General features: G+C 38.1%; 41 protein-coding genes, 2 tRNA genes and 1 other RNA gene (1 of these 44 running past the window's edge). 37 read left to right on the top strand and 7 right to left on the bottom strand.

Features of this window, described 5'->3' with window-relative positions:
* Window positions 1–2,316, top strand: the 3' portion of a protein-coding gene (locus tag EIY84_RS04525) for a choice-of-anchor L domain-containing protein (RefSeq protein WP_241154730.1). Its footprint begins 1,656 nt before the window's first position; the window shows 2,316 of its 3,972 coding nt (coding positions 1,657–3,972); its start codon lies beyond the left edge, outside the window; it ends in the stop codon at window positions 2,314–2,316.
* 65 nt (window positions 2,317–2,381) lie between these two features.
* Window positions 2,382–2,781: a transfer-messenger RNA gene (gene ssrA / locus EIY84_RS04530) on the top strand.
* Between the two features lie 237 nt (window positions 2,782–3,018).
* On the opposite strand, the gene EIY84_RS04535 is transcribed toward ssrA, so the two are convergent.
* Together EIY84_RS04535 and EIY84_RS04540 are read right to left on the bottom strand one after the other, a co-directional pair.
* On the bottom strand, window positions 3,019–4,074 hold the full coding sequence (locus EIY84_RS04535) for a BspA family leucine-rich repeat surface protein (protein WP_124640722.1): 1,056 nt from the start codon (window positions 4,072–4,074) through the stop codon (window positions 3,019–3,021).
* Window positions 4,071–4,352, bottom strand: coding sequence for a hypothetical protein (locus tag EIY84_RS04540; protein ID WP_124640723.1), 282 nt, complete (start codon window positions 4,350–4,352; stop codon window positions 4,071–4,073). Before EIY84_RS04540 ends, EIY84_RS04535 begins: the two co-directional genes overlap by 4 nt.
* Before the next feature lie 207 nt (window positions 4,353–4,559).
* Here EIY84_RS04540 and EIY84_RS04545 point away from each other — a divergent pair, with 207 nt between their 5' ends.
* The 18 genes from EIY84_RS04545 to yidC all read left to right on the top strand — a co-directional run bounded on the left by EIY84_RS04545 (window position 4,560) and on the right by yidC (window position 29,144).
* On the top strand, window positions 4,560–5,234 hold the full coding sequence (locus EIY84_RS04545) for a response regulator transcription factor (protein WP_124640724.1): 675 nt from the start codon (window positions 4,560–4,562) through the stop codon (window positions 5,232–5,234).
* A gap of 10 nt (window positions 5,235–5,244) precedes the next feature.
* Window positions 5,245–6,609, top strand: a complete 1,365-nt coding sequence (locus tag EIY84_RS04550) for a sensor histidine kinase (protein WP_124640725.1) — start codon at window positions 5,245–5,247, stop codon at window positions 6,607–6,609.
* Window positions 6,610–6,877: 268 nt separating this feature from the next.
* Complete coding sequence (gene tuf, locus EIY84_RS04555; protein WP_124640726.1) at window positions 6,878–8,089, top strand: elongation factor Tu; 1,212 nt, start codon at window positions 6,878–6,880, stop codon at window positions 8,087–8,089.
* 55 nt (window positions 8,090–8,144) lie between these two features.
* Window positions 8,145–8,215 (top strand) — tRNA-Trp (locus EIY84_RS04560).
* A 14-nt stretch (window positions 8,216–8,229) separates the two neighbouring features.
* Window positions 8,230–8,433 carry a preprotein translocase subunit SecE gene (secE, locus tag EIY84_RS04565; protein WP_124640727.1) on the top strand — a complete coding sequence of 68 codons (204 nt, stop codon included), beginning with the start codon at window positions 8,230–8,232 and terminating at the stop codon, window positions 8,431–8,433.
* 17 nt (window positions 8,434–8,450) lie between these two features.
* The gene (gene nusG / locus EIY84_RS04570; RefSeq protein WP_124640728.1) at window positions 8,451–8,996 is read left to right on the top strand and encodes a transcription termination/antitermination protein NusG; all 546 of its coding nucleotides are present in this window, start codon (window positions 8,451–8,453) and stop codon (window positions 8,994–8,996) included.
* A gap of 192 nt (window positions 8,997–9,188) precedes the next feature.
* The gene (gene rplK / locus EIY84_RS04575; protein WP_124640729.1) at window positions 9,189–9,632 is read left to right on the top strand and encodes a 50S ribosomal protein L11; all 444 of its coding nucleotides are present in this window, start codon (window positions 9,189–9,191) and stop codon (window positions 9,630–9,632) included.
* 11 nt (window positions 9,633–9,643) lie between these two features.
* Window positions 9,644–10,336, top strand: coding sequence for a 50S ribosomal protein L1 (rplA, locus tag EIY84_RS04580; RefSeq protein ID WP_124640730.1), 693 nt, complete (start codon window positions 9,644–9,646; stop codon window positions 10,334–10,336).
* A gap of 18 nt (window positions 10,337–10,354) precedes the next feature.
* A complete protein-coding gene (rplJ, locus tag EIY84_RS04585; protein ID WP_124640731.1) occupies window positions 10,355–10,933 on the top strand; it encodes a 50S ribosomal protein L10 in 579 nt (192 codons plus the stop codon).
* A gap of 94 nt (window positions 10,934–11,027) precedes the next feature.
* Window positions 11,028–11,396 carry a 50S ribosomal protein L7/L12 gene (gene rplL / locus EIY84_RS04590; RefSeq protein WP_124640732.1) on the top strand — a complete coding sequence of 123 codons (369 nt, stop codon included), beginning with the start codon at window positions 11,028–11,030 and terminating at the stop codon, window positions 11,394–11,396.
* Between the two features lie 311 nt (window positions 11,397–11,707).
* Entirely contained in the window at window positions 11,708–12,316 is a 609-nt protein-coding gene (locus EIY84_RS04595) for a hypothetical protein (RefSeq protein ID WP_124640733.1), read from the top strand.
* Window positions 12,317–12,402: 86 nt separating this feature from the next.
* On the top strand, window positions 12,403–16,026 hold the full coding sequence (locus tag EIY84_RS04600) for a beta strand repeat-containing protein (protein WP_124640734.1): 3,624 nt from the start codon (window positions 12,403–12,405) through the stop codon (window positions 16,024–16,026).
* 57 nt (window positions 16,027–16,083) lie between these two features.
* On the top strand, window positions 16,084–16,635 hold the full coding sequence (locus tag EIY84_RS04605) for a hypothetical protein (protein ID WP_124640735.1): 552 nt from the start codon (window positions 16,084–16,086) through the stop codon (window positions 16,633–16,635).
* Window positions 16,636–17,106: 471 nt separating this feature from the next.
* The gene (gene rpoB / locus EIY84_RS04610; RefSeq protein WP_124640736.1) at window positions 17,107–20,937 is read left to right on the top strand and encodes a DNA-directed RNA polymerase subunit beta; all 3,831 of its coding nucleotides are present in this window, start codon (window positions 17,107–17,109) and stop codon (window positions 20,935–20,937) included.
* A gap of 67 nt (window positions 20,938–21,004) precedes the next feature.
* A complete protein-coding gene (gene rpoC, locus EIY84_RS04615) occupies window positions 21,005–25,273 on the top strand; it encodes a DNA-directed RNA polymerase subunit beta' (protein WP_124640737.1) in 4,269 nt (1,422 codons plus the stop codon).
* Between the two features lie 103 nt (window positions 25,274–25,376).
* The gene (locus EIY84_RS04620; protein WP_124640738.1) at window positions 25,377–25,679 is read left to right on the top strand and encodes a DUF3467 domain-containing protein; all 303 of its coding nucleotides are present in this window, start codon (window positions 25,377–25,379) and stop codon (window positions 25,677–25,679) included.
* A gap of 235 nt (window positions 25,680–25,914) precedes the next feature.
* Complete coding sequence (dinB, locus tag EIY84_RS04625) at window positions 25,915–26,997, top strand: DNA polymerase IV (protein ID WP_124640739.1); 1,083 nt, start codon at window positions 25,915–25,917, stop codon at window positions 26,995–26,997.
* A gap of 341 nt (window positions 26,998–27,338) precedes the next feature.
* Window positions 27,339–29,144, top strand: coding sequence for a membrane protein insertase YidC (gene yidC / locus EIY84_RS04630; protein ID WP_124640740.1), 1,806 nt, complete (start codon window positions 27,339–27,341; stop codon window positions 29,142–29,144).
* Between the two features lie 198 nt (window positions 29,145–29,342).
* Here the strand turns inward: yidC and EIY84_RS04635 are convergent, their stop codons facing one another.
* Entirely contained in the window at window positions 29,343–29,927 is a 585-nt protein-coding gene (locus EIY84_RS04635; RefSeq protein WP_124640741.1) for a ribonuclease HII, read from the bottom strand.
* 548 nt (window positions 29,928–30,475) lie between these two features.
* Between EIY84_RS04635 and EIY84_RS04640 the strand changes: the two genes are divergently transcribed.
* The 3 genes from EIY84_RS04640 to argS all read left to right on the top strand — a co-directional run bounded on the left by EIY84_RS04640 (window position 30,476) and on the right by argS (window position 36,729).
* Window positions 30,476–33,430 carry a SusC/RagA family TonB-linked outer membrane protein gene (locus EIY84_RS04640; protein ID WP_262696902.1) on the top strand — a complete coding sequence of 985 codons (2,955 nt, stop codon included), beginning with the start codon at window positions 30,476–30,478 and terminating at the stop codon, window positions 33,428–33,430.
* Window positions 33,431–33,442: 12 nt separating this feature from the next.
* A complete protein-coding gene (locus EIY84_RS04645) occupies window positions 33,443–34,888 on the top strand; it encodes a SusD/RagB family nutrient-binding outer membrane lipoprotein (RefSeq protein WP_124640742.1) in 1,446 nt (481 codons plus the stop codon).
* 77 nt (window positions 34,889–34,965) lie between these two features.
* The gene (argS, locus tag EIY84_RS04650) at window positions 34,966–36,729 is read left to right on the top strand and encodes an arginine--tRNA ligase (protein ID WP_124640743.1); all 1,764 of its coding nucleotides are present in this window, start codon (window positions 34,966–34,968) and stop codon (window positions 36,727–36,729) included.
* 565 nt (window positions 36,730–37,294) lie between these two features.
* Here the strand turns inward: argS and EIY84_RS04655 are convergent.
* Window positions 37,295–37,365, bottom strand: a tRNA-Gln gene (locus EIY84_RS04655).
* A gap of 95 nt (window positions 37,366–37,460) precedes the next feature.
* Here EIY84_RS04655 and EIY84_RS04660 point away from each other — a divergent pair.
* A complete protein-coding gene (locus EIY84_RS04660; RefSeq protein ID WP_124640744.1) occupies window positions 37,461–38,507 on the top strand; it encodes an AMP-binding protein in 1,047 nt (348 codons plus the stop codon).
* Here the strand turns inward: EIY84_RS04660 and truA are convergent.
* On the bottom strand, window positions 38,504–39,235 hold the full coding sequence (truA, locus tag EIY84_RS04665; protein ID WP_124640745.1) for a tRNA pseudouridine(38-40) synthase TruA: 732 nt from the start codon (window positions 39,233–39,235) through the stop codon (window positions 38,504–38,506). The genes EIY84_RS04660 and truA overlap by 4 nt on opposite strands.
* A 225-nt stretch (window positions 39,236–39,460) precedes the next feature.
* Between truA and lpxK the strand changes: the two genes are divergently transcribed.
* Together lpxK and EIY84_RS04675 are read left to right on the top strand one after the other, a co-directional pair.
* Window positions 39,461–40,486: a tetraacyldisaccharide 4'-kinase gene (gene lpxK / locus EIY84_RS04670; RefSeq protein ID WP_124640746.1), complete on the top strand. Its 1,026-nt coding sequence runs from the start codon at window positions 39,461–39,463 to the stop codon at window positions 40,484–40,486.
* A complete protein-coding gene (locus tag EIY84_RS04675; RefSeq protein ID WP_124640747.1) occupies window positions 40,470–41,282 on the top strand; it encodes a purine-nucleoside phosphorylase in 813 nt (270 codons plus the stop codon). The genes lpxK and EIY84_RS04675 overlap by 17 nt, the downstream gene beginning before the upstream one ends.
* A 72-nt stretch (window positions 41,283–41,354) precedes the next feature.
* Here the strand turns inward: EIY84_RS04675 and EIY84_RS04680 are convergent, their stop codons facing one another.
* Complete coding sequence (locus EIY84_RS04680; RefSeq protein WP_124640748.1) at window positions 41,355–41,993, bottom strand: DUF937 domain-containing protein; 639 nt, start codon at window positions 41,991–41,993, stop codon at window positions 41,355–41,357.
* Window positions 41,994–42,045: 52 nt separating this feature from the next.
* Window positions 42,046–42,558 (bottom strand): DUF2480 family protein, encoded by a 513-nt coding sequence (locus EIY84_RS04685; RefSeq protein ID WP_124640763.1) that lies wholly within the window; start codon window positions 42,556–42,558, stop codon window positions 42,046–42,048.
* A 96-nt stretch (window positions 42,559–42,654) separates the two neighbouring features.
* On the opposite strand from EIY84_RS04685, the gene lpxB reads away from it, so the two are divergent.
* From lpxB to EIY84_RS04740, 11 genes are all read left to right on the top strand, one after another.
* Window positions 42,655–43,767 (top strand): lipid-A-disaccharide synthase, encoded by a 1,113-nt coding sequence (gene lpxB / locus EIY84_RS04690; protein WP_124640749.1) that lies wholly within the window; start codon window positions 42,655–42,657, stop codon window positions 43,765–43,767.
* 66 nt (window positions 43,768–43,833) lie between these two features.
* Window positions 43,834–45,615: a ComEC/Rec2 family competence protein gene (locus EIY84_RS04695; RefSeq protein WP_124640750.1), complete on the top strand. Its 1,782-nt coding sequence runs from the start codon at window positions 43,834–43,836 to the stop codon at window positions 45,613–45,615.
* Between the two features lie 160 nt (window positions 45,616–45,775).
* Window positions 45,776–46,438 (top strand): succinate dehydrogenase cytochrome b subunit, encoded by a 663-nt coding sequence (locus EIY84_RS04700; RefSeq protein ID WP_124640751.1) that lies wholly within the window; start codon window positions 45,776–45,778, stop codon window positions 46,436–46,438.
* 14 nt (window positions 46,439–46,452) lie between these two features.
* Window positions 46,453–48,465 (top strand): fumarate reductase/succinate dehydrogenase flavoprotein subunit, encoded by a 2,013-nt coding sequence (locus EIY84_RS04705; protein ID WP_124640752.1) that lies wholly within the window; start codon window positions 46,453–46,455, stop codon window positions 48,463–48,465.
* A gap of 4 nt (window positions 48,466–48,469) precedes the next feature.
* Window positions 48,470–49,048, top strand: coding sequence for a hypothetical protein (locus EIY84_RS04710; protein WP_124640753.1), 579 nt, complete (start codon window positions 48,470–48,472; stop codon window positions 49,046–49,048).
* Between the two features lie 19 nt (window positions 49,049–49,067).
* Window positions 49,068–49,835 carry a succinate dehydrogenase/fumarate reductase iron-sulfur subunit gene (locus EIY84_RS04715; protein WP_124640754.1) on the top strand — a complete coding sequence of 256 codons (768 nt, stop codon included), beginning with the start codon at window positions 49,068–49,070 and terminating at the stop codon, window positions 49,833–49,835.
* A gap of 81 nt (window positions 49,836–49,916) precedes the next feature.
* Window positions 49,917–50,462, top strand: a complete 546-nt coding sequence (locus EIY84_RS04720) for a HutD family protein (protein WP_124640755.1) — start codon at window positions 49,917–49,919, stop codon at window positions 50,460–50,462.
* A gap of 189 nt (window positions 50,463–50,651) precedes the next feature.
* Window positions 50,652–50,963: a hypothetical protein gene (locus EIY84_RS04725; protein ID WP_124640756.1), complete on the top strand. Its 312-nt coding sequence runs from the start codon at window positions 50,652–50,654 to the stop codon at window positions 50,961–50,963.
* 3 nt (window positions 50,964–50,966) lie between these two features.
* Complete coding sequence (locus EIY84_RS04730) at window positions 50,967–51,713, top strand: GLPGLI family protein (protein ID WP_124640757.1); 747 nt, start codon at window positions 50,967–50,969, stop codon at window positions 51,711–51,713.
* Window positions 51,714–51,724: 11 nt separating this feature from the next.
* The gene (locus EIY84_RS04735) at window positions 51,725–52,051 is read left to right on the top strand and encodes a hypothetical protein (RefSeq protein WP_124640758.1); all 327 of its coding nucleotides are present in this window, start codon (window positions 51,725–51,727) and stop codon (window positions 52,049–52,051) included.
* Between the two features lie 81 nt (window positions 52,052–52,132).
* Window positions 52,133–54,709: a TonB-dependent receptor gene (locus EIY84_RS04740; protein ID WP_124640759.1), complete on the top strand. Its 2,577-nt coding sequence runs from the start codon at window positions 52,133–52,135 to the stop codon at window positions 54,707–54,709.
* Window positions 54,710–55,015 lie beyond the last annotated feature (306 nt).

Raw genomic sequence — 55,015 nt, forward strand, 5'->3', positions numbered from 1 at the left:
TTTTGTCAAGGTGGTGCATCGACACTCACGGCAAGTGCAGATGGTACAGGAAATACTTATGCTTGGAATACCGGTGCAACAACTCCGGCAATAACCGTAACTGCGGCAGGTGTCTATACGGTAACGGTGACTACGGCAGCAGGCTGTCAGTATGTTAAATCGGTAACTGTTACTACAGATGCGCCACCAACCGCTCAGAACGCTCAGTTGAGTGAATGTTCGGCAAATGCAACAGCAACTTTTAATTTGACATCGGCACAAAATGCAATCAGTACCACGCCCGGAGTTACCTTTACATATTATCAAAATCAAGCGGATGCTGTAGCTGCAAATGCCAATACCATTGTCAATTCCAATGCCTATACTTCGCCCAACGCAACCGTTTATGTTTTGGTGAAAAAAGGAACTTGCTCTACAGTTGTACAACTTCAGTTGACGGTTTCTTCTACTCCTGTGGTTCAGAATGCGACATTGAACGAATGCTCGGTAGCAACTACAGCGTTGTTCAATTTGACTGCGGCGCAAAATTTAATTTCCGCCAATCCAAATGCAATTTTTTCTTTTTATCAAAATTTAGCCGATGCACAAGCAGGAAGTGCCAATACGATTGCCAATCCAACCGCATATACATCTGGAAATGCCTTAATTTATGTTTTGGTAAAAGCAGGGACATGTACTTCTATTGCTGAGTTGCAACTGAATGTTGTGGCCATTCCGGTGACAAACATTACACAATCTGCACCGGCAATTTGTGGAAATACGCCTGTGGTTTTAACTTCTAATTATGCGGTGGGGAATCTTTGGTCCAACGGTTCAACCAATCAAAGCATCACGGTGACGGTACCTGGGACTTATACGCTAACAACGACTAACGGGAATTGTACAGGAAATACAGCATCGGTAACTTTGGTGTCGACTCCAGATCCTAACATACAAATAACAGGAAATCTTAATTTCTGTCAAGGAAGTTCGACAACGCTTACGGCTACAGCGGATGGAACTTCGAACATCTTTTCTTGGTCAAACGGTGCCAACGGCAATACAACGCTCATTACAACTCCCGGTGTTTATACCGTTACGGTGACGACTCCTTCTGGTTGTGTGTTTCAGAAATCGGTTACGGTAACCATGGATCCGGCGATTGTGATTAATATTGCAACTCCTGGACAAATTAACTGTACCAATTCACAAATCACCTTGAATGCTTCAAATTCTGTTTTTGTGCCAAATTCTACCTTACTTTGGACGGCTTCTGGGGGTGGAAATATTGTTTCGGGTGCCAATACAACAACACCTGTGGTGAATGCAGCAGGAACTTACACGCTGACCATTACCAGTCCAAACCCTAACGGTTGCTCGGCTCAAAGTCAGGTGGTGGTTGTTAAAAACATTACTCCACCAACCATTGCGGTGAATGCCTCTTCCATAAAAATTTGTAAAGGACAATCGGTAATTTTGACGGCAGCAGGTGCTGTTACCTATATTTGGACTGGACTTACAGGAAACGGAAATACACAAACGGTTACCCCAGATGTTACAACAACTTATTCTGTAACGGGGGTTGGAGCAAACGGTTGTGCTGCCGCCAATCCTACCAATATTACCATTGAAGTGGTTCCTGCGATTGTATCTGTACTTCAAAACGGACACATGTGTAAAGGCGATGCTCTGACTTTGGATGCAGGTGCAGGTCCTAACTATACCTATCTGTGGAGTACGGGACAGACAAGTCAGACCATAGATGTTGTGCTTCCGGGGACTTATTCTGTGGTGATTGATAACGGAACTTGTACCAAATCCGTTACCGCAATTGTTACTTATACCGTTGTTCCCGAAATTAAAGAAGTGGTTTTCGAAAACCATACTTTGACCATTACAGCGACCAATCCGCAAGGGACACCGTTGGAATATTCATTGGATCATGGAGCTACATGGCAAAGTTCTAATGTCTTTTCCGGTATTGAAAGCAATATGAACTATACCATTACGGTAAGAAATCAAGGAATGAATTGCTCGAATTCCGTACTGTATTTTACCGTTTACATTCCGAATTTGATTACTCCAAACAACGATGGCAACAACGATACCATCAGTTTTGCAGAGTTGGCAAAATATGACAATTTTGGTGGAGGCATCTACGATCGATACGGAAAACCGGTTTTCAAAGCCAGTAAGTCCAATTACATTTGGAACGGTCAGTACATCAACTATCCATTGCCAACGGCAACTTATTGGTATCAATTGCATTGGAAAGATCCTATTTCTTCTAAGCTGATTGAAAAAACAGGATGGATTTTGTTGAAAAATAGAGATTGATGTTTTTTTGAATGTATAACTTGATTTCCACAATTATATAATGTACTTTTGCAAGACTTAAACATGGGGTTGACTGGTTTCGACAGCAAGACCAATGGGTAAGTAAGCATGCAGAGAACCGTAGCGCGATCTCTTTAATCCCTTGCTACAACATTTTAACTGGCAACGAAGAGTTCGCTCTTGCTGCTTAATCTGAAGTTTAGTAGGATTCAAGCGTTCTCCCGAAGATAGTAAGGAGGCAAGATGTCTCACAAATGCTCTGTTCTGCGGCATTTGATTCTGGGGCATAGCAATGCAGGAATAAGTCACTAAAAGCTTCGGTTGGTGATCGAAAATCTTAGAAGATAAGCTGAAAATTGGGTGTCTGTGCTCTGTTTTTGGTCGAAAATCAATTGCAGAATAAGCATGTAGAAAGCTTGCGTGTTGCTTGTTTGGACGAGGGTTCGAATCCCTCCAACTCCACAAAGTGAAAAATTAAGGTACTCAATCGAGTGCCTTTTTTTTCGTTATAACACCGATGGATACAACAATTAACGCCTATTGGTGGGGGTGGCAAGGATTGCAAAAAATACGAGCTTAGTTGTTGGGCTTTGGCTACAGGGTGAGGAATGGCTGAAAATAGTTTTTGTTTTTTATTGAAATAAAAAAACAAAAAAAAGAGACTTACATTTCTGAAAGTCTCTTTTTACAAGCGCATAGTCTTTATTTCTTAATCACTTTGTACGGTTTGCCGTCAATATTGATGATGTACATGCCGTTGATCAGTTGCCTAAGGTCTATGGTGTTTTTCCCTTTGTTTAGAGAAAGTTCTTTCACTTTTTTTCCGGTCATGTCAAAAAGTTGAGCCGTTGTTTTAGAAAGCGATTCTATAAACAGTTCTCCTGTGGTTGGGGTAGGGTATAGCTTTATTGGGTTTGCAGCACTTATTTCTTGGTTGGCAAGGTTGGTAACACAAGAGCTGTCGTACACATCTCCAGAGATGCTCCAGCCTTTGGTGTTGATCAAGATGTTTCTGTAGGTTTGTGCTTGTGGTCCGTACAAGATGTTGTCGGCTTTCATAGTTCCGTTTTGTGGGAAGTTTGGGTTGTTGGCCCATCCCATCAGGGTTTTGGAATAATTTTCACAAGTCATACCGGTGTTTGATAGAAAGTCTAATAAATTATATGCTTTAATATCCCAACTACCCAAGTCTTGGTTGAAGTTGAAGGCATTGGTAAACATATTGTAGATTTGAGTAGCATTGCTTACATTCCAATTGCTGATGTTGCTGTTGAAGTTGTATGCCGATTGAAACATGCTGGACATGTTGGTGACATTGCTTACATTCCAACTGCTGAGGTTTCCGTTGAAATTTGTAGCATAATAAAACATGTTTTGCATATTGGTAACATTGCTTACATTCCAATTGCTGATGTCGCTGTTGAAATTATCAGCACTACTAAACATGCTGAACATGTTTGTAACATTGCTTACATTCCAAGAGCCAATCGGAGCATTAAAGTTGGTACAGCTAGAAAATAAACTAGACATATCCGTAACATTGCTGACATTCCATTGGTTGATGTTGGGTATGGTCGTGATGGCATAACAATACGAAAACATTTTTGCCATGCTGGTCACATTGGAAAAGTTCGGGATGTCGGTAGCGGTTATTTGTAAATCAGGACATCCTTGGAAAGAACTGGAGAGGTCGTTAAACCATTGTACATTCCCCCATTGTTGCAATTCTTTTATCTCATAATTGTCATTATAATTCAATGCGGGGTGTCCAAAGACAAATTTAAAGTTCCGCTTGGGGTAATGTCCAAAATGTAATCTCCAGCTATAGGAAGGGCAATGGTGTTCAGTCCAGAGTTTACCGTAGCAGTACCGGTAACACTGGGATCGCCTACTTTTGTGTATTGATAGCTATAGCCTCCTAGGGTGAAAAGTTTGATACTTCCATCGCTCACCGACCATTTGGTCTTAATGGGATTGTTTTGCGCAAAAGCATGTGTTCCTGCGATCATCAGCAGGAAAAAAGAAAGAGTTTTCATGGTTATTGTTTTTTAAAAAATTGCCGCAAATATAAATCTTCAACCGCGATAAATATTACGGTTTCCCGTAAGAATTGAAAAATAATGGATAAGCTTTTTGCTGTCAACCAATTATTTGTTTAATTAAAAAAATGGATGCGACACAATGATGGGTCGAAACAGAAAAAACAAGGATTATTTCGTACTTTTGTGTAGGCAATAATTTTTATGAATATTCTTTTGTTAGAAGATGATCTGATACTGTCATCTGAGATTTCAAAATTTTTAGAACAAAAAAATACGGTGTGTACCAAGGTCTATTCCGGCGATCAGTTTGTAGATCAATTTAAAAAGGACAACTACGATGTTTTTCTATTGGACATCAATGTGCCCAACGGAAATGGTTTGGATATTTGTTCGATGATCCGAAAAGAAGATGTTTTGGTGCCCATACTGATGATTTCTGCCTACGGCGAACTTTCGGATAAAATGGATGCGTACAACCGATATGCCGATGATTATTTGGTGAAACCTTTTCATTTTGATGAATTGTGGATGAAAATAAACTCCTTGCTCCGCAGGACATCTAAAGAAGAACCTTCGGATGTGATCCGGATTGAAGATTTGGTCATCAACAAGCCGCAGAGAAAAGTGACCCGTTGCGGAAAAGAAATTACCCTGACTTTAAAAGAATTTCAACTTTTGGTATTCTTGGCCGAAGCCGAAGGAAAGATTGTCTCCAAGCAAGAAATTACCGAGCAAGTATGGGAGCATAATTTTAATACCAATACCAATACCGTTGAGGTGTATATTAATTTTTTAAGAAAAAAAATTGATAAAGATTTTTCAACCAAACTCATCCATACCCGTTCGGGATTTGGATATTACATGAGTTCAATCTAAGCAAGAAGAGATGTCTTTAAAACGAAAAATAGCCATCAGAATCAGCATCGTGTTTTCCATCCTTTTTGCGGTGGTCATGGTGGTTATCTATTTTTCTTTCAGCGATTTCAGACGGGACGAATTCGAAAACAGATTCAAGCAGCGTTTGGTTTTTACCGTTCGTTTTATCGAGCAATCCAAAGATTTTGATGAAGAGGCTCCTGTTTTTTTTAATGAAAATTCGGACAATGTTTTGCTCAACGAACAGATTCTGATCTTTAATGAAGAAAAAAAACTCATCTACAGCACGGTGAAAGACGATGTTATCCACTGGGACGATCATCTTTTAGAAGATTTAGACGCCAACAATACCATTTATAAGGAAGGCGGCTCACCGGATATTTATGCCGCATTGCGAAAGATTAACCGTAGAAACTACTACATACTGACCAGTGCTCAAGACATAACGGGAGTGGCAAAACTGAATTATTTGAAATATTTATTACTCTTTTCGTTTTTAATCACAGGGTTAAGTATTGGCTTTCTGAGTTATTATTTCATGGGGAAATACCTGTTGCCTTTGGAGGTGCTGAACACAAAAATTAAAGACATCACCTCGAGTCATGAATTGAGTCCTATACATTTTACAGATTCCGGTGACGAGATTGCAACATTGACCAAATCGTTTAACATCATGCTAAGTCGTTTGAATGTAGTCTTCGAAGCTCAGAAAGGATTTACGGCAAGTGCATCGCACGAAATTCGGACACCTTTGGCCAGGATGGCATTTCAGTTGGAAAATTTGTCGCATGAAAAATCCGTGTCTCATGAAGATCGTTTGCGGGTTGATAAGATTCTTCAAGAAGTATATCAGCTTTCGGATCTAACGCAGTCGCTATTGCTGTTGGCAAAAATGGAGGATCAAAATAAGGTGAACACTTTTGAAGAGGTTAGGGTAGATGAGGTAATCTTTGATGCCTATCAAAAGGTGAAATCCAATTTTCCGGAATTGGAAATGAATTTTTTAATCGTCGAAAATGTTCAAATGGACTATACCTTTAGCATCATGGGGAACAAGTCTCTGCTGGAAATAGTTTTAATTAATTTATTGAAAAACGCAGCGCTTTATTCAGATCAACCCAAGGTGGATGTACTTGTTGATGAAACCGAAACGGGGTTGAGGATTGATGTAGATTCAAAAGGAAGTGCCATTACAAAGGAAAAGCAAGAGAAAATGTTTCAGCCTTTTTCTCGTGGAGAAAATGTACAGAATGTTCCGGGATCGGGTTTGGGCTTGGTTATTGTGAAAAGAATCATGGATTTTCACAAAGGAAAAGTTGCCTATTGCAACCCAATGAAAGGGACAAATCGATTTACATTGCTTTTTGGTAAATAAGATCATCGTGGAAACAAGGCTTATTAATAGGATTAAATTCTGTAGATGGATAGTAGAAGTGTTAATTTTTTCTAAAAAGTTAAAAAACATCATTTTGTAAAAGAAAATATTTCCTTACATTTGCACTCTGAAAACGGTTGCTATTGATATCAATGCGAGATTTTAATAAAATTGAATAAATTTTTATTAAAAAAAGTTTTGGTATTCAAAAAAATACTATATTTGCAAACCGAAAATTTGATAAATTAATATTAAATAACATAAAATCATGGCAAAGGAAACGTTTAATCGTAACAAACCACACTTGAACATTGGTACTATTGGTCACGTTGACCATGGTAAAACTACGCTTACTGCAGCAATCTCTGCTGTATTGTCAAGTAAAGGTCTTGCTGAGAAAAAAGACTTCTCTGCAATTGACTCTGCTCCGGAAGAAAAAGAAAGAGGGATTACTATCAATACTGCTCATATCGAATACGAAACTGAAAAAAGACACTATGCGCATGTTGACTGTCCAGGTCACGCGGATTATGTTAAGAACATGGTAACGGGTGCTGCTCAGATGGATGGTGCTATCGTAGTATGTGCTGCAACAGATGGTCCAATGCCTCAGACTAGAGAGCATATCTTGCTTTGTCGTCAGGTAAATGTACCTAAGATTGTTGTTTTCATGAACAAAGTTGACATGGTGGATGATCCAGAATTGTTAGAGCTTGTTGAAATGGAACTTAGAGACTTGTTGTCAACTTACGATTTCGATGGTGATAACTCTCCAGTAATCCAAGGTTCAGCTTTAGGAGCACTAACTGCTGCTACTGCATCTCCTGCGAACACTGAAGATCAATGGTTCAAATCTGTTGAGACTTTGATGGATGCTGTTGATGAGTGGATCGACGAGCCGGTAAGAGATACAGATAAGCCATTCTTGATGCCTATCGAAGATGTGTTCTCTATTACAGGTAGAGGTACTGTAGCAACTGGTAGAATCGAAGCTGGTGTTGTTAATACTGGTGATCCTGTTGATATCGTAGGTATGGGTGATGAAAAATTGACTTCTACAATTACAGGGGTTGAGATGTTTAGAAAGATCCTAGATAGAGGTGAAGCTGGTGATAATGTTGGTCTATTGTTGAGAGGTATTGAAAAAACTGACATCAAGAGAGGTATGGTTATCGCTAAGAAAGATTCTGTGAAGCCTCACAAAAAATTCAAAGCATCTGTGTATATCCTTTCTAAAGAAGAAGGTGGTCGTCACACTCCATTCCACAACAAATATCGTCCTCAGTTCTATGTTAGAACTACCGATGTTACAGGTGAGATCTTCTTACCAGAAGGTGTAGAAATGGTAATGCCAGGTGATAACTTAGAGATCACTGTAGAATTGTTGCAACCAATCGCTCTTAACGAGGGTCTTAGATTCGCGATCAGAGAAGGTGGTAGAACAGTTGGATCAGGTCAGGTTACTGAAATTATCGACTAATCAATCTAAAATATTAAATAGTTCCGCGAGGAAACTTGCGGGACTATTTTAATCTACGGGCATCGTCCAATGGTAGGATACCGGTCTCCAAAACCGTTGATCAGGGTTCGAGTCCTTGTGCCCGTGCAAATAAAAGAACAATGAGTTTAGCAAATTTTATAAAAGGATCTATTACCGAGTTTAAAGAAAAGGTAGAATGGCCAAAATGGCCAGAGCTACAGTCTTCTACTATCGTAGTTTCTGTTGCTACACTTATCTTGTCGGTATTTACTTTTGGAGTAGACGAAGTTTTCTCTAAATCCTTAAGAAATATCATCGCGATGTTAATTAATGTCTTTAATTAATTAAATATTTTCCACCTATGAACGATTTGAAATGGTATGTGCTGAAAGCAGTTAGCGGACAGGAAAATAAAGTGAAAAACTACATCGAGAATGAAATGAGAAGATTGGGTTTTGAAGCCTATGTAACTCAAGTAGTTATTCCGATGGAAAAAGTAATCCAAGTAAAAAATGGAAAGAAGTCGGTTAAAGAAAGACCCTTCTATCCAGGATACTTAATGGTAGAAGCTAATTTGTTAGGAGAAGTACCCCATGTAATTAAAAATATTCCGGGCGTAATTTCTTTCTTGAGCTTAACCAAAGGTGGCGATCCAGTGCCGATGAGAAAACATGAAGTGGATAAAATGCTTGGTAAAGCAGATGAATTATCTGAATTTGCACAAGATATTGCCATTCCATACTTGGTTGGAGAAACTGTAAAAGTTATTGATGGACCGTTTAACGGATTTAACGGGACCATTGAAAAAATCCTTGAAGATAAAAGAAAAATTGAAGTTTCTGTACTTATCTTCGGTCGTAAAACACCAATGGAACTCAACTATATGCAAGTAGAAAAAATAGTTTAATGAACTATTAAAAAAATAAATAAGCTTTCTGAAAACAGTTAGCTTATTTTTTTTGTAAAATATTTTTGCATATAAAATATTATTCATACTTTTGCAAACCAAAATACCGTCTTGTGAAGTGAGATAAACAATTCGGTATGAATAATAAATGCTTCCAAACTCATTTAATATTCAAAATTTAAAAATCATAAAATGGCTAAAAAAGTCTTTAAAATGGTAAAACTTCAGGTGAAAGGTGGCGCTGCTAACCCTTCTCCACCAGTAGGTCCAGCATTGGGTTCTGCAGGTGTGAACATCATGGAGTTTTGTAAGCAATTTAACGGAAGAACCCAAGACAAGCCAGGACAAGTTTTGCCTGTAGTAATTACAGTGTACGAAGACAAATCTTTTGAATTCGTAATCAAAACACCTCCTGCTGCAATCCAATTGATGGAAGCTGCAAAGATCAAGGGCGGTTCTGGAGAACCTAACAGAAACAAAGTAGGTGCTGTAACATGGGCACAAGTACAAAAAATCGCCGAAGATAAAATGAGTGATTTGAACTGCTTCACCATGGATTCTGCCCTTACAATGGTTGCTGGTACAGCAAGATCTATGGGTGTAAGAGTAACAGGAACTAAACCAACTAACGCTTAAAACTAATTACAATGGCAAAATTAACAAAAAAGCAAAAAGAAGCTTTAAGCAAAGTAGAGAAAGGTAGAGTATACAGTTTAGTAGAAGGTACTTCTTTGGTAAAAGAAGTAAATACTGCTAAATTCGATGCTTCTGTTGATATCGCAGTTAGATTGGGTGTAGATCCTAGAAAAGCAAACCAAATGGTAAGAGGTGTAGTATCTCTTCCTCACGGAACTGGTAAAGATGTTAAAGTATTGGCATTGGTAACTCCAGATAAAGAAGCTGAAGCTAAAGCTGCAGGTGCTGACTATGTGGGTCTAGACGAATATCTTCAAAAAATTAAAGAAGGTTGGACAGATGTTGATGTTATCGTAACCATGCCAGCTGTAATGGGTAAATTAGGTCCATTAGGTAGAGTGTTAGGTCCAAGAGGTCTAATGCCAAACCCTAAATCCGGTACTGTAACCCTAGAAGTTGGAAAAGCGGTTTCTGAAGTAAAGTCTGGTAAAATCGATTTCAAAGTTGACAAATACGGTATCATCCATGCTGCAATTGGAAAAGTATCTTTCGATGCTGATAAATTGAAAGAAAATGCTACTGAATTGTTGCAAACTCTTATGAAATTGAAGCCAACTGCTGCTAAAGGTACTTATGTGAAGTCAATCTATTTGTCTTCTACAATGAGCCCAGGTATTGCAATTGATACAAAAGCTGTAAACTAATAATAAATCCTAAAGACAATGACAAAAGATAATAAAGTTGTAGCAATACAAGAGATCAAAGACTTGCTTCAGGATGCTAAAGTTGTTTATGTAGCTGATCTTGAAGGTTTGAATGCTCAAAAAACATCTGATTTCAGAAGACAAGCATTTAAAAATAACATCACTGTAAAAGTGGTAAAAAATACATTGCTACAAAAAGCAATGGAACAATTGGATGTAGATTTCTCTGAAATGTACGGTACATTCAAAGGTAACTCTGCTTTGATGGTTGCTGAAACGGCTAACGCTCCAGCAAAATTAATCAAAGACTTCAGAAAGAAGGATACTAAGCCAGCTTTGAAATCGGCTTTCGTACAAGAAACTTTCTATTTAGGAGATAACAACCTAGAAACTCTTGCAAATATCAAATCTAGAGAAGAAATGCTTGGAGAAATCATCGGATTGCTTCAATCTCCTATCCAAAGATTGGTATCTGCATTGCAAAACAAAGCAGAAGCTGCAGGTGCAGTTGCTGAAGAAGTTGTTGCCGAAACTCCAGCAGTGGAAGAGGCTCCAGCAGCAGAAGCTACTGAAACTCCAGAAGCTTCAGCTGAGTAATTTTACTCATAACAAAAGTCCAAGTCTAAACTTGGCATAGAGAAAGACTCTCAAAAAAAATAAACATAATCGTTCAACAAAAAACATTAAAAAAATGTCAGATTTAAAGAATTTAGCGGAAACGCTTGTTAACCTAACGGTAAAAGATGTAAATGAATTAGCAACTATCCTTAAGGATGAGTACGGAATCGAGCCTGCTGCTGCTGCTGTAGTTGTAGCTGCTGGTGGTGGTGCTGATGCTGCTGAAGAAAAAACAGATTTCGATGTAATTTTGAAATCTGCAGGTGCTTCTAAATTAGCTGTTGTTAAATTGGTTAAAGATTTAACTGGTGCTGGTCTTAAAGAAGCTAAAGACATCGTAGACGGTGCTCCTTCTCCAATCAAGCAAGGTGTTCCTAAAGACGAAGCTGAAGCTTTGAAAAAACAATTAGAAGAAGCTGGTGCTGAAGTTGAATTGAAATAATTTTCAGTTTCAAATATCGAGAAACGGTGCAATTTATTGCACCTTTTTTTGTGAATTTTAATACCCCCGATTGAGATATACATATTGAAGATGCTCTATTGTTGAAATTGAAACGAAATCATTATAGACAACCGTTAATTGTATTGAGGTTCTCTTTTTCACAGTGATTGAAAGGGGGATTCTATATGTGTAATACCCTCTCTTTTAGAAAATCTTTTTGCTGAACAAATGTACTACATAAAATATTCTTTTGGCTTGCTGATTGGTGTAGTAATTTTTTTTACCTTTGCGCTAATAAAACACAAATAAAGGTGGGGAAAATTTATTTTTATAAAAACTCCGTCCTAGAAAGGAACTTAAAACTAAAGGATTTCTTTTCTGGGGTTTCTTATCGTTGTTTTATTGTAGCATTTCTTTTGGTCTGTTCGGGTTTACTTTTCCAAGAGTCTGTTGTTACTGGGTTAGAAAATATTCATATTTCAGAAGGAGCTACTATTATAACAGAACATACTGATAATAAAATTACAGTAATTACTTCTTCATCCACAAAAACTTACTCACAAGAAGAAAAATTCCTAATCACCAAAATTGATGTTAACCAAAACAAAAAAAAGGTTTACACGAAGAAAAATATAGCAAAAGATAATTCGTTAAAAAAGTTCGAAAACATTAAAAACTCTGCTTTATTTTGCAATACAAACTCAGAATCTAGCAGTTCTTTTGAAATAACAATCATACTCCAAAAGCAATGTACCAACGGGTCTAATAATAGAAATGAATCTTTATTAAAACCAGAAAACAGCTGGAAAATAGCTTTAGTTAATTACCAGACTAAAGATAACATTCTATATCTCTTTTATCTTTCTAAAAAAGCAAATGACTCTTTATTTGCACGTCCTCCACCTAGTGATTTGGTATAAAAATTGCTAACAAAATTAAACATTTGTTTAGATTTTTAATTTCATTAAAATTTAAACACCTCATATAATAATATACAAAAACAACAATGATAACAAATTTTTCTAAAATTTTTGCGTTGATATTAACCTTAATATTTTCTGCAAATTATTACTCACAATGTACAGGTTGTACAGTAACAAACCCAGTATCATCTGGCAATTATACATTTCCTGCTAATAGTACTGTTTGTTTTACTACTAATACAACTCTTGGAGATGTAACATTTGAAAACAACAGTAAAATATGTGTAGCACCAGGTGTTACTGTAATTATTCAAAATGATGTAACAACAACTACTGGTGATAACATTACATTTGAAATTGGTGGTACATTGCATTTTAATCAAACCACTAATATTGATGCTAATCTAACCATTAATATTCAATCAAATGGTCTTTTGAAAGCAGGAAGCACTGGCAACAATAACTTTAGTTTCAATGGTGGTTCAAATAATACATTAAATAACTTTGGAACGATGCAAGTAAACGCTTTACAATTTCAAGATAGTGGCGCTACAAACATTGTTGATAATTATGGCACTCTTACGATTGGATCCAACATTAATATTGAAGGAAACACTACTTTTAGAAACTGGCAAACCATCAATATTGGACTAAGTTATAACAATAACGCAACCAGCACTTACATAAATTGTGGTACCATAAACTCTTCTAATGGGTTTGATCTAGGCGGTGGTAGGGTAATCAATACTGGGAATTTTAATGTTTCAACTTCCGGTAGTGGTGGTAGTTTAGATTTACCAACTGGCAGTAGTTTTGAAAATTATGGAATTCTAGATTCTAGAGGATCAACCAATAATAATGGCACAACTAGTACTATTTATAATGAAGGTCTTGTAAAATTTAACACCTATCAAGGTGATGGCTGGTTAAGAGGACCAAGCAGTTCCTCAAAGAAAGGATATTTTGAAGTAGCAACTATATTAACAAATAATACTGCAAATGTAGGTCCTAATCTAGATTTTAAAAAGACTGGTGGTGTATCATCACTCGTTTTTAATGCTACCCCTACTTATGTTACTTCTACTGGCACTACCACTACACAAGCTGGAGCAAATGTTACTTTTGATTGTATAGCAGCTGCAAACTGTTCTGCACCTTTGGTAACTAATATTGGTGTTTGTCCTAATATAGACGGTACATTTCCACCCCAGGCAAATGATGATGCGTTCACAATTTTTGCAGGCAGTTCTTCTGCCACCAATGTTTTAGCAAATGATTTTGAGCAATTTGATGGTGCAGCAGCCACTACTTCTAATGTTACCATTACACAAGTATCTAGCACCAATTCTGGAGTAACCTTAAACACATCTGGTATAGTTTCTGTAGCAGCTGGTACACCAGCTGGAGTTTATACTATTGTGTATGGAATATGTAGGATTAGTATTCCTTCAAGTTGTGAGCCTGCAAAAGTTACTGTTACAGTGCCATTAGACTCTGATGGTGATGGGGTGCCAGATTCTACAGATTTAGATGATGACAATGATGGTATTTTAGATACTGCAGAATGTGGAAATATTTTACAACTTTCTGGATTTGAAAATATATCTGGTTTGTCAAATGGTAATAATATTGGCGTTTCTATAGCTCCGTGGATACTAGGACCTGGTAATGCTGCTAACGTTGTACAAGTAGATGGAGCTGGAGGTTATGATTATGGTAGTAGCGGTCCTTTTGAAGATGCTGACCCTTCAACTGGAGCTGGGGTTCTTCAGCATTATCTAGATATTACAAATGGATCTAATAGTTTCTATCAAGTATTTACAATTCCTAGCACAACCACTGTTACTTATTCTGGGTATTTTTCTTCTAGAGATAATGTCTATGGAAATGCTAGCTTGTCTATATATACTGGTTCAAATGGCATTGGGGGTACTTTGGTTGACACATCGGGATCAATTGCAATTTCTGCAATTGGCGGAAGTGAGATTGCTCCTTGGGTTTTTGTAAAAAGAACTGTAACACTAACTCCTGGTACATATTCATTCGTTGGTTATATGAATAATGATGCTAATTTTGATGACGGTAAAGTTGAAGGTTGTAGGGATACAGATAATGATGGAACTCCTGATTATTTAGATTTAGATAGTGACGGAGATGGTTGTCCGGATGCTATAGAAGGAGACGAAAACGTTTTGGCTACACATTTGTCTGCATCTGGTGCAATTAATGTTGGTGCAAATGGAACGGGAACACTTTCAGTAAATGCAAACGGAGTTCCTAATTTGGTAAATGCGGGCGGACTGGCAGATGTAGGTTCAGATGTAGGACAGGGATTAGGCAGTTCTCAGGATGCTTTGGTTACGGTATGTTTCATTGATGCTGTTAACGACATCAACCAGACGCCAATAAACACCCCAGTTTCAGGAAATGTATTGACGAATGATGAAGCCGGAAGTACAATTACAGTTCAGTCTGCAACGTATATTAATGCTGCAGGAGCAACCGTTCCTCTTCCATTGGGAACTGCAACACAAGTTTACACTTCAACAGGAACATTGGCAGGATCAATGATTTTGAATGCGGATGGAACCTATACTTTTACGCCGGCAACAGTATTTACAGGAACAGTTCCGGTAAATTACACTGCGGTAAATTCAGTTGGAAGTACAGATACGGCAACGTTGGAAATTTCCGTAATTCCATCGGTGAATACAACATCAAATGACAATCCAATTGCTCAGAATGATACTGCGGCCACAGAATCAGGAACTCCAGTTTCTTCCAATGCATTATCCAATGACAGCGATCCGGACGGAAATATGCTTACTATCGTTCAGACAGGAACTAGTGTAACTTTGGGCACTGCGACAGTGGTTTCAGGAATAGATGCAGCAGGAAACCCTGTTGCAAATGCAGGAACTATAACGTTGAATGCAAACGGAACCTACGCTTTTGTACCGGCTGCAGGATTTGTCGGAACAGTAAACCCAATCAGTTATACAGTTTCTGACGGAAACGGCGGAACAAGTACTGCGGATATCAATATCACAGTATATCCTAATGTTGCAGGAGTAAACAATACCTATGCAAACGACGATGCGAATACCGCTCCGAAAGGATCTTCAATGACAGGAAATGTGAAAACAAATGATACTGATCCTGAAGGAAACACTTCTGCAGTTACTGCAGCAAGCGCAAGTTTCGGAGGAACAACAACCGCTATAACAATCGGCTCAGCAACGAACATTCCTGGAGTGGGAGCATTGACTCTTAATTCAGACGGAACTTACAGTTTCGTACCGAATGCAACATTTGTAGGAACTGTAGTAGTACCTTACACAATTTGCGATAACGGCACGCCTCAAGCATGTGATCAGGCAACATTGTATTTAACCAGCTTAGATGCACTTGCAGGATATTGCTATAAACTTCCTGTCACTTCCGTAACAGCCGTACCTTCAAACCACGGTATCACGGCATTAGGCAGAGCAGGAGCCGACAACAGCAACTGGCCAATGGTAAGACAAAGTGCTTGGACAGTTCTTGAAGCCAAAACCAAAGGATTTGTAGTGAACAGAGTGGCGAACCCTACCACAGATATCGCCAACCCTGTGGAAGGAATGATGGTATTCGATACTACAGCACAGTGTTTGAAAATCTACAACGGAACAGTTTGGTCTTGTTACTCAACACCGGCTTGCCCATAATTAGATTTAAAAGGTTAAAATTTTAATTCAACAAAAAAAATTAAAACAAAAGACAAAATGAAAAACATTATAGCATTACTAACACTTACGGTATCTACTTGCGCATTTGCGCAGGTAGCGATCGGAAAGTCATCGGTAACCAATACTTCCGTTTCACTTGAATTCGGAGATTATGTAGCAGGGCAAGCAAGAGGAATTATCGTTCCTTGGGCAACACCACAAACCAATATGCAACAGGGAACCATTTTATTTGATACTAGTGATAAAATCATGAAGTACCGTAAAGCTGACGGAAGCTGGTTTAATTTAACAAAAAATGAAACCACAACCGTTGACGGACAGGCGAATTACGATACCACAGGAGTGGTGAACATCACACTTCAGGCATCATTAACGGACAAGCCTGATGCAAAGGCTGCGATTGGAACCCCAACAGCAACTCCCGGAATTTTAGTTCTGGAAGACGCCAACAAGGCCATGATTTTACCAAAAGTTCCAAGTCCACACCAGAACATCATCAACCCAGAACCGGGTGTAATGGTTTACGACGCCACCACAAAACAACTCGCTGTTTTCAACGGTAAAGTTTGGAGCTTCTGGAAGCCGTAAGCGACTTAGTTAAATTTATTTTTAACAAAATTTTATAACAGAACCATCTCTTCGGAGATGGTTTTTTACTTGTGGAAATGAATTAATTTTCCTAAATTTGCACTCCTTTTGGCGCTAATAATTGTTTGTAAATCAGTAAAATATTGAAATTCAACTCTTTCGGTAGATCCGGAAGGGATTTCGTGTTTTAGGGATCTATGTCCTTTTATCGCCCAAAGCAAAAATTCAAGAAAAATATTTTGCACTACATCGTGAAAAGATATACCGGTGTTGCACTTAGAAATCATATTTTTTTAATTATTTAATTAAAATTCTAAAGATCATAAGAAACGGAAAATTCTGATTGCGCCAAAAATCAACCGATCCAATCTTAGAAAGCTAGAATTTTAATTTTATATTTTATTCAAATAGAGTTTCTGATATTTTTTAGTGAAATCAAAATATTTTTTAACCCCACTTTCTTAAATTTTTATGAGTAAAACAACAAAAACTCAGCAAAGCGAAAGAAAACACGAGCGTGTAAATTTCTCAGCCGTGAAAGGAAAAGTGATCACTCCGGATTTCTTGGATATTCAGATCGAATCGTTCAAGGAATTTTTCCAATTGGATACACTTCCAGACGCTAGAAAAAACGAAGCGCTATACAAAACTTTCGAAGAAAACTTCCCAATTTCCGACTCTAGAAACCAATTCGTATTAGAATTTCTAGATTATTTGGTAGACTCTCCTCGTTATTCCATCAACGAATGTGTGGAAAGAGGACTAACCTACTCTGTGCCTTTAAAGGCGAGATTGAAATTGTATTGTACCGACCCTGAACACGAAGAATTCCAAACCGTAATTCAAGATGTTTACTTAGGTCCGGTTCCGTACATGACCCCTTCTGGATCTTTCATCATTAACGGTGCCGAAAGGGTAGTGGTAACACAGTTACACCGTTCTCCAGGGGTTTTCTTTGGTCAGACTTATCACGCCAACGGTACCAAATTGTATTATTCCAGAATTATCCCTTTCAAAGGTTCTTGGATGGAATTTACAACCGATATCAACAGCGTAATGTACGCCTATATCGACAGAAAGAAAAAATTACCTTTAACTACATTGCTTAGAGCCATCGGTTACGAGTCGGATAAAGACATCCTTCAGATTTTCGACTTGGCTGAAGAAATAAAAGTATCCAAAGCTGCCCTTAAAAAAGTTGAAGGTCGCGTTTTGGCTGCAAGAGTTTTGAATACATGGTTTGAAGATTTCGTAGATGAAGATACCGGAGAGGTAGTATCCATCGAAAGAAATGAGATTATCTTGGATAGAGAGACCGTTCTTGAAAAAGAACACTTGGATTTGATCTTGGAAGCCGGTGTTAAAACCATCTTGATCCACAAAGAAAATTCAGGAGAATTCTCCATCATCCAAAATACACTACAAAAAGACCCTACCAACTCCGAAAAAGAAGCGGTAGAGTACATCTATAGACAGTTAAGAAATGCCGATCCGCCAGATGAGGAAACTGCAAGAGGAATTATCGAAAAATTATTCTTCTCCGAACAAAGATACTCTCTAGGTGAAGTAGGTCGTTACCGTTTGAACAAGAAATTGGGTCTTAATATTCCAACTTCAACAGAAGTTCTTACAAAAGATGACATCATCGCAATCGTTCGTCACTTGATCGAATTGGTGAATTCTAAAGCGGAAGTGGACGATATCGACCACCTTTCCAACAGAAGGATTAAAACCGTTGGAGAGCAGTTGGCAGGACAGTTTGGTGTTGGTCTTTCTAGAATTGCTAGAACCATCCGCGAGAGAATGAATGTTCGTGACAACGAAATCTTCACTCCGGTAGATTTGGTAAATGCAAAAACACTAACCTCTGTTATCAACTCCTTCTTTGGTACCAACCAGCTTTCTCAGTTCATGGACCAAACCAACCCATTGTCCGAAGTGACTCACAAGAGAAGACTTTCGGCTCTAGGACCTGGTGGTTTATCAAGAGAAAGAGCCGGCTTCGAGGTGCGAGATGTTCACCATACGCACTACGGCCGTATCTGTCCGATCGAAACTCCTGAAGGACCAAACATTGGTTTGATCTCTTCATTGGGGCTTTTCGCAAAAATCAACAACCTTGGTTTTATCGAAACTCCATATAGAACAGTAGAAAACGGAAAAGTAAATCTTAATGACGCTCCAATTTACCTAAATGCTGAAGATGAAGAAGGTAAAGTAATCGCACAGGCGAATGTGGAAATGTCCGATAAAGGTGAATTTGAAACCGATAGAATTATCGCAAGATTGGATGGTGATTATCCGGTTGTTAACGGTAGCCAAGTTGACCTGGTCGATGTAGCTCCTAACCAAATCTCGGGTATTTCAGCATCTCTAATCCCATTCTTGGAGCACGATGATGCGAACCGTGCATTGATGGGATCTAACATGATGCGTCAGGCAGTACCGTTGTTAAAGCCTGAAGCTCCAATCGTAGGTACAGGATTGGAAAAACAAGTTGCCGCAGACTCTAGAGTATTGATCAATGCTGAAGGAACAGGTATTGTTGAGTATGTAGATGCTGAAAAGATTACCATCAAATACGACAGAACCGAAGATGAAGATTTGGTACAATTCGAGTCCGCAACGAAAACTTATTTCTTGCCGAAATTCAGAAAAACCAATCAATCGACCACCATTACTTTGAAACCAATTGTAAGAGTTGGAGAAACGGTAGAAAAAGGTCAGGTTCTTTGTGGCGGTTACGCGACCGAAAACGGAGAATTGGCATTGGGTAGAAACTTAGTAGTGGCCTTCATGCCTTGGAAGGGGTACAACTTCGAGGATGCGATCGTAATTAACGAAAAAGTAGTTCGCGAAGACTGGTTCACCTCTATCCATGTTGATGAATATTCATTAGAAGTTAGAGATACCAAATTGGGTATGGAAGAATTGACTTCCGATATCCCGAACATTTCCGAAGAAGCCACCAAAGACTTGGACGAAAACGGTATGATCCGTATCGGTGCCGAAGTGAAACCTGGTGACATCATGATTGGTAAGATCACTCCAAAAGGAGAGTCCGACCCAACTCCGGAAGAAAAATTGCTTCGTGCCATCTTTGGTGACAAAGCAGGTGATGTTAAAGATGCTTCCCTAAAAGCAGACTCGTCTCTAAGAGGGGTAGTAATCAACAAGAAATTGTTCTCCAGAAACATCAAAGACAAAAAGAAAAGAGCCGAGGAAAAATTGAAACTTGAAGAAATTGAAAACAAATTCAAAGTTCAATTTACCGAGCTAAGAAATACCTTGATCGAAAAATTGAATACTTTGGTAAGCGGAAAAACTTCCCAAGGTGTGAAAAACGATCTTGAAGAAGAAGTAATCGGTAAAGGTGCAAAGTTTACCTTGAAGTTGCTTCAATCTGTTGAGGATTATGCGAACATCTCCGGATTGGATTGGACTGTAGACCAAGACAAAAACGACTTGATCAACCAATTGATCCACAACTATAAAATCAAATTCAACGATATTTCCGGAGTTAAAAACCGTGAGAAATTTGCTATTTCCATCGGGGACGAATTGCCAGCAGGTATCATGAAGTTGGCCAAAGTGTATATCGCGAAGAAAAGAAAACTGAATGTAGGAGATAAAATGGCGGGTCGTCACGGTAACAAAGGTATCGTTTCGAGAATCGTTCGTGAAGAAGATATGCCATTCCTAGAAGATGGAACACCGGTAGATATCGTTCTGAATCCACTAGGGGTACCTTCTCGTATGAACATTGGACAGATCTACGAAACCGTACTAGGTTGGGCCGGTAAAAACATGGGCTTGAAGTTCGCAACACCAATCTTTGACGGAGCTAGCTTAGAGCAAATTACCGAATATACAGAACAAGCCGGAGTGCCGAAATTTGGATCCACTCACCTTTACGATGGTGGTACAGGAGAAAGATTTACACAACCTGCAACTGTTGGGGTAATCTATATGTTGAAACTGGGACACATGGTAGATGATAAAATGCACGCTCGTTCCATCGGGCCATACTCATTGATTACGCAACAACCGTTAGGAGGTAAGGCTCAATTCGGTGGTCAGCGTTTCGGAGAGATGGAGGTTTGGGCTCTAGAAGCATTTGGAGCATCCAACATCCTAAGAGAAATCTTAACGGTTAAATCCGATGATGTTATGGGTAGAGCCAAGACTTATGAAGCCATTGCAAAAGGGGAAGCAATGCCAGAACCTGGTATTCCGGAATCTTTCAATGTATTACTTCACGAATTGCAAGGTCTTGGACTTGATGTAAGACTTGAGGAATAATTTTAATTTTTTGTTAAAGAAAATTTAATCTAAAATTTAAAATTTATAATTCAAAATTAAAAAAGTTATGTCAAATAAAAATAAATCAAGCAGATTTACAAAAATCACGATCGGTCTAGCATCTCCGGAATCCATTTTACAGGAATCCAGAGGAGAAATCCTAAAACCGGAAACGATTAACTATAGAACTCACAAACCGGAAAGAGACGGTTTGTTCTGCGAAAAAATATTCGGTCCCATCAAAGACTACGAATGTGCTTGCGGAAAGTACAAGAGAATCCGTTACAAGGGGATTGTCTGCGATCGTTGTGGGGTAGAAGTAACCGAGAAAAAAGTACGAAGAGAAAGAGTTGGGCACATCAATTTGGTAGTGCCGGTAGCTCACATCTGGTACTTCCGTTCTTTACCTAACAAAATTGGTTACCTTTTAGGTTTGCCTTCCAAGAAATTGGACATGATCATCTACTACGAAAGATATGTAGTGGTACAACAAGGTATAGCTAAAAAAGCCGACGGTTCAGATTTCGACCCAATGGAATTCCTTACCGAGGAAGAATATTTGGACATCATGGATACCCTTCCAATCGAGAACCAATATTTGGACGATAGCGATCCTAATAAATTCATCGCCAAAATGGGTGCTGAAGCCATCGAGGAATTGTTGAAAAGAATCGATCTGGATGCCTTGTCTTTCGAACTAAGACACAAAGCACACAACGAAGGATCCAAACAAAGAAGAACAGAAGCTTTAAAAAGACTGAATGTTGTTGAAGCCCTAAGAGGCGCCAACACCAGAATGATCAACCGCCCAGAATGGATGGTGATGCGTGTTCTTCCTGTTATCCCACCAGAACTAAGACCGTTGGTACCGTTGGACGGTGGTCGTTTTGCAACATCAGATTTGAACGATCTTTACCGTAGGGTAATCATCAGAAATAACCGTTTGAAGAGATTGTTGGAGATTAAAGCTCCAGAAGTAATCCTAAGAAACGAGAAGCGTATGCTTCAGGAATCGGTAGATTCATTGTTCGACAACACCAGAAAATCTTCTGCAGTGAAGTCAGAATCCAACAGACCGTTGAAATCTTTATCCGATTCCCTAAAAGGGAAACAAGGTCGTTTCCGTCAGAACTTACTAGGGAAAAGGGTAGATTATTCTGCTCGTTCCGTAATTGTCGTTGGACCAAGCTTGCAATTGCACGAATGTGGTCTTCCAAAAGACATGGCTGCCGAGCTTTACAAACCGTTTATCATTAGAAAACTAATTGAAAGAGGAATTGTAAAAACGGTAAAATCAGCAAAAAGAATCATCGACAGAAAAGAACCTGTTGTTTATGATATCTTAGAAAATGTGATGAAAGGTCATCCGGTTCTATTGAACAGGGCACCTACACTTCACAGACTTGGTATTCAAGCATTCCAACCTAAGATGATCGAAGGTAAAGCCATCCAACTTCACCCGTTGGTAACTACGGCATTCAACGCCGACTTCGATGGTGACCAGATGGCGGTACACTTGCCATTAGGTCCAGAAGCAATTTTGGAAGCTCAGTTATTGATGTTAGGTTCTCAAAACATCCTGAACCCTGCGAACGGATCGCCAATTACGGTACCTTCTCAGGACATGGTTTTGGGTCTTTACTTCATGACCAAACAATTGGATTCTACAGAAACCATGAAAGTGAAAGGCGAAGGTCTTGCTTTCTATTCCCCAGAAGAAGTAGAAATCGCTTATGCTGAAGGGCAAGTTTCCCTAAACGCAAAAGTGAGATGTAAACTTCCTGTGAAGGATGAAAACGGAGAATTGGTAACGAAATTAATCCCAACTACTGTGGGTAGAATTTTGTTTAACCAAATCGTTCCTAAACAAGTAGGATACATCGATGAATTGTTGACCAAAAAGTCACTTAGAAATGTCATTGGTAGAATCTTGGCCGAAACCGATTTCCCAACTACCGTGAAATTCTTGGACGAAATGAAAGACTTAGGATATTCTAACGCTTTCAAAGGTGGTCTTTCCTTCTCACTCGGAGATATTGTAGTTCCTGAAGAGAAAAAAGGAATGATTGCCAAAGCGGTTGAAACCGTTACTGAAATTACAGGAAACTATAACATGGGTCTTATTACAGACACCGAAAGATACAACCAGGTAATTGATGTTTGGACCAATACCAATGCCGGACTTACCGAAATGATTATGGGTAGAATGAAAACCGATCAAGGTGGTTTCAATTCCGTTTATATGATGCTTGACTCTGGTGCGAGGGGGTCTAAAGAACAGATCCGTCAGTTGTCCGGTATGAGAGGTTTGATGGCAAAACCACAAAAAGCGGGTGCTGTGGGTGCCGAAATTATCGAAAACCCAATTGTGGCAAACTTTAAGGAAGGTCTTTCCATCTTGGAGTACTTTATCTCTACCCACGGTGCGAGAAAAGGTCTTGCGGATACCGCTCTTAAAACTGCCGATGCAGGTTACTTAACCAGAAGATTGGTGGATGTAGCACAAGATGTTATCATTACAGAAGACGATTGCGGTACACTAAGAGGTACTGAAATTACTCCACTGAAGAAAAATGACGAAATCGTTGAAAAACTTTCTGAAAGAATCTTGGGTAGAGTATCCCTACACGATATCTACGATCCAGAATCGGACGAAATCCTTTGCCACGCAGACTCTATCATCAACGAAGAGTTGGCTAAAGCAATTGAAGAAGCCGGAATTGATGCCGTAGAAGTACGATCTCCATTAACTTGCGAGGCCAAAAAAGGGATCTGTGCGAAATGCTACGGTAGAAACTTGGCAACAGGTAAACCTATCCACATGGGGGAAGCCGTTGGGGTTATCGCAGCACAATCCATCGGGGAACCGGGTACACAGCTTACCCTAAGAACCTTCCACCAAGGGGGTACCGCGGGGAATGTCTCTGTTAATCCTTCCATCGTTGCCAGAAGAGACGGTATCGTGGAAATGGACGAACTTAGAACAATCGCTTCCGAAGACGAATTTGGAAATGTTCGTGAGGTGGTAATCTCTCGTTCAACTGAATTCCGTTTGGTAACGGATAGCGAGTCCAGAACTCCATTGATGGTGGCCAACATCCCTTACGGTGCCGAAATCTCTGTTAAACCAGGCGATAAGGTGAAAAAAGGTGATGTGATCTGTAAGTGGGATCCGTATAACGCGGTAATCATCGCAGAAACTTCTGGTAAAATTGAGTACGAAGACATCATCCAAGGGGTTTCTTTCCAATTGGAAATCGACGAACAAACCGGTTTCGAAGAAAAAGTAATCTCCGAATCTAGAAATAAAAAAGCCGTACCAACGCTTAAAGTTGTAGATTCTAAAGGTGTTGAACAAAAAGGATACAACTTACCTGTAGGGGCCCACCTTATGGTAAACGACGGTGAGAAAATCAAAGCCGGTAAAATTTTGATCAAGATCCCAAGAAAGTCTGCAAAAGCAGGGGATATCACCGGAGGTCTTCCAAGAGTTACCGAACTTTTCGAAGCGCGTAACCCATCCAACCCAGCTGTAGTAACTGAGATTGATGGCGTTGTATCGTATGGAAAAATCAAGAGAGGTAACCGAGAATTGATCGTTGAGGCGAAAACTGGCGAAAGAAAAACCTACTTGGTAAAACTTTCCAACCAAATCTTAGTACAGGAAAATGACTTCGTGAGAGCGGGAACTCCACTTTCAGACGGATCCATCACTCCTGAAGATATCCTAAGAATCAAAGGTTCAACAGCCGTTCAGGAATACTTGGTAAACGAGATCCAAGAGGTGTACCGTTTGCAAGGGGTAAAAATTGACGATAAACACTTCGAAATCATCGTAAGACAGATGATGACCAAAGTATTGATCGTTGACGGTGGAGATACACAATTCTTAGAAGGTGCTCTGGAACACAAACTGGATTTCTTGGAAGACAACAACCGCATCTTCGGTATGAAGGTGGTTGTAGATGCCGGAGACTCTACAAGCCTACAACCGGGTCAGATGATTACGGCAAGAGAATTGAGAGACGAAAACTCCAAGCTGAAGAGAGAAGACCTACAATTGGTACAAGTAAGAGAGGTGCTTCCTGCAACCGCAACTCCGGTATTGCAAGGGATTACAAGAGCCGCTCTACAAACCAAGTCCTTCATGTCTGCAGCGTCCTTCCAGGAAACAACCAAGGTGCTTAACGAAGCAGCGGTAGCCGGTAAAGTTGATAGCCTAAACGGCTTGAAAGAGAATGTAATTGTAGGACACAGAATCCCTGCAGGTACAGGTCTTAAAACTTACCAAAATGTAATCGTTGGTTCAAGCAAAGAGTTTGAAGACATCAACTAATAAAAAGTTTTAATTTCTGGTTTCAAGTTTCAAGTAAAATGATATATTTGCATACTTGAAACCAGAATTATTAATATAAAAATTTAACTTAAACAAAATTATCATGGACAATCAAAATCCACAAGACGGGAACATCAACATTCAACTTAACGAAATGGTAGCTGCTGGGGTATATTGTAACTTAGCTTTAGTAAATCACTCTCCATCTGAATTCATCTTGGATTTCATCCAAATGATGCCGGGTGTACAACAAGCAACGGTAAGATCTAGAGTAATCCTAGCTCCTTTGCACGCTAAAAGAGTATTGAATGCGCTTCAACAAAATATCGCAAACTACGAACAACAATTCGGAGAGATCAAAGAAGTAGAGCCTTTCGTATTGGGAGCAAACAATGTAAACGCGTAAGATTCATCTTATTACCGCATAAAAAATGCCTCAGCAATCGCTGGGGCATTTCTTTTAATTTCAATAGAGAATGGTTATTAGTTTCTAATATTTGAAATATGTGTTTTGTTGGGTGCAAAAGTAAATGAAATTTTCATGCTCTTTTTGTACATTTTTGTACATTTTACAGCCATTAAGTTTTCCTCTCTCTTTGTATTTCGTGCGTTTTTTATACTAATTTCAATATTTTTGCAAGATGAAATACCGGAAAATCATACATGTTGATATGGATGCTTTTTATGCATCGGTGGAGCAACACGACAATCCGGAACTAAAAGGCAAACCCATTGTTGTGGGTGGCGAACACCGTGGTGTGGTAGCTGCAGCCAGCTACGAAGCTCGAAAATTTGGCGTCCGATCTGCCATGCCCAGTAAAAAGGCCAAAGAAAAATGTCCCCAACTGATCTTTGTCCTGCCCAGATTTCAACGATACAAAGAAATCTCAAAACAAATCCACGAAATTTTCCACGAATACACCGATTTGGTAGAACCCTTGTCCTTGGACGAAGCCTATCTAGATGTGACCGAAAACAAAAAAGAAATAGCCTCCGCCAACGATATTGCCAGAGAAATCCGGCAGAAAATTTTCGAAAAAACAGGTCTCACCGCTTCGGCAGGGATTTCTATCAATAAATTTTTGGCCAAAGTGGCTTCGGACATCAACAAACCCAACGGACAAAAAACCATACATCCCAATAAGATTGCAGAATTTATGGAAGCCTTGCCCATCGAAAAATTTTACGGAATAGGGAAAGTAACTGCCAACAAGATGCACCAACACCACATTTTTACCGGGAAAGAGCTCAAGGAAAAATCCCTGGACTTCCTCATGCGCCATTTCGGGAAAAGCGGTTACTACTATTACCATGTCGTTCGAGGTGAACACAAAGGCGAGGTAAAGGCCAATCGTTTGCAAAAATCCGTAGCTGTAGAACACACCTATTGGGAAGACATCTCCGACGATACCGAAGTGAAAAGCCAACTGAAAATCCTTTGCGAGGAGCTGGAACAAAGGCTGGAAAAAAAAGAAATAAAAGGCAAATCCCTCACGCTAAAAATTAAATACAAAGATTTTACCCAATTCACCCGATCCAAGACACAAGACTGCTATTATGAAAATGGGCAAGATTTTTTAGAAATCGTGCAGCAACTCTGGGATCTGCGCCCTTTTAACAAGTCGGTGCGCCTCTTGGGGCTCTCCATGTCCAACCTGAACATCAACGAGAAAAAACAAATTTCCGTACAACTCAAATTTCCCTTCGACGAAGGGTTCGATTAGTTTTTTTGGAGCATCAATTGGGTCGCTTTTTTCAAGACCCGTCCAGCTGTCCGCTCTATCTTTTGCTTCCCACCCGCATTCCAAGGCAAAGCAAAAGGATGCCGCTCCCATCTGGGCTACAACTTCTGGGCTTGCCCTCTATAAAAGTTTTGAATGTATTGCGTGGCTGTCTATTCTTCTTTCATCACCACATCACTTCATTACCGCATTACTTTATCACTTCATCACCCGATAATTTCAACAATTAAAAACAACTTATTATCAAAAATTCGCTATTTTTGTCGCTTTAATTTTAAACACCTATTAAGTCGGGTCAAAAGGCTTAATTTTAAATATTTAAAATGGAACAAAACAAAGGTTTAGACAAGAAGCAACTGATCAGTTTCTTCGTATTCTCCATGATTTTAATGGGATTCTTATTTTATTTCCAAACTAAGGATCAAAAAGAAGAAGCAGCAAGGCTGGCAAAAGAAGCCAAAACGGCAAAGCAAGCATCCGGAAACCCAACGGTACCGGTAGCAACCATCAATCCTGCCGTTGCAGCAAGTGATATCCAAAAAGTAAACTTGAAGAACGACGAGTTGAATTTGGAGTTTTCCAGTTTGGGAGGTCAGATTTCATCGGTGGAGTTGCTGAAATACAAAGCCTACAATACCAAAACCGACGAGGCCGATTTGCCTTTGAATTTATTCTCAAAAAACAATTCCACTTACGGTTTCCAGTTCAAAGATAAGACGGGAAAGATCATCAATACCAAAGATTTGGTCTTTACACCGGTTGTGGAGGGTAACAAGGTTACGCTATCGACCAACATCAACGGTGCGGTTTTGCAATTTATCTATACTCTTTTACCAAAATATACGGTAGATTTTAAGGTGAATTCCAAAGGGCTATCTCAGGTTACTGCAGATAATCATACCGAGTTTTCTTGGGATTATCAAGTGAGAGGTTTAGAAAAAGGTCGTGCACAAGAAGAGCAACATACAGAATTTGGATATGCCTTCGATAATTACAGCGGATACGACTACGATGGTAGAAACGATATGGACGAAACTAAAGAAACGCTGAATTGGTTGGCGGTGAAGCAACAGTTCTTCACGGCGGTTATCGAGCCAAAGTCAGGTTTCACACAGTCCAAAGGAAAGCAAGAGGCTTTTCCTGAAGGCGAATATTTGAAAAAATTTGATTTCCAAGGTCAGGTTGCTATGAACGGAGGCGAGTTTAACCAAGATTTTACTTGGTACTTTATGCCGTTGGATTTGGATTTATTGAAATGGTATGAAGGAAAAGAATTTCAAGATATTTTACCTTTAGGTTGGTCGTTCATCGGTTGGCTGAATAGGGTTTTCTTTATTCCGGTGTATGATTTTATCGCAACTTGGGGATTGGCTGCCGGTTGGGTGATCTTTATGCTGACGATTATTGTTAAGCTCATCACTTCTCCCATCATGTACAAGCAGCACAAACTGAGTGCTATGATGAAGGTAATTCGTCCAGAAATTGACGAGGTGAATGCCAAATACAAGGATGCTGATCCTATGAAAAAGCAACAAGCAACCATGGAAGTGTACAGAAAAGCAGGGGTAAACCAAATGGCAGGATGTCTTCCGGCACTTATCCAGATCCCGATTTTCTATGCATTGTTCCGTTTGTTCCCGAATTTAATTGGATTGAGAGGCGATAGTTTTTGGTTTGTAAAAGACCTTACGGCTTATGATGATTTGATAAAGCTTTCATTCAATATCCCATTGATAGGAAACCATATTTCCATTTTCGCAATTGCGTGTACGGTGGTTATACTCATTTATACCGTAATGACTTCTGGACAAATGCAGCAACCGCAACAGGAAGGAATGCCAAATATGAAGGTACTGATGTATATTTTCCCCATTACTTTCTTTTTCTTCCTTAACTCGGCGCCATCCGGATTGTCTTGGTATTATTTTGTGTCCAATGCCATTAACATCATTATTATTTTGGTGATTAAATATTGGATCTTGGACGAGAAAAAAATCCATGCTCAGATCCAAGCCAACAAAGCGCAACCTAAAAAGGAAGGTAAGTTCCAAAAGAAAATGAGAGAGATGATGGAACAGGCTCAAGAGCAACAAAAGTACAACGAGCAACAAAAAAATAAAAAGAAATAAACAATCGTTGATTGTTATATGAGAGCAACTCCCTGTTAGATTAGCAGGGAGTTTTTATTTTGAGTCGTTATAAATTGACCAATATTTAAAAATATCTGTAGTCAGCTTCTTTTTTATTTGCTTTAATTGTAAGGATTTTTTACTGCAACCAAAATCATGAATGGTTTTTAATATTTTGATAGTTCTAAAAGTTCAAATTTAGTCGTAGTCCAATCGGAAAGATCTCCTATGGTGTTCGGTTGGTCCGTATTTTTTCAAAGCTTCTCTGTGTTTTTTCGTTGCGTATCCCATGTTGTTTTTCCAGTCGTACTCAGGAAATTCATCGTGCAGTTGGATCATGATGTTGTCCCTGTAATTTTTCGCTATGATAGAAGCTGCAGCGATGCTTAAAAATTTTGAGTCTCCTTTTATGATGCATTGGTGAGGAATGAAGTTGTAAGGATGGAATTTGTTACCGTCAACCAATATCAATTCCGGACGGATTTTTAGCTGGTCCAGAGCCAAATGCATGGCGTGTATGGACGATTGCAAAATGTTGAACTCATCAATATGAGAAGGCGAAAGCTCGGCTATGGCATAATCAACAGCGTTGTCTTTAATGTATTTGTCCAATTCTAATCGTGTTTTAGCACTCAGTTTCTTTGAGTCGGTGACGAGTTGGGATTCAAATTTTTTATCTACAATTACTGCAGCTGCCACAACCGGTCCGCAAAGACAACCTCTGCCTACTTCGTCACATCCCGCTTCTATGTATTGATTGCTCCAACTGTTTAGTAGTCCCATTTTATAGTTTAAGTTAAGTTGTAAAATTAATTTAAAAATAGAGAAAGTTCCCCATTGTTTTAATGGATTTGTTAAATATTGAAGTATATTCGACAATGTGGTTGATATGTTTTATATGTATGTGTGTGATTGGAAGTTGTTTAATATTTGTTAAAAAGTTTATAACACAGGGTTGTGGTTCTAAAAAAACGCATTAAATAAATAAATTATGCAATAAATAGCTTTATATATTGAAAATACTTTAAATCTTTTAAATTGAAAATTAACAATTTCTGTATTAAAAATTTACCGAATTTTATTTATAATCAATCAAAACGACTTAAAAATTACTGATAATACATGTTAATCGATTGATGAAGGTTTGTTATATAATAATTTAATAAAATTTAACAAAAAGTTGTGAATATGTTAAATATTTTTTTCATTTTTGTGCCTATAAATTAATTGATATGAAGAAAATAACTGCAAGTGTTTTAGCGGTAGTGATTACTTCTGTATTTGGTGTTGTAAATGCACAGTAAAAGAAGGATTCCGTAAAAACAAAAGACATCGAAGGGGTGGTGGTGACTGCTCTGGGTATAAAAAGAGAGAAACAGTCTCTAGGTTATGGATCGCAATCCGTAAAAACAGAGGATATTTCCAAAACACCTTCAGCCAACTTTACAAGCAATTTGTCCGGTAAGGTTGCAGGTTTACAAATTAAAAATTCTGGTAATGTCGGAGGTTCTGTGGATGTAACTCTTCGTGGTTATCGCTCCATGACGGGAAATAACCAACCTTTGTTTGTGATCGATGGGACTCCGATGCTCAATGTGTCTAATTCCATTAACAGTTCTTCTCTAAGTGTGGATACTGGAAATACGATTTCCGACATCAACCCGGACGATATTGCAGAGATGAATGTCTTGAAGGGTGCAGCTGCAACAGCGTTGTACGGATCTAGAGCGGCAAACGGTGCGATTATTATTACGACTAAAAAAGGAAAAAAATCCGGAAAAATAGGAATTGATTTCAGTTCGAGTATTTCCGTTTCAGCGATCAACAAAGAGACTTTCCCGGTGTATCAAAAAGTGTACGGTCAAGGTTATGGCTATGGCTACAGCTACGGTCCGGATTCTCGATTTGATGATTATAACGGACAACCAATGTCTCCAATGTACGAAGATGCTTCTTATGGAGCACCTTACAATCCAAACCAGTTGGTGTGGCAATATACATCTTTCCTTCCAGGATCGCCTAATTATGGCGTTGCAACTCCTTGGGTAGCGGCAGAGCACGATCCTTCTTATTTGTACGAAAAGGCTGTAACTTATAATAATTCAGTTTCTTTTGGTAAGGCCGATGAAAAATCTTCTTTTAGATTGTCGTATCAAAATGTAAACGGTACGGACATCTTGCCTAATACGAAATTGAATAAAAATGCCATTACAGGTACGGCTTCTTACAAGTTGACGGATGGTTTAACGGCAAATTTATATGCAACCTATGTCTCCCAAGGTACTGTGGGGAAAAACCCTACCGGATATCACGGTATCAATGGTAACTTCAGACAATGGTGGGCTACCAATGTGGATATCTTGGATCAAAAGAATTTCTACATGAACTCAGGGAAAAATTATTCTTGGAACATCAACTCTCCAACGGATATTGCTCCTTTGTATTGGGATAACCCGTACTTCAGATTGTATGAAAATTATGTAACGGACAGAAGGGATCGTTTTGCGGGTAACTTCAACCTTAGCTACGATATCAATGAAAAATTCAATGTGATGGCGAGAATGTCTCACGATGGATTTACCTATTTCATAGACGAAAGAAGAGCGGTAGGATCCTTGCCGGATGCAATGTCAATAGGTCCATCAACAGGAAATCAACCATCGGGTTATGCTGTTGTGAACCAAAGAAGAGGAGAAGACAACTATGATTTGATCGGTACTTATAAAGACGATTTCTTGGGTAAGAGATTGAGCTTGACTGCTTTATTGGGTACGAATATCAATGTTCAGAAGTTCTATTCCAACTCTCAAAGTACTCAAGGTGGCTTGTTTATCCCTGGGGTTTATAGCGTAACCAACTCTGCAACAACGCCTCCGTTGCCGTCCATTACAGATACTTCTAAGAAAATTTATGGTGTCTTCGGACAAGCGAGTTTCGGATGGGACAAAACCTTCTATGTTGAAGGAACGGTAAGAAACGATACTTCTTCTGCTTTGCCTTCAGAAAATAGAAATTATTGGTATTATTCCGGTTCATTCTCTGGCGTGTTGTCCAACTTGCCGGGGTTGAAAGATTGGGATGCTCTAACTTTTGCTAAACTAAGAGCTTCTTATGCTGAGGTAGGAAATGACTTGGGTGCGAACCAATTGATGAATCAGTATGGTGTGGCAACTCCTTTCGGAACTCCTTCTTATGCGTTCAATACTTCTGCAAAAAATCCAAATTTAAAACCTGAAAGAACAAAAGCTAAAGAGGTAGGATTGAATATGCAGTTCTTCAAAAACCGTATCGGTTTTGATGTTGCATGGTTCCAAAATGACACTCAAGACCAGATCTTAGCATTGCCGGTAACGACATCTACAGGGAATACTTCAAAAGTTCAGAATGTTGGAAATATGAGATCTAAAGGTTTTGAAGTAGCGTTGAATTTAGTACCTGTTAAAACATCTAACTTCAAATGGGAAATGGATCTAAACTGGTCCAATCCAAAATCTAAAGTCACAGAATTGGCTTCTGGTGTAGAGAATATTACTTTAGGATCTTTCCAAGGTGGTGTTACGATCAATGCTTCACTTAACGAAGATTTTGGTACCATCAAAGGAACGGATTATGTAAGAGATAACAACGGAAATCCGATTGTTGCCTCTACGGGTTCTAGTGCTGGTAAGTATTTGAAAACAAACTCCAATGCTGTAATTGGTAACATGCAGGCAGATTGGTTTGGAAGTATCGTAAACAAAGTGTCTTACAAAGATTTCGCTCTTTCATTCCAAATCGATTGGAAACAAGGTGGAGACATCTTCTCTCTTGACCAATATTACGGACAAAATACGGGTGCTTATGTAGATCAAGTTTTCATGAATGACCTAGGAAATCCTGTTCGTAACACAATTGCTGACGGTGGTGGTCTAATTCTTCCAGGGGTGAAAAATATTGGTACGGCTACCAATCCTCAATATGTAGCCAATGATATCCGTATTGATGCTTCTAATACCGGTGCTTTTGGTTACCAAGCATATCCTAACTCTCAGTTTGTCTATGACGCAACATACATTAAATTAAGAGAGTTGGCTTTAACATATAGTATTCCTAAATCTTTATTGGATAATACTTTTGTTAAAGGTGCTTCTGTTAGCTTAATCGGAAATAATCTTTGGATCATTAAAAAGAACCTTCCGTATGCAGACCCGGAAACTGGACTTTCTGCAGGGAATGTACAAGGGTATCAAGCGAGTGCAATGCCTACTACAAGAACGATATCTTTCAATGTTAAGTTGAACTTCTAAAATTTAAAAAAAATGAAAAAAATATTTACAACCATACTAGTCGCTACCTTATTGCAGTCGTGTGATAATGATGCGCTTACGGAAATTAATTCAGATCCGAACAGTTATTATACAACGGTTCCATCAACTTTGTTAACTTATTCTCAAAAGCAGTTAACGGACTATGTAACCACGCCCAATGTGAATGTTAATAACTTCAGATTGACCATGCAGTATTGGCAAGAAACGACTTATACAGATGAGAGTAGATACGACTTCGCTACCAGAAAAGTGGCAGACCAAGTTTGGAACTATCTGTATGTAAGATCTTTGAAAAACCTAGAGCAAGCCAAGAAATTGGTGAACGAATATCAGCCAACAGCAAATGAAGTTGCAACATGGCCAACAACCAAGAAAAATCAATTGGCAATCTTGGATATTCTCCAAGTGTATTCTTACCAATTGTTGGTAGATGCTCATGGTAATGTGCCTTATTCTGAGTCTTTAGATGTGGATAAATTTCCGCTTCCTAAATACGATGATGGAGCAACCGTTTATGCTCAACTAATCACAAGGTTACAAGCGGATATTGCTAATATTGATGCTGCAGGCACCAGTTTCTCTAGTGGAGAAAAATATTACAATGGGAATATGGCAAAATGGAAATTATTCGCCAATTCTCTATTGCTAAAATTGGGTATTGCTATTGCAGACTCTAACCCTGGTTTGGCTCAATCTACTTGCCAAGCTGCCATTGCAGGTGGTGTGTTTACAAGTGCTGCGGACAGCTGTGGTTTGCAATATCTGTCGGACTCTCCTAACTACAGTCAGTTGTACACCAACTTAGTGGCTTCTAATAGAAATGACTATGTTGCTGGTAAAACATTGGTTGATTATATGAACGCAAGGTCGGATGCTAGAAGATCTGCTTATTTTCAGTTGAAAAACGGTAGTTATATCGGAGGTGTAATTGGTAACAACTCTTCATTCTCTACACACTCTGCTCCAGGTACTTTTGCTTATGCAAAAACAACACCTGGTATTATGCTCAACTATACAGAGGTGGCTTTCTATCTTGCAGAAGCTTCAGCAAGATGGGGGATTGGTGGGGCTCCAGCAACATTGTATGATAACGCAGTTACGGCATCGTTCTTACAATGGGGGAAAACGGCTGCAGATGCAACAGCATATTTAGCAACCAATGCTTACGATCCTGCAAACTGGAAAAAATCCATCGGTGAGCAAGCTTGGGTAGCAATGTACGATCAACCGTTGGTAGGATGGAATTTCTACCGTAGATTGGATTATCCTCAATTGGCGCCAGCAAACAACGCTGTTACTGAAGCCAACAACAAAGTACCTGTAAGGTTGATGTATCCTGTAGGGGAGATCACAACCAACCCATCCAACTACGATGCAGGTTCTAGTGCAATTGGCGGAGATAAGCTTTACACTAAAATTTTCTGGGACAAATTTTAATATTTTTATCTATACCCACGAACCGCTTCTTTGGAAGCGGTTTTTTATTTTTTATCTTTGCCCATATTTTTATTTAGATGAACATTAAATTACAAATACAAGAGAAAATTTCTGAAATCCTCATTCAACAGTACCAGCTCGAAGGTGTTGTGCTGGAGGTACAAGAAAATAAAACCGATTTCGAGGGAGATTTCACCATTGTTATTTTTCCATTGGTTAAATTATTGAAAAAAAGTCCAGATGCTTTGGGAAATGAGCTGGGAGAGTTCTTGAAGACTGCTACCAATTATGTGGAAGGTTACCAAGTGGTTAAAGGTTTCTTGAATTTAATGCTGAAAAACAATTTGTTTGTAGATCAGTTTCAATTTTTGAAAACCGATTTGGGAACCGTGATGCCCAAAAATCAAACCGTGATGGTCGAATACTCTTCACCCAATACCAACAAACCTCTCCATTTGGGACATCTTAGAAATAACCTTTTGGGTTTCTCTGTAGCTCAAATTCTGAAAGAAGCAGGTTACGATGTAATCAAAACTCAAATCATCAACGATAGAGGAGTGCACATTTGTAAATCCATGTTGGCTTGGCAAAAATTTGGTAACGGAGAAACTCCACAAACCAATAACCTGAAGGGGGATAAATTGGTGGGGAATTATTATGTGGAATTTGATAAGCAATACAAAACCCAAATCAACGAGTTGAAAGCTCAAGGCATCGAAGAAGAAGTGGCAAAAAAACAAGCGCCAATCATGTTGGAAACTCAAAAAATGCTACTGGATTGGGAAAATAACGATCCCGAAGTGCGACAACTTTGGGAAACCATGAACGCTTGGGTCTATGCCGGTTTCAACGAAACTTATAAAAGAATGGGTGTCGAGTTCGATCAAATTCAATACGAAAGTCAAACCTATATTTTAGGAAAAGATCTGATAAAGGAAGGCTTGGAAAAAGGTGTTTTCTTTAGAAAAGAGGACAATTCCGTTTGGGTCGATCTGACCGATGAAGGCCTGGATCAAAAGCTGCTGCTTCGTGGTGATGGGACTTCCGTGTACATGACTCAGGATTTGGGAACGGCCGTGGAGCGATTCAAGGATAACGACATTCAAAAATTAATTTATACGGTTGGAAACGAGCAAGATTACCATTTCCAAGTATTGTTTAAGATTCTGAAAAAATTAGGCTACGCTTGGGCAGATCATTTGTACCATTTGTCTTACGGAATGGTCGAGTTGCCGGAAGGTAAAATGAAATCCCGTGAAGGTACCGTCGTAGATGCCGATGATCTCATGCAGGAAATGTACGAAACCGCCAAGCAAAAAGCTCAAGAATTGGGCAAGCTAGAAGGCTTGACCGATGATCAGAAAGAAGCTTCCTATGAAACGGTAGGCTTAGGAGCTCTAAAATATTTTATTCTAAAAGTAGATCCTAAAAAGAAAATGCTTTTCGATCCTAAAAAATCAGTGGATTTCGAAGGAAATACGGCGCCGTTTATTCAGTACACCTATGCAAGGATACAGTCTTTGCTTGGCAAGTCCGGAAAGACCGAATTCAGCAGTTCTACGGACATCGTACTGAATGCTTCTGAGAAAAATGTACTCCTGCTTCTGTCCAGTTACAAAGAGGTGGTACAAAAAGCAGCGGATGCGCTTAGTCCGGCTTTGGTGGCCAATTTTGTTTATGATTTGGTAAAGTCGTACAATTCCTTCTATCAAAACAATCCCATCCTGAATCACGATGACCAGAAAACCATAGATTTCAGACTTCATCTTTCGTTTCTCACGGCTGCGGTCATTCAGAAATCGTTGGCGTTGCTGGGTATCGGTACCGTGAATAGAATGTAATTTTTTTTTCAAAATTTAAGGCAAAACCATCCATTTTTGGGTGGTTTTTTTTTGTAGCTTCAACAGGTGGAGTTTCTTTCAAGACCAGTCCAGCTTTCCGCTCTATCTTTTGTTTCGCTAGGCTCCACAAAAGGATGCCGCTGCAATCTGGGCTAGAATTTCCGGGCTTACAAATGGTGAAATGGCTTGAGGTGGTTAGGCTAAGGTTTGTTGTGATAAAAAAAATATTGACGGTTGATAAAACTGCAGTATTTAAATAAAAATAAAACTCGAAAGATCAATTGGGATATTTATTAATAAAGCCGACTTTTGGTCGGCTTTATTCAACATCAATTGATGTTATGAAGAAAATAGAAAGTATAGGCCAAAGGTATGCTGATTTTGATTTTGACAAAAGAGGAAAAACACGGATTTTAAATACCGTTTAAAATTCTTGTCTTAAACCTCATATTTTCATCTTCAGAGGATTCGACCTTTTAGCGAAACCCAATGTTTGTTCTTGATCTTCGGAAGGATGTCTAGAATGCAAAAAAAAACGCTGGAAATTTATTTCCAGCGTTGTAAGTAGACCCACAGGGATTCGAACCCCAACAAACGGTACCAAAAACCGGTGTGCTACCGTTACACCATGGGTCTCTTTGTTTTCAACGGTGCAAATATACGGCTATTTTCAATACTTGCAAGTGTTTTCTCAAAAAAAATGTCTTATTTTTGAATAAATTTTTATGCCCATGAGGTTTTTGGATTTTAATTCTCTTGAAACGAATAACTTACGCACTTCGGATGATTTTGAAGAAAAAGTAGTTTTTTTTTGCAACGATTGGTTTTCGGCATGTGAAACGGTAGAAGTCCAGACTTCAGGTTCAACCAGTGAACCTAAAAAATTGCAAATTGAAAAATCCCGAATGAAAAATTCGGCTCAAATGACTTGTGATTTTCTTAAACTGAAAAATGGAAACACGGCTTTGCTTGCACTGCCCGTAGAATATATTTCCGGAAAAATGATGTTGGTAAGGGCTATCGAAAGAAAATTGAAAATCTACATCACCCAACCTTCGCTGCACCCACTTTCAGAATTAAAGGAAAGTGTGGACTTTTGTGCACTTACTCCTTTGCAAGTCGAACGATCTCTGAACCACTTGCATAAAATTAAAAACATCATCATCGGTGGTGCGGCGGTTTCTGAAAATTTAAAACAAAAAATTCATCAACATCTCTTGGGAAACGAAAATAAGGTTAGGGTTTTTGAGACCTACGGAATGACGGAAACGCTATCTCATATTGCTTTGAAACAAATTTTCCCTAAGTGTGAAGATTTTTTTACGGCTTTTGATGGCGTGTCGCTGTCCCAAGATGCCAGAGGTTGCCTCAAGATTTTTGCTCCCTCTTTACACGATGGCATGCTTCAGACCAACGATGTGGTCAGCATTATTAACGATCATCATTTCAGATTCTTAGGCCGTGCTGATTTCGTTATCAACTCTGGTGGTGCCAAAATTTTCCCCGAAGAATTGGAACGAAAGGTGAAATCCACAATAGAAAATGAATTGGTATTTCTCGGTTTAGAAGATGAGGTTCTAGGTCAAAAACTGGTCTTGGTGGTAGAGTGTAAAGGGTGTTCTGAACAGGAAAAACAACAGATTAAAACTGAGATTTCAGAAATTAATTTTGAGAAATCTTTTCATAAGCCCAAAGAAATTATTTTTATCAACGAAATCCCAAGAACCAAAAACGGAAAAGTGAGCCGACTGAAATTGTTGGAATTCTTAAAGTCTTAAAAACGATATCCAACATCCACCAAAAATAAACCTTGTGCTGGTGCCGATGTTCCGGCTGAATTACGATTCTTATCTTCGATAATTCGTCTGAGTTCTTCCACCGGATATTTGCCACTCCCAATTTCAATCATCGTTCCGACAATGGAGCGCACCATGTTTCTTAAAAAACGATCGGCAGAAATGGTGAATTTCATTTCATCACCAATTTGCTCCCACTCGGCTTTGTAAATTTTACAAATGTTGGTTTTGTTGTCGCTGCCTACTTTGGCAAAACTGCTGAAATCCTCATATTCAAAAAGAATTTTGCAGGCTTCGTTCATTTTGTTGATGTCGATGTTTCGGCGCCAAATTTGCCAAGAAGATTCTAGGGCAAAAGGATTTTTTTTGGAGGAAATGTAATATTCATAAGTTCTGAAAGTTGCATCAAATCGAGCATGCATGTCATCTTTAACTTTAAAAATGCTCTGAACGACAATGTCACTTGGGAGAAAAGCATTCAGTTTATAACAGAAATTGTCATCGATTTCTTTTGAAGTGTCAAAATGAGCAAAAATTTTCTTCGCATGTACTCCCGTATCGGTTCTGCCTGCCCCTGTGGTTTTTATTTCTTCGCGAAGGATGGTGCTTAATGCTTTTTCCATTTCCTCCTGAATGCTTATTTCATTCGGCTGAATCTGATAGCCAAAATAATTTTTTCCATTGTATGAAAATTCAATAAAATACCTCACAGAATTTTTTTTGCAAAAATAATCAATTCCATTTTACAACAAACTATGCTTTTGAAAATGAATTTTTTCATTTAGAACTTGACTTTTTTCTCTTGAGTTTCTTTATTGATTTTAGATTTGCTCAATCCCTTGCTTTGTAATATTTTTGTGAATTGTTGATGGGCTTCAGTGCCGATTTGTACTGTAAAGTCACAAAAAATAACCATGAAATTTAATTTATAACCGATGAAAAGATGGTATCTCTTTCCTTTTTCAATCCTTTATAACTTGGGGACTTCCACAAGGAATATGCTTTATAACATAGGTCTAAAACGGTCGGTGAAGTTTCAGACGCCCGTGATCTGTGTAGGGAATTTATCGGTTGGGGGTTCTGGGAAGTCACCGATGGTCATGTATTTGGCCGATCTGATTTCAAAATATTACCGTACAGGAGTGCTTTCCAGAGGGTACGGACGGATTACTAAGGGATACGGCATTACCAATTACGATAGCAATTATAAGTCGGTAGGAGATGAGGCGATGCAACTTTTCGAACGATTTAAAAATCGTTTTGTGGTTGGCGTATGCGAAGATCGTGTTTCTGGAGCTAAAAAGATGATTTCTGAAATGGATCTGTCCGTTCTTTTGCTGGATGATGCTTATCAGCACCGTGCCATAAAACCGGGATTCAATATCCTGATGACGGATTATAACGATCCGTATTTTAAGGACTACCTGTTGCCGGCAGGAGATTTGCGAGAGTCCAGGTCTGGAGCTTCTAGAGCACAGATCATAATGGTTTCTAAATGTCCGGATGATCTTACAGAAGAAAAGAAGCAGTTTTATATTTCCAGAATTCGACCGAAAAACGCTCAAAAAGTATTTTTTTCTTCCATTAATTATGATGAAAATATTTACAGCAACAACAAGTCTATTCCGGATAACAATTTAGCTTTTTATGATGTTTTATTGATCACCGGAATTGCCAATCCCAATCCTTTGGTAAAACATTTGTCTAAGTTTTCGGATAAGGTTAAACATCTAAAATTCAGAGATCATCATAGTTTTACGGAAGGTGATATTAAGAACATCCTGGCAGAATATCGAAAAATGGGCGATTATAAAATGATCTTGACCACAGAGAAAGATTATGTGAGATTAAAAACTTATGATCAACTTAGAGATGTGATTTTTTATTGGCCCATCAATGTGAGTATTGATAGAAAAGAAGATTTCGACCAAATTGTATTGGATTATGTTAGAAAAAATTAAAGAAACTGCAAGTTTTATCTTGGATAAAATAAAAAGTCAGCCGGACTTTGCCATCGTTTTGGGTTCGGGACTTGGCGCTTTGAAAGATGAGGTGCAAGAATTGGAAGTTTTGGATTATCATGAAATCCCAAATTTCCCAACGACTACCGTTGTAGGTCACGGTGGAAAACTGATCTACGGACTTTTGGAAGGCAAAAAAGTGTTGATGATGAGCGGTCGTTTTCACTATTACGAAGGACATTCTATGGAAACCATTACCTTTCCGTTTAGGGTATTTAAATTGTTGGGGATTCAGAATTTAATTGTTTCAAACGCTTCTGGTGGGGTGAATTCTAAATTCAAGGTTGGCGATGTAATGCTTATCAAAGACCACATCAACATGATGCCGGAACACCCGCTCCGTGGGAAAAATATAGATGAATTGGGACCTCGATTTGTGGACATGAGCGAGCCGTACAATAAAAAAATGCTTTCCACGGTTGAGGATTTCGCTCAAGAAAATAAAATTCCATATCATGTGGGTACTTATTTGGCGTTGCAAGGTCCAACTTTCGAAACACCTGCAGAATACGGCATGGTAAAAGCCATGGGTGCTGATGCTGTAGGGATGAGCACGGTGCCCGAAGTGATTGTTGCCAAACATCAAGGTATGGACTGTTTCGGATTGTCCATCATTACCGATTTGGGAGGTCCGGACATTGCCTATGCTGTTTCTCATGAAGAGGTATTGCAAGCTGCCAATACGGCCATGCCCAATGTGGTTAAATTGGTAAAAGGCTTGGTGAAAAACTATTAAACCAAAGTTTTGATAAATAAAAAAGGGTTTCGCAGTATTGCAAAACCCTTTTGTTTGGTATAAGTTCTGTGGTTATTTGCCTCCTAGAATGTTTCCTAGTATGCTGCCCAGTCCACCTTGTTGTTGGTTTCCACCTCCGCCAAGTACAGATCCCAGTAGGTCACCAATTCCTCCACTTTGCTGTGCTCCACCTCCAAGTACGGATCCTAAAATATTGGATAACGGATCGTTACTTGCTTGAGATTGAGATTGTGCGTTTCCTAGTACACTTCCTAGTAAATCTCCCAATCCTCCACCGGTATTTACGCCGGCTTGTTGTTTTTGCTTGCCCAAATATCCCATAACCACTGGTGCCAACATGGATAAAAGTGGTCCAATTTTGTCCATAGAAATTCCTGAAGATTGAGCAAGCTGACTTTCTACATTCGCTTTGTTGCTTCCAAAAATATGAGAAAGTATAGAGTTGCCATCGGCTTCACTGGCTTCTGTAGGATTGTTAAGTACAGATCCGTTGTGCTTGTTCAGTGCGTTGTTGATGTTGTCGGCTTCTTCAGTGCTTTTTTCAGAATTTTTTCTTAACTGACTGATGATGATTGGAGCCGCAACGGCCAAAAGTGCTAAAATCTGACCTTTAGAAATACCGAAACGGTTTTCTGCTTCTTGTGCTACTTGGTCTCCGGAATTTCCGGTTAATAAATCTAATAAACTCATTGTATGTTTTTTAAAATGAAAATCAAATGTATAAATAATTAATAAAAGAAAGCTAACTATTTTTGAAAATCGGAACATTAGAGCATGCCTCGCCGAACATCAACGATTTTACGATGGGTTTCAGCTGTTCAACCAATTCAATGTATGCATTTTCGGGGATTTCTACATCCGAGCAACCTTTTACCAAAACTCTTTTTCCGTGCAAGTCGCTGTAGTCGTAGTTGTGTACGGCTTGGTGCATAAGGATGATCTCCAAATCTTCTCGGTTGCCAAACACAATTTTTTTGGTTTCGCCACTAATTTTAGAAGTCAGCAAAAAATACGACCAAAGCGGAACGATGGCATCTGCAGAATTGTAAATGTACACAAAACAATCTTTGAACTGTTGAGGATCCAAATTCTGGATTTTTTCTCGGAAATCTTTTTCTTTTAAAATCAAGCCTTCGTACAGAAAGTCTTTTAAATCAATACCTTTTCTTTCGCCTTTCGGGACTAAATCAGAAAGATCAAAATTGACCAAACCGCTATCGGCAACTTTATTTTTTATTTCAAATTCTTCGGACATCATTATTTATTTATCTTTACACAAATTTATGTTAAATTAATGATTTAGACGGAAGATTACTAGAGTCCAAAGTTTAAATTCTAAAAAAGCTTACAGTTGAAATATTATATCATTGCCGGAGAAGCTTCTGGGGATCTACACGGAAGTAATTTGATAAAAGCCATTAAAACGAAAGATCAAACCGCAGAATTTCGATTTTGGGGCGGTAACTTGATGCAAGATGCTTCGGGAGAAAAGCCTGTAAAGCACTACCGAGACCTCGCTTTTATGGGTTTTTTGGAAGTGGCAAAAAATATAAAAACCATTTTAGGAAATATTAAATTTTGTAAAAAAGACATTGCGGCTTATGTGCCTGATGTTTTGGTTCTGGTGGATTATCCAGGCTTCAATCTTAGAATTGCTGAATTTGCTAAAAGTCTTGGTATTCGGGTGGTGTATTACATTTCGCCACAACTTTGGGCCTGGAAGGAAGGTCGAGTAGAGACCGTAAAAAAACATGTCGATGAGATGTTGGTGATCTTACCTTTTGAAAAAGATTTTTATAAAAAACACCATTTCAATGCCCAGTTTGTGGGACATCCGCTTTTGGATGCCATAGAGAATCTACCGAAAATTGAAGAGTCCGATTTTAAAGTCAAGCATCGCTTGGATCAGCGAGAGATTATTGCACTCTTGCCGGGATCTAGAAAACAAGAGGTGGAGAAGATGTTGGAGGTTATGCTTTCTGTACGCCCTTTTTTCTCTAATTATCAATTTGTAATCGCTGGCGCTCCGAGTCTTGATAAAGATTTTTACGAAAAATATGTTGACGATCAGGTTCATTTTGTGTCTAACGAAACCTATGATCTTCTCAGATGTTCCAAGGCGGCGTTGGTAACCAGCGGAACGGCAACTTTAGAAACGGCTTTGCTAAATGTTCCGGAAGTGGTGTGCTACAGAAGTTCGGCCGTTTCGTACGAAATCGGAAAGCGATTGGTGAAGAACATCAAGTACATTTCTTTGGTGAATTTGATAATGGATGCCGAAGTCGTGAAAGAGCTCATCCAAAAGGAATTGAATACCGAAAATTTGGTGAAAGAACTGAATTTGGTTTTGAATGAAAATCGCACAAAGATTTTAGACGATTACCAAGTTCTTAAAGAAAAATTGGGCAATCGTGGAGCCAGTGAAAATGCCGCAATAATTATCGTAAACTCTGTTGTGAAATAATTTTTTAAAATAGTGTAATGCAGTGACTTATAATTTTGTAACTTAGTTTTTCTAAAAATCTGGGTTATGAATAGGCAGCCGTTACTCATAGCTTTGTTGGGGTTCATCTTTGGAATATTGTGGGTAGATTCTATCGCAATGTCTCGTTTTGTGGCCTATTTCATCTTATTGTTTTCTATTGTATGTTTGCTTTTGTCGTTGGGCAAAAGTGTAATTTTTAAAAGAATAAAACCGTATGCATTTGCCTTCTTCTTTATGTCGATGGGGATGTTGCTTCATCAATTCAATTCTGAAAAATCAAAACCAGTACCTTTTAATAATCGAGAAAATATCGTTTTTCAAATTGAAAAAAAACTGAACAGTAACGAGAAGTACAAACGATATGAAGTGGAGGTTTTGAAGGTGGGTTCTCGAAAAAATCAAAGCCCTTTCAAGGCCGTGATGTCGGTTTCAAAAGAAGTTCAAAGTCTGGATTTTACCCATTATTACACGGCTGATGCATTTATAAAAGAAATAGAAACTCCAAAATTTGATTTTCTTTTCGACTATGCCAAATACCTTTCCCGGCAAGGCATTTATCACCAAGTTTGGATTGGAGATCGGTTGGAGGCAAGTCCGAAACCCTTGTCGTTTTCGGATCAAATAAAGCAATTTCGACGCTCTTTATTAACCAAAATATCAGAATCCAATCTCAGTCCAAAAACCAAAGAATTTACCAAAGGAATCATTTTAGCAGACCGAACAGAAATGGATGGAGATACGGTTGCTGACTTTACAAGAACCGGGTTGGTGCATATTCTGGCAATTTCCGGCACCCATATGGTGGTTATTTTTTGGTTGGTCTTTTTTGTTTTGAAAATGCTGTTGCCCTTGTCTCAGAAAAAATTAGCCATTGTCTTGTCTTTGGTTTTTATTTGGGCTTTTACCGTGCTTATTGATTTTGGATCATCGGTGGTGCGCAGCTCCATCATGATTACGGCGTACTATATTTTTATTCTGCTGGACAGGAAACCCGATTTGTTGCATGCCGTTTCTTTAGCCGGTTTTATGTTGCTTTTTAACAATACCAATTCCTTGTTCGATGTGGGTTTTCAGTTGAGTTTTATAGCTGTTTTGGGGATTTTTTGGCTGAATAAACCTATTGTTCTCCAATTTCCAAAGCCTAAAAATGAAATTCAAAAATTCATGATTTCATTGTTTGCGGTAAGTCTTAGTGCTCAGTTGGCGACATTGCCTTTGGTTTTGTTTTATTTCCATCAATATTCAGCTTTGTCTCTCGTGGCCAATCTGTTAATTGTTCCTTTTTCAGAAATTCTTATCGTGTTTTCATTGCTGATGACTTTACTTTTTGGCTTGGGTGTACAATTGGAATTTTTAATTAAGATTTTTGATTTTCTGGTTTTGAAGTTGCTGGATGTTATCCATTTCTTTTCAGTAAAAGATTGGGCTTTTCAAGAAAATATTTCCATGTCATTGGTAGAAGTACTTCTGTTGATGGTGATTTTGTTTTTGTTAAAACCCATTTTGGAGAAGAAAAGCTCAAAGCAAATAATGAAAATGTCTTGTTTGATGATTCTTTTTTTGGGATTTCGTTGGACTTTAGATTTTTATTTTTTAGAGAAAAATGAAGTTCTAACACTAGAAAATAGAAAGAAAAATATACTCATTGTTAAAGAAAATTCTAATATTTCGTTTTACATTCCTCAAGAAATGGATAAGGAGCAATTGAAAAAATACATTATTCAGCCTTATTTGTCGTCCAGAAGGATGAGCGAGTATAAGTTGGAGAAATTGCCAAAAGGAGCTTCTAATGTCTTGATAAATGGGAAGTTATATCCTTTGAATTAGCTATCGAATTTTAGTTTTCATGTGTAAATATCTCGCAATTCAAGCAGGGCTTATTTAGAAGCGTTCCAAACTGTATACTTTCTTTGATTTCATTTTTTAGAACTTTAACAAATATTTAACTTTGTAGCTATTAATTCAAATTCAAAAAAAATTAAAAATTATGGCGGGATTAACGAGTTCTACCATTGGTAGAAAGTACGCAATGGCATTGTCTGCAATGTTTTTGCTTGTTTTCCTAATTATGCACCTTTCGGTGAATTTACTGTCGGTTTTCAGTCCAGCTGCCTTCAATGAAGCTTCGACTTTCATGGGATACAATCCTTTGATACAGTTCGTTATGCAGCCTGTTTTGGGATTCGCAGTGATTTTTCACTTCGTAATGGGTATGGTTTTGGAAATGAAGAACAACAAAGCAAGACCTGTAAAATATGCAGTGTCTGGAGCGGCAGCCAACTCTACATGGATGTCTAGAAACATGGGGATTTCCGGTTTGGTAATCTTGGCTTTCTTGGGATTGCACATGTATGATTTTTGGGTACACGAAATGAACTACAAGTATGTTGAGGCTTTGGCTCCCAACCCTGATCGTTTCTGGGAAGAGTTGCACCACAGCTTTGCAAATCCTTTGAGAGTTGCATTTTATTGCATCGCTTTTGTATTGCTTGGTCTGCATTTGGCACACGGATTTCAGTCTTCATTCCAATCCATTGGTGCGAGACATCCAAAGTACACTCCATGCATTAAAAATTTCGGGAAGTGGTATTCTATCCTAATTCCTGCAGGATTCATGTTTGTTGCATTATTTCATTTTTTCACTAAATAATATCCATTAAAGATATGGGAATATTAGATTCAAAAATTCCAGCAGGTCCATTGAAGGACAAATGGACTAATCATAAAGACCACATGAACTTGGTTGCTCCTAACAACCGTGATAAAATTGATATCATTGTTGTAGGAACCGGTTTGGCAGGTGGTTCTGCTGCTGCAACTTTGGCAGAGCAAGGTTACAATGTAAAAGCTTTTTGCTACCAAGATTCACCAAGAAGAGCACACTCTATTGCTGCTCAAGGAGGGATTAACGCTGCAAAAAATTATCAAGGAGACGGTGACTCTACCTATAGATTGTTTTATGATACCATCAAAGGTGGTGATTACAGAGCGAGAGAAGCCAATGTATATCGTTTGGCAGAAGTTTCTGCAAACATCATCGACCAATGTGTAGCGCAAGGCGTTCCTTTTGGTAGAGAATACGGAGGTCAGTTGGACAACCGTTCTTTCGGTGGGGTTCAGGTTAAAAGAACTTTCTATGCAAAAGGACAAACCGGTCAGCAGTTGTTGTTAGGAGCTTATTCTGCAATGAGCCGCCAGATTGGTAAAGGCCGTATCAAAATGTACAACCGTCACGAAATGATGGAATTGGTTTTGGTAGATGGAAAAGCAAGAGGGATTATCGCAAGAAATTTAGTGACTGGAGAAATTGAAAAACACTCTGCACATGCTGTTGTTATCGCATCCGGAGGTTACGGAAATGTTTATTTCCTTTCAACAAATGCAATGGGATCCAACACTTCAGCTGCTTGGAAAATTCACAAAAAAGGAGCTTATTTCGCTAATCCTTGTTATGTACAGATCCACCCGACTTGTATTCCGGTACATGGAACGCAGCAGTCTAAACTGACTTTGATGTCAGAATCTCTTAGAAACTCCGGAAGAATCTGGGTTCCTAAAAAGATTGAAGATGCAGTTGCAATTAGAGAAGGGAAATTGAAACCTCAAGACATAAAAGCGGAAGACAGAGATTACTATTTGGAAAGAAGATATCCGGCTTTCGGTAACTTGGTGCCAAGAGATGTGGCTTCTAGAGCTGCAAAAGAAAGATGTGATGCAGGTTTTGGAATCGAAAACAACGATACCAAAGAAGGAGTTTACTTGGATTTCTCTACCGAAATTCAGAAAAAAGGTAAAGAAGCTGCCATCGAAAAAAATATTCACAACCCGTCCGAGCAACAGATTTACGATCTTGGAAAGGCTTGGGTTGAAGAAAAATACGGTAACCTTTTCGTGATGTACGAAAAAATTACGGCCGACAACCCGTATGTTACTCCAATGAAAATTTATCCTGCAGTACACTACACCATGGGTGGGGTTTGGGTAGATTATAACCTGCAATCGACAATTCCTGGTTGTTTTGTAATTGGTGAGGCCAACTTCTCTGACCACGGAGCGAATAGATTAGGAGCATCTGCTCTTATGCAAGGTCTTGCAGACGGATATTTCGTATTGCCTTATACCATTGCAGATTATCTTTCTGCAGACATCCGTACGGGTGAGATCCCAACCAATTCTCCTGCTTTTGACGAAGCTGAGAAGTCGGTGAAAGACAGAATTAATTTCTTCATTAACAACAAAGGAACTCACTCTGTTGATTATTTCCATAAAAAATTAGGACACATCATGTGGAATAAAGTTGGTATGGGAAGAACTCCGGAAGGTTTGCAAGAAGCCATCAAGGAAATTGAAGAAGTAAGAAAAGATTTCTGGCAAAATGTTCGTGTTCCTGGTGAAGCCAACGAAATGAACATGGAACTGGAAAAAGCATGCAGAGTGGCCGATTTCCTAGAATTGGGACAATTGATGGCCATTGATGCATTGAACAGAAAAGAATCTTGTGGAGGTCACTTCCGTTGGGATCATGCAACTGAGGAAGGTGAGGCAGAAAGAGACGATGTGAACTTTAAATATGTTGCCGCTTGGGAATATAAAGGTGATGATATCAATGCTGAAACCATGCACAAAGAAGACTTGATCTACGAAAATATCGAAGTGAAAACAAGAAGTTATAAATAGAATTATGAAAAATTTAAAAAAAACATATATATTATTAGCTTCAATATTTGGATTAATTTCAATATTTTCTCAAAATATTACTACTCAAGATATAATTAAACCATCTGAAGGAAAATCTTTAGTGTATTTCGTGAGATCTGGAGCTGGATTTGCTTTAAATTTTAGAATTTATGATAAAGATAAATTTTTGGGGGCAGTTTCTGGAAGTAGTTATCTTGTATATGAATGTGAACCTGGAGAACATTTATTTTGGGCTACTTCTGAAAATAGAGATTATGTAGAAGCAAATCTAGCTCCTAATTCGGTATATGTAATTAATGCAGAAGGGCAAATGGGAGCTTTTATTGCCGGGGTTAATTTAAAACCATTAAATCCAAATGAATTTAGTGACAAGAAATTATTTTATAGAGTTATTAAAAATGACACAAAACAAATTTTTAGTAATCCTACTGACAATAAAAGTGAAAATATTAAAAAAGGATTAGAGACATATAATAGCTTAAAAGCTAATAAATCTAGCAAAATACAAATTTTAGATATTTCTTGGAAATTTGAAAATGCTGATAAACCTACTAGAAATTAATCTCCAAAATCATTAAGAAATGAGTGCAAAAAAAGGACTTAATCTGACTCTGAAAATTTGGAGACAGAAAAATAATAAATCAAAAGGTCAGTTCGAGGTTTACAAAGTATCTGATATTTCTACAGATTCATCATTCTTGGAAATGTTGGACATCCTGAACGAAAACCTAGTTAATGAAGGTAAAGAGCCTATCGCTTTCGACCACGACTGTCGTGAAGGGATCTGCGGAATGTGCTCTCTATACATCAACGGTAGAGCTCACGGACCGGATACCGGGATTACCACTTGCCAGTTGCACATGAGAATGTTCAAAGATGGCGAAACCATTACCATCGAACCTTGGAGATCTGCAGCATTCCCGGTTATTAAAGACTTGGTGGTGGACAGATCTGCTTTCGACAGAATTATGGCTGCCGGTGGTTTCGTTTCTGTGAATACTTCTGGAAATACTTTGGATGCCAACGCAATTCCTGTTCCGAAAGAAGATGCCGATAAAGCAATGGATGCCGCAGCATGTATCGGTTGTGGTGCTTGTGTTGCCACTTGTAAAAACGGTTCTGCAGCGCTATTTGTAGGTGCTAAAGTTTCTCAATACGCACTATTGCCTCAAGGTAAAGTAGAAGCGAAGAGAAGAGTACTGAACATGGTGAAGCAAATGGATGAAGAAGGTTTCGGAGCGTGTTCCAACACCGGAGCTTGTGAGGTGGAATGTCCTAAAGGAATTTCCCTAGAAAACATCGCAAGAATGAACAGAGAATATCTTTCTGCTTTTGTAGATAGAGGATAGTTTCTTTTTCAAAATAATTTTAGAACCTTTCGGAATTATCCGGAAGGTTTTTTTATCTTTAAACCAAAATGAAATCTAAAAATGGACATCAAAATCATTAAAAAAAATGAAATACAGCCCCAGATTTGGGAGGGAGGCAAGACTTTTCAGTATTTTATATTCCCCGAACAGTCCAGTTATACGGACAGAAATTTTGATTTTAGAATTTCCTCTGCGACCATAGAGAAGGTGCCTTCTGCATTCACGAGGTTTTCGGGTTATAAAAGATTTTTGGTGATGTTGGATGAAGATCTGAGTATCGAGAAGAATGGAAAACGAGAATATTATCTGGAACACGAAGTTTTTGATTTCGATTCTTCGGACGAGATTCGATCTTTTTCTTTGGGTTCGGATTTTAATTTGATGGTGAAAAAACAACACAAGAAGTTTAGCGTTTTGGTTTCTAAAACCTTTGTCAGCACCAGTGATTTTGTTTTTGTTTTCGCCTTGGTTGGAGCGAAAATCAGTGTAAATAATCAACCATTTACTTTAGAAAAAGGAAATCTATTGATGGTGAACAACAACTCTCGGGAAAGCATCAACCTAAAATCAGAAACTCCTGTAATTTTCGGAGAGATTCATTTTTAAATTGAAGGATGATTTTAGTATTATTGGGAAATTGTTGAATGTTTGTAGTGGTTTTTTAATTTTTTTTCAAAAAAGTTTAAATTTTATTTGCATATTGTTTTTTTTTTTTTTTTGCTTTGTCTTGTTAATCCAGTTGCGCAAAAAAAAATTGACAAAAAAATTAAATTTAAACTTTAAAAAATTAACATTATGAAAAAATTAGCTTTAGGACTGTTACTAACGGTTGGTACAACGGCAAGTATGTTTGCTGGAGACAATATGAACAAATCAACAAAAATAATTAAGGAAAACAAGAATGCTTTATTATCCTGTCTGCACGGTTATAAATTGGTATTGGTTGATTGTGATGGAAAGAAAACCAGTATGAATGTTGGCTCTATGGAAGGTGGTTGTGGTGATAACGAAGACGGATCAATCATTTTTCATGTTTCTTATAAAAACACATGCGGTCCTTGGAAAAGTTTTTCTGAAGCATTGGATCAAATTCAAGATATATTATAAATTATGAAGAAAATTTTCGCTTATTTTTTACTTATTGCATCGGTAACCGTTTATTCTCAAAACACAATTGTTCGGTATGTAGAATATAGAAAAGATGTACAGCAAACCAATGTTTCGTTTTTGATTTACGATGACAAAAGTTCTCTGAATTTCCCAATCTACAACAAAGATTATAAGACATACCAAGAACTGTTGAATGATAAAAGTTATACCGAAGATGAAAGGAATATTAGGAATTACACCAAGAAAGATTTGTATTCCAATGAGTTTTTTGTAGAGAGTGAAGTTGTAAATAAGCCGTTTCTTTACAGGGATGAGATCCCTACCATTAATTGGACCTTTGAAAAAGGGAGTGAGAAAATATTAAATTACGATTGCAATATCGCTACAGCAAAATTTCGAGGGAGAAACTATAAAGTCTGGTACGCTAAAGAAATTCCCGTACCCATAGGGCCATGGAAATTGGGAGGTTTGCCAGGGTTGATTCTGAAAGTAGATGGAGACAAAGGCGAATATACATTCGAAGCCACAGAATTGGTTTTCAACTCAAAGTTACCAAGGCCTCATAAATTTGTCGATCTCTATACCAAGTATTCCAAGTACATCATCCCTTTCAGTAAGTATGTTGAAGTTGAAAATAAATTAAATGAAGAGCAGAGACAGAAAATTATCGCTCAATTACCCAAAAACACCAATTTGACAATATCGTCACCTTCCAGAGAGGGCTTAATCGAATTAGAAATCGAATAATACATACACTTATGAAAACAAAAATATTTTCACTGTTGTTTTTAACAGTTTTTACAGCGCTATCATTTGCAAATTCAAATGAAAACAAAATCCCAACAACAAGGATTATAGAAAAAATAGATGCAGACAATTCTTGCTATCATCAATTTGTTGCAGTGACCGAAGATTGCTATGGTTTTAGATCCTACCAACAATTAGGAGGTAACTCAGGTGATTGTGGGACATCACCAGCCAACTCGACCATAAGACACGAAACGGTTGTTGATGCCTGTGATCATAATGCGGCACAATCATTTTTAATTAAATTAGTAGAAACCATTGTTGATGTAGTGCGATAGTAAGTTTTGAAGCATTTATATTTACTCTTTTTATTATTTTTCCTGAAAGTATCCGCGCAATCAGAGATCAAAGGTCTATTGATGTCGGAGACCAATCATCCTCTTTACCGAGCCAATATCATATTGGCCGACAAAGAGGACAATACCCTAGCTTTCGTCTTTACAAATAAAGACGGAAGTTTTTTATTGAAAACCGACAAGTTCGGAGATATGCAAGTGCAGATAACTGCCGTAGGATATCAAAACAAAAAATTCCCAATTAGGATAATTCGAAAAAATACCGAAATAGATCTGAAAACCATTGTTGTAGATCATAAAAGAGAAAAAGAAATAAAAGAAGTCGTCATAAAACGATCTTCTCCCATTCGGATAAAAAAAGATACCATAGAATATACGACTAAAAACTTTAGCACAGGGACGGAACAAAATGTGGAAGATATTTTGAAAAAATTACCCGGCATAAAAGTGATGAGTGATGGTAAAATAAAAGTGGGTGACAAAGAAGTGGAAAGGGTAATGGTAGAAAACGACGACCTCTTCGAAAAAGGCTACCAAACGCTTACGCAAAATATGCCATCAAAACCTGTGGAAAAAGTTCAGGTGCTGAAAAATTATTCTAAAAATAAACTTTTAAAGGATATAGAAAATTCCGACAGGATTGCCATAAACCTCGTCCTAAAAGAAGATGCCAAAGGAAAATGGTTCGGAAATCTCATTTTGACGTCTACCAGTTTTGAAGAAAATATGCGACAAGGAAAGATCAATATAATGAATTTTTCTAAACGAAAAAAAGTGTATTTTCTGTTGAATGCCAATAACCTAGGACTGAACGAAATGAAAGGGGTAGAGTATCTTATCAGTCCCAATACGGAAAATGAAGCGGAGAATGTTGGGACCGACCTACAGACTTTGTCCATCGTGAATCTCCACCGAAAGAATTTTTCTTTTGAGGACAACAGAACCAATTTTAACAACGACAGACTGGCATCCATCAATTATATTTACAATTTTAAAACGGATTGGAAACTGAAGTTTGTTACCATTTTTAACGAAATCGAAAATAATAACTTTGTTAGTTCATCGTATAAATTCAATTTTAATGGTCAGAGTTTTAATAATTTTGAAGACAAATCTTGGAAGCAAAATAACCAAAACATTGTCGGAAAATTAGAACTTTCTAAGGAATTGAATAAAATATCGAACATTCAATTTTACAATAAAGTGTCTTTTTTGAAAGAAGAGAATGATAATCTTTTCATCTTCAATCAAAATCCCAATCAACAATTGGGCAATAATCGACTTTTTGCCAGTGAAAATCGATTAATTTACACCAGAAAAGTCGATTCTTCTAAGGCTTGGGTTGGAGTTGCAAGGTATATTTTCCAGAACAGACCCTATGATTTCACAGACGAAAACGACAGTTTTGTACATTTGCTAAACCTTCCAGATGCCCAAAAAATAAGGCAAACTATTCAATCTAAAATGAATTTTGCAGGAGCAAAAATCTCTTATATGAAAAAATATTCTGATGAAAACAGTTTGGACATCCAGTTTGGGAATGAATATAGAAACGATGTTTTAAACTCTAGGTTATCTCTTTTTAACTTCAATAATCTTGAAGTTCATTTTGATGATAAAGACTACATCAATCATAATAATTTCTCAAAAAACAACCTTTTTGCCCAAGCTAAATACAGCTACAAATCAAAACAATGGAACTACGATTTTACAGTGCTCAATCAACTAATCTCAACCAACATTAACGGTTCCGAAAATACAGGATACCATCTTTCTCCATCTGCAAGTTTAGGGTACAGGAATAGAAAAGTGGGCAGCTTTAATCTGATGGCAAGTAGAAGTTTTCAGTCGGTTTCCATCAATGATTTGTACACCAATTTTATTTATAGAGGGAATAGGGATATTCAGAGAAGTACGATTGATAGAGTGGTTCTGCCGAATTTTAATCTTGGATTTTCATACAATCTTGGCGATCAACTCTCACAATATCTTAGTTGGGATATTCATTATATAAAAAATGAGAACTCCATCTCTCATAACATGATTGTTGATCAGAGTTATGTTATCAACCAGTCCATTCTTGTGAAAAACAATTACAATGTGTCTTCTAATTTGGAGTTGATGAAATATCTGAAATTCATTAAGTCCAGGTTTAGTCTTTTGGGTTCTTATAACAAATCGATATATCAAAATTCGGTTAATAATCAGCCTCTACTCCAATCTCAATTTGAAACCGTTAAACTTGGTTTTGAGATGAAATCGGGTTGGGTAAAAAAAATAAATTATGAATTAGGCTTCGATTGGATTTTCAGTAGTTTGGTTTCTGATGCCAATTCCAATTCGTATATCGACCAAAAAGGTTACTTCAATTTGTATTATAATTTTAGTCCATTGTTTCGTTTAGAATCGAAATTGGAGTATTATAAAAACGGTAATACCGATCAAAAAGTCATACAATTTTGGGATGTTAAACTAAATTACAATTGGAAAAAGCACAATATGACTTTGTTTTTACTTGCGAATAACATCCTTAATGCCAGCAGTATTCAAAGATTTTCCATAACCAATATTAGCGAAAGTAGATATACCCAAAAACTCTTGCCAAGACATTTTGTGTTAGGGATCAATGTGAATTTTTAATTTGATAGGCTATTTTGACATTGATGATGGTTATTGAAATGTTTTGAAGATTTTTTTAAATATTTCAAAAAAAGTTTAAATTTTATTTGCGTATTGTTTTTTTTTTTTTTTTTGCTTTGTCTTGTTAATCCAAATGCGCAAAGAAATTAATAAGACATTTAAACTTTAAAAAATTAACATTGAACTTGTTTAATGTTTCCTAATCAAAATACAACAGAATGCGAGCAGATGAAAATCCCTCCAATGTTTTTCTTTAGTTTCATATCGTATTAATAGCGCTTTAAAGCTATCTATCCAAGCGTTCAT

Origin of the sequence: Amniculibacterium aquaticum (genome assembly GCF_003852705.1) — a bacterium.
GTDB lineage: Bacteria > Bacteroidota > Bacteroidia > Flavobacteriales > Weeksellaceae > Amniculibacterium > Amniculibacterium aquaticum.

Excerpts from the sequence above, each read along its gene's own strand:
- EIY84_RS04545 (WP_124640724.1), top strand. The coding sequence starts at position 4,560 with ATGAATATTCTTTTGTTAGAAGATGATCTGATACTGTCATCTGAGATT.
- rpoB (WP_124640736.1), top strand. The coding sequence starts at position 17,107 with ATGAGTAAAACAACAAAAACTCAGCAAAGCGAAAGAAAACACGAGCGT.
- rplL (WP_124640732.1), top strand. The coding sequence starts at position 11,028 with ATGTCAGATTTAAAGAATTTAGCGGAAACGCTTGTTAACCTAACGGTA.
- EIY84_RS04645 (WP_124640742.1), top strand. The coding sequence starts at position 33,443 with ATGAAAAAAATATTTACAACCATACTAGTCGCTACCTTATTGCAGTCG.
- EIY84_RS04715 (WP_124640754.1), top strand. The coding sequence starts at position 49,068 with ATGAGTGCAAAAAAAGGACTTAATCTGACTCTGAAAATTTGGAGACAG.
- EIY84_RS04720 (WP_124640755.1), top strand. The coding sequence starts at position 49,917 with ATGGACATCAAAATCATTAAAAAAAATGAAATACAGCCCCAGATTTGG.
- EIY84_RS04695 (WP_124640750.1), top strand. The coding sequence starts at position 43,834 with ATGAATAGGCAGCCGTTACTCATAGCTTTGTTGGGGTTCATCTTTGGA.
- tuf (WP_124640726.1), top strand. The coding sequence starts at position 6,878 with ATGGCAAAGGAAACGTTTAATCGTAACAAACCACACTTGAACATTGGT.
- EIY84_RS04540 (WP_124640723.1), bottom strand. The coding sequence starts at position 4,352 with ATGAAAACTCTTTCTTTTTTCCTGCTGATGATCGCAGGAACACATGCT.
- lpxK (WP_124640746.1), top strand. The coding sequence starts at position 39,461 with ATGAAAAGATGGTATCTCTTTCCTTTTTCAATCCTTTATAACTTGGGG.
- EIY84_RS04675 (WP_124640747.1), top strand. The coding sequence starts at position 40,470 with ATGTTAGAAAAAATTAAAGAAACTGCAAGTTTTATCTTGGATAAAATA.
- yidC (WP_124640740.1), top strand. The coding sequence starts at position 27,339 with ATGGAACAAAACAAAGGTTTAGACAAGAAGCAACTGATCAGTTTCTTC.
- EIY84_RS04660 (WP_124640744.1), top strand. The coding sequence starts at position 37,461 with ATGAGGTTTTTGGATTTTAATTCTCTTGAAACGAATAACTTACGCACT.
- EIY84_RS04730 (WP_124640757.1), top strand. The coding sequence starts at position 50,967 with ATGAAGAAAATTTTCGCTTATTTTTTACTTATTGCATCGGTAACCGTT.
- EIY84_RS04705 (WP_124640752.1), top strand. The coding sequence starts at position 46,453 with ATGGGAATATTAGATTCAAAAATTCCAGCAGGTCCATTGAAGGACAAA.
- EIY84_RS04635 (WP_124640741.1), bottom strand. The coding sequence starts at position 29,927 with ATGGGACTACTAAACAGTTGGAGCAATCAATACATAGAAGCGGGATGT.
- rpoC (WP_124640737.1), top strand. The coding sequence starts at position 21,005 with ATGTCAAATAAAAATAAATCAAGCAGATTTACAAAAATCACGATCGGT.
- EIY84_RS04620 (WP_124640738.1), top strand. The coding sequence starts at position 25,377 with ATGGACAATCAAAATCCACAAGACGGGAACATCAACATTCAACTTAAC.
- rplA (WP_124640730.1), top strand. The coding sequence starts at position 9,644 with ATGGCAAAATTAACAAAAAAGCAAAAAGAAGCTTTAAGCAAAGTAGAG.
- EIY84_RS04735 (WP_124640758.1), top strand. The coding sequence starts at position 51,725 with ATGAAAACAAAAATATTTTCACTGTTGTTTTTAACAGTTTTTACAGCG.
- EIY84_RS04700 (WP_124640751.1), top strand. The coding sequence starts at position 45,776 with ATGGCGGGATTAACGAGTTCTACCATTGGTAGAAAGTACGCAATGGCA.
- EIY84_RS04740 (WP_124640759.1), top strand. The coding sequence starts at position 52,133 with ATGTCGGAGACCAATCATCCTCTTTACCGAGCCAATATCATATTGGCC.
- EIY84_RS04680 (WP_124640748.1), bottom strand. The coding sequence starts at position 41,993 with ATGAGTTTATTAGATTTATTAACCGGAAATTCCGGAGACCAAGTAGCA.
- secE (WP_124640727.1), top strand. The coding sequence starts at position 8,230 with ATGAGTTTAGCAAATTTTATAAAAGGATCTATTACCGAGTTTAAAGAA.
- EIY84_RS04550 (WP_124640725.1), top strand. The coding sequence starts at position 5,245 with ATGTCTTTAAAACGAAAAATAGCCATCAGAATCAGCATCGTGTTTTCC.
- EIY84_RS04605 (WP_124640735.1), top strand. The coding sequence starts at position 16,084 with ATGAAAAACATTATAGCATTACTAACACTTACGGTATCTACTTGCGCA.
- EIY84_RS04710 (WP_124640753.1), top strand. The coding sequence starts at position 48,470 with ATGAAAAATTTAAAAAAAACATATATATTATTAGCTTCAATATTTGGA.
- argS (WP_124640743.1), top strand. The coding sequence starts at position 34,966 with ATGAACATTAAATTACAAATACAAGAGAAAATTTCTGAAATCCTCATT.
- EIY84_RS04600 (WP_124640734.1), top strand. The coding sequence starts at position 12,403 with ATGATAACAAATTTTTCTAAAATTTTTGCGTTGATATTAACCTTAATA.
- nusG (WP_124640728.1), top strand. The coding sequence starts at position 8,451 with ATGAACGATTTGAAATGGTATGTGCTGAAAGCAGTTAGCGGACAGGAA.
- EIY84_RS04725 (WP_124640756.1), top strand. The coding sequence starts at position 50,652 with ATGAAAAAATTAGCTTTAGGACTGTTACTAACGGTTGGTACAACGGCA.
- EIY84_RS04685 (WP_124640763.1), bottom strand. The coding sequence starts at position 42,558 with ATGTCCGAAGAATTTGAAATAAAAAATAAAGTTGCCGATAGCGGTTTG.
- rplK (WP_124640729.1), top strand. The coding sequence starts at position 9,189 with ATGGCTAAAAAAGTCTTTAAAATGGTAAAACTTCAGGTGAAAGGTGGC.
- dinB (WP_124640739.1), top strand. The coding sequence starts at position 25,915 with ATGAAATACCGGAAAATCATACATGTTGATATGGATGCTTTTTATGCA.
- rplJ (WP_124640731.1), top strand. The coding sequence starts at position 10,355 with ATGACAAAAGATAATAAAGTTGTAGCAATACAAGAGATCAAAGACTTG.